Source organism: Xanthomonas hortorum (assembly GCF_011305375.1).
Classification (GTDB): domain Bacteria; phylum Pseudomonadota; class Gammaproteobacteria; order Xanthomonadales; family Xanthomonadaceae; genus Xanthomonas; species Xanthomonas hortorum_E.
In genome coordinates this window covers 193,717-251,387 of record NZ_VCME01000001.1, presented here as the reverse complement: position 1 = coordinate 251,387, position 57,671 = coordinate 193,717, and the positions used below count along the sequence as shown (strand labels likewise).

The window sequence follows — 57,671 nt, the reverse complement described above, 5'->3', positions numbered from 1 at the left end:
TCATGGCGCCCGCAGATACGCAGGACCGCCCAACTGGCGCGCCTGCCGCTGGATCCACGCAGTGCGCCGCTGCACGTAGGCCCCGGGGCGCCGTGCGTCATAGCGACGTGGCGAGGGCAGCACCGCCGCCAGACGCGCCGATTCGGTCGGCGACAACCCTGCCGCATCCTTGCCCCAGAACTGCCGGGCAGCGGCCTGCGCGCCATACACCCCATCGCCGAATTCGGCCACGTTGAGATACATCTCCAGAATGCGCTGCTTCGGCCAGAACAACTCGATCAGCACCGTGTACCAGGCCTCCAGGCCCTTGCGCACCCAACTGCGGCCCTGCCACAGGAACACGTTCTTGGCGACCTGCTGACTGATCGTGCTCGCCCCACGCACGCGCCCACCGCGCGCATTGTGATCGCGCGCCTTCTCGATGGCCTGCAGATCGAAACCGTGATGTATTGGAAACTGCTGATCCTCCGCAGCCACCACCGAAATCGGCAGGCTGGCAGCAATCTTGTCGTAGTCGCGCCATTGCTGATGTAGCGAAAAATTCCAGTCGCCCTCGCCCCAGGCTTCCAGATAGCGCCCCACCATCATGCTGCTGATCGGCGGATCGACCACCCGCAGCACCAGTACCTGCACCACGCTCGCGGCGGCGAACAACAACGGTGCCGCCAACACCCAGCGCAGCCAGCGCCGAGCGCGCCGCGGTGGCGCTACCTGCTTGCCATCCAATGCATCCGTCCCCATTGTTTGCTACGACCTATTCATCCCGATGCCTGCCGCATTATCCGGCAACCGGCGTCCCTTACGTCCGATGTTCCCATGACCGATCACGATCAGCTTTCCCGTTTCCTGCTGCCTGCCGCCGGCGTGCGCGGCGTCCACGTGCGCCTGACCCAGGCCTGGCACGACATCCAGGGCGCAGCCGAGTACCCGCCGGCCGCCCGCCAGCTGCTCGGCGAAGCGGCGGTGGCCGCGGCATTGTTCACCGGCCATACCAAGGTCGACGGACGTCTGTCGGTACAGCTGCGCGGCAATGAAACACTGCGCACCTTGTTCGCCGAATGCACCGCGGCCGGTACCTTGCGCGGCATCGTGCAACTGGCCGACGGCGCCGATGCACCCGCCGACCTGCGCGAACTGGGCGAAGCCGCACTACTGGCGATCACCATCGAAAATCCCGGCCTGGACCCGCGCGAACCGCAGCGCTACCAGAGCCTGGTCGGTATGCAGGCCCCGGATCTGGCCGAAGCCTTCGAGACCTACTTCCACCAGTCCGAACAGTTGCCGACCCGCCTGTTGCTGGCCGCAGGCCCGGACCAGGCGGCCGGCCTGTTGCTGCAGAAACTGCCCGGCGACGAGGGCGACAACGACGGCTGGACCCGCATCGGCGCGCTGTTCGACACCCTGGGTGCCCCGGAACTGCTGTCGGTAGCTGGCGAAGACCTGCTGCACCGCCTGTTCCACGAAGAGGAGCCGCAGTTGCTCGGCGACAAGCCGCTCAGCTTCGGCTGCTCCTGCTCGCGCGAGCGGGTCGCCTCGATGCTGCAGTCCCTGGGCGAAGAAGAAGCCCGCGCAGCGGCGGAGGCGACTGGCCAAGTCGAGGTGCGCTGCGAGTTCTGCGGGCGTGAGTATCACTTTCCGTTGACCGCCCTCGACGTACTTTTCAGCGCAGCGCGACCCTCGCTGGAAGCGCCGGAAAGGTTGCAGTAGAAAGGTTTGACGGGTGCGTTCTGGGGAAGGCACCCACTTGTTAAATAATCATAAACACCCTAGCATTCTCGTCGCCCGCTCTCGGGAACTTAACAACTCCTCCTGGGTCTGAACTCTGGTATGCGACACCTCCTGCGCCTTCCGCTTGCTTTGCTGGTTGCCCTTGCGGCAGCCACGGGTGTGCACGCGCAGTCGGCCGCCGCCCAGCAGCTGCGCGAGAGCACCATCCTGCCGGTGTGGAACAAGGGCAGCGGCAAGGTGGAAGCCTTCCTGTATCTGGAGCCGACCGGTGAGCAGAAGGCCGGCGCACGCTGGCACTTCGGACGCAATTCGCTGGATGCGGCCTTCGGCCTGACCTCGGGCGATTCGCTGGGCCTGATCTGCAACAGCAGCCGTGGCACCAACATCAACGGTCTGGCCAGCCATTGCCTGCTTGCCGGCATCGGCGACGAAGAAGACGACAGCGCTGCCGCATCGCGCCGGGTCTCGGCAACGCTGGGCTTTAATCGCGCTGGTGCACGTGCCGGCGTCACCGCCGGCACCGGCCGCGACACCTTGCCCGCCTGGTTGATCGGCGCCGGCAAGGCACCGCTGACCCGCGTCGAACAGAACGACCTGACCGTGTTCGGCCAGAAGAACATCGGCCGCGAAGGCTTCGTCTCGATCGGCGGCACCTATGCTCGCGCGCGGCTGGTGCCGCTGGCCGACGTCTCCCCGGCCATCGCTGACCAGTGGGACACCAAGACCCTCAGCGTCGGCGGCGGCTATGGTGCCTTCAGCGCCAATGTCATCGGCCGCGTGGTCGACGTTCCCGGCCAGCCGGAAAAATGGGAAGGCTTAGGGCTCGGTCTGACCTGGCGCACCCCCTGGAGCGGGCAGTTGACAGTCGGCGCGGAAAATGTCATCTCCCGCGGCAAAAATCCCTTCGCCCCGAACAACGAAAGCAACAACGACGGCACGATTCCGTACGTTCGGTACGAACAAGACTTGTAAGCCACTGATTCAAAAGTACTTTCCAAGAACGTCACCGGTTCGTCGCCGGTGGCGTTTTTCGTTCTGGATGTTGCCGCGCATCTCCGTTTCACGTCTTTCTTCTTTTTCGTTAACGGGACTTTAATTCTTCGCGCAACGCATATACCATCGGTTCACCCTGACGTTTTGGATCCGCTTCTTTCGGAACCCCCCGACAGGCAAACAACCCTTGGCAGTACCCAAGATCACTTGGAGAGAGAGCTAATGAATTGCAAGTCCAACAAGCTGCGCGATGCAGTTGTCCTCGCGCTTGTCGTGGGCGTGGCCGGTACCGGTACCGCCGTCGCGCAGGAAGCCGGCGGCGCCACCAACCTTGACAAGATTGAGGTCACAGGGTCGCGTATTCGCCAGGTCGATAGCGAGACCGCTCAGCCGGTGATGTTGATTAGCCGGGATCAAATTGAAAGGCAGGGCTTCAAGTCGGTTGCCGACATTCTGCAGAACATTCCTACCGCAGGTTCGCCGGCAATCAGCCGTACTTCGCCGTTGAGCTCAGGTGAAAACGTCGGTGGTTACTACATCGATTTGCGCAACTTGGGTGCCAATCGCACTTTGATCCTGGTTGACGGCCACCGCCTCGGCATCACCAATGGTGGCCTGCAGGACGTTGCATCCATTCCCGCCGTCATGGTTGAGCGCATCGAAGTCTTGAAGGATGGCGCATCCACGATTTATGGCTCCGACGCAATTGCAGGCGTGATCAACATCATCACCCGCAAGGATTTCGAAGGTGCCGAAGCCAACGTCTACATCGGCCAGTGGGGCCAGGGCGACGGTCAGCGCGAAGTGTACGATTTCACGATGGGTTTTCGTGGTGATCGTGGCTCGCTGACTGCCGGCGTCGAATACACAAATGAAGATCCGGTGTGGGCGCGTGATCGCTGGTTCAGCCGCGACCGCTTCCCTACCGGCGAGAAGACCGATCCGCGTCCGGGCGGCCTCTCCGGCACCACTGAATTCGGCCGATTGGCTTATCGCAATGCCGCCGGCGGAACATCTACGGCTACGCTGCGCCGCGACGTGGCAGGGCTCGACCCGGCAGATTTCTCCAGCTACCGTCCACTCAATGGCACCGATGCTTCTAACCCGGCATTAGCTTCCACCGTATACAGTGGCATCAAGCGTAAGTCGGCGTTCCTCAACGGCCATTTCGACTTCACCGACAACGTTGCATTCGACACCAGCGTTCTCTACACGGATCGCGAATCGTTTGCACAGAACGCTGGCTATCCAATGCAGAGCGCTGCATTTGATCTGAGCAGCGCCGGCCTGTCGGTGGACAGCGTATTCAATCCTTTGGGTAATCAGGCAAGCGGCACATTGCCTCCGGGCGTTGCGCCTCAGAGCGTTCAGTATGTCCGTCGCGGCTGGGAAGTTCCCCGCGAAGTCATGAACAACCTGACAACCTCGCGGTTCACGGGCAAGTTCAGCGGCAGCTTCAACTTCGGTGAGAAGTACTGGGATTGGGAAGCTGGCTACCTCTATAACCAAAACAAAGGCACCCAGATCAGCACGGGTAACCTCAACACCTTTGCAGTCGGTCAAGCCACTGGCCCGTCCTTCATCAATGCAGATGGTGTCGCCCAATGCGGCACTGCTGGTGCGTCGATTCCGCTTGGCTCTGGCCCTGGGGCATGCACACCGTGGAATCCGCTCGTTCCGTTCGGCTATAACGCGCCAAACGGTCTGAGTGATCCAAACGTTCAGGCTTATCTGTATCAGCCGGGCCAGGCATTGTCTGAAACCACGACGAAGAACTACTTCGCAAGCGTTGCTGGCGTTCTTGCAACGTTGCCGGCAGGTGACCTCGGTGTCGCGTTTGGCGTCGAGCGCCGTGAAGAAAGCGGTTCTTTCTCGCCAGATGCCTTGGCGCAGACCGGCATTTCTACCGATCTTGCTGCAGGCCCCACCAGCGGTGGCTACAACCTCAACGAAATCTATGCCGAGTTGCAGGTTCCGTTGCTGGCCGACCTTCCTGGCGCTCAGGAACTAAGTGTGACGCTAGCCTCCCGTTATTCGGATTACGACACTTTCGGTAATACGACCAATAGCAAGTTCGGATTCAAATGGAAGCCCATCGAGTCACTTCTGATTCGCGGCACATGGTCGGAAGGGTTCCGCGCACCGACGGTTGCAGACTTGTTTGGAGGTCTGTCGCAAAGCTTCGAGGACTACACGGATCCGTGTGATACTTCGTTTGGCCCGGCAGCTGGAAACGCGCGCTGCTTGGCGGATGTACCGGCAGGTTTTCGTCAGCTGAATGCTTCTGGCATTGCTCCTGCAGATGGTCCTGGTGAACAATCGAATGTTCCCTTTATCTCTGGTAGCACTCCAACGCTGACTCCTGAAACCTCGACATCCAAGACGCTCGGATTTGTGTGGAGCCCAGGCTTCATCAATGGCCTGAATGCTTCGCTGGACTGGTGGAACATCCGGATCGAGAATACGATCGTGGCTGACACACCTACCGATCTATTGGATGACTGCTACTTGCGTGGCCTTGAGTCGCGCTGTGTGGGCTTCACCCGTAATGCGGCAGGTAATGTCAGCGAGCTGTCGTTTGGCCTACGTAACGCCGGTTATGTTGAAACAGAAGGCTTCGACTTCGACCTAAACTATCGTTTCGAAACTCAATGGGGCAACTTCACGACCTCGCTACTGAATACCTATGTATCAAAGAACGAACTGAAGGCGGACAACACAGCAAATCCTCCAAGCCAGCAGAACGGTTTCGGTGGTAACTTCCGCGTTCGCTCCAATCTTTCGGTGAACTGGCAGTGGGACGATTGGTCGGTGACCTGGAGTACGCGTTATTTCTCACGTACCAAGGAGCGTTGCTTTGCTGATGATCGTTGCAGCTTGCCGAACTTTAGTGCCCCTGAATTCCAAGGGTCCATCGTTGGCATGAATGAGCTGGGTTCGAATACGTTCCACGACCTGCAAGTTGCTTACGTCCTTCCTTGGAATGCTACGGTTGCCGTTGGTGCGAACAATATTTTCGAGCATTATTCGGCGCCTGCTTACGGTCAGCCCAACTCCGGCTATTCCTATTACGGCGGGTACGACATTGGCCGCTTCATGTACATGAAGTATCAGCAGCGCTTCTGATGCAGATCAAAAGCGAAGCTTAAGAAAACGGCCCCTAACGGGGCCGTTTTTTATTTGAGATATCTCAAAGGTCAATCTAAAGCGTGATCAGTACGCCGATAAACCGGCCCTGCCAGTTTGCCAGTTACCCAGGAATCAACGTCTGAATCACATGCTCGACGTAGGCTTCGAAGTCTTCGCGGGCCTGCTTGGGTTGCTGTAGTTGCAGCGACAGCTGCAGGAAGCCGACATAGGCGGCATAGGCCAGGCGGGCGCGGTGTTGGGCGTCGGTGCGGGTGAGGCCGGCCTGGCGGAACGAGGCGATCAGGTAGTCGAGGCGGCGTTGCGAGACGCGGTCGATAACCGGGCGCACGGCCGGGTGGTCGAGTGCCTTGAGCAGTTCGCTGTAGATGACATGCGGTTTGACTTCGTGCGCGACCAGTTGGAACAGCGCGCGTAAGCGTGCACTGGGATCCGGGACGTCTTCCAGGCTGCCGAACACTTCTTTTTGTTCGAAGATCTCCCAGCGTTCGAGGGCTGCCTGCAGCAGCGCATCACGCGAGGGAAAGTGCCAGTAGAAGCTGCCCTTGGTGACGCCGAGTCGGCGCGCCAGTGGTTCTACGGCGACTGCACCGACACCTTGTTCGGCGATCAGGTCCAGCGCGGCCTGTGCCCAGTCGTCTGCGCTGAGGCGCTGACCGCGACCGGAACTGGCGCGGGGCGTGGTGGGGCTGGAATCGGTGGTGTCGTTCATTGTGACGATTTAACCATACGCTCGGGTCGATTGCAGTATGCGGCAGAAAATGCAGGCACAACTGCCAGGATTCAATGGCTTAACCATCCATACCACTGAGTATTGACAGTGAGCGCACTAGATCCATACCATTAGGTATGGTCACCTCTTCCTCTAGCCTCGCCTGCATTACGTCTGTCACCAACATCCGTATTGGTGAGACGTTGCTTGCGGTGTCGGCGCAGGGCGCAGAACGCGCACCGACCGTGCTGTTTGCGCATGGATTCGGCCAGACACGACACGCATGGGAAGGCACGGCCACTGCCTTGGCGGAAGCCGGCTACCGGGCGCTGTCTTACGACGCGCGCGGGCATGGCGATTCCAGCGTCAACGACGCTGAGGTGCCCTACTCGGCCACGCAATTCACCGACGATCTGATCGTGCTCGCCGGTGAGCAATCAGAGCCGCCGGTGCTGGTCGCCGCCTCGATGGGCGGGCTGTTTGGTCTGCTGGCAGAGGCGCGCTGGCCGGGTTTGTTCCGCGCGATCGTGCTGGTCGACATCACACCACGCTGGGACACGCGGGGCGTGGAGCGCATCCTGAGGTTCATGACTGCGCATCCCGGCGGATTCGCATCGCTGGATGCCGCGGCAGACGCGATTGCCGCATATTTGCCGCATCGTCCGCGCAAGACCGCAGACCAGTTGCAGGCCTTGTTGCGGCAGCGTGCCGACGGGCGTTGGCACTGGCATTGGGACCCGCGCCTGGTCGACGAACTGGCGGGACAGGATCCGCATACGCAGCAGCACGCATTGCTGGACGCCGCGTCACAGGTGCGTTGCCCGATGCTGCTGATCAGCGGCGGGCGCAGCGATCTGGTCACACCGAACACCATCACCGAATTCCTGTCGATCGCACCGCATGCGCAGCACGTGCAGTTGCCCGATGCCACGCACATGCTGGCCGGCGACGACAACACCACCTTTACCGCCACCGTGTTGCATTATCTGGATGCACTGCCCTCGGTTGGCACCATCGCAGCGTCCAACATTACCGAGCATGTCACTGGAGCAAGACCATGAGCATCGTTGCACCGTTCCTCCTCGTCATCCTGGCGGCGGGCATCGCTGCCTACCACCGCATGCGCCTTGCCACGTGGGTCGCGCTGAGCGCCTGCGTGCTGGTGGCGTGCTGGTTGCTGGGTGCCAATCTCACCGCAACCATCGTCGCTGCCGTGCTGGTGGTGCTGGTGTCGGCACCGGTGCTGTTGCCGTTCTTGCGCAAGCCGCTGCTGACCACGCCGCTGATGGGCTTCTTCCGCAAGGTGCTGCCGCCGCTGTCGCAGACCGAACGCATTGCGCTGGAAACCGGCTCGGTGGGCTTCGAAGGCGAGCTGTTCACCGGCGATCCGGATTGGCAGAAGCTGCTCAACTACCCCAAGCCGCAGCTGACCGCAGAAGAGCAGGCGTTTCTGGATGGCCCGGTCGAAGAGCTGTGCAAGATGGTCAACGACTGGGAAATCACCCACGTCCACGCCGATCTGCCACCGGAGCTGTGGGACTACATCAAGAAGCAGAAATTCTTCGGCATGATCATTCCGAAGCAGTACGGCGGCCTGGGCTTCAGCGCGCTGGCGCACCACAAGGTGATCCAGAAGCTGTCCTCGATCTCCAGCGTGGTCAGCTCCACCGTCGGTGTGCCCAATTCGCTCGGGCCGGGCGAGTTGCTGCTGCATTACGGCACGCCGGAACAGAAGGACTATTACCTGCCGCGTCTGGCCATCGGCGCCGAAGTGCCGTGTTTCGGTCTGACCGGCCCGTTCGCCGGCTCCGATGCGACCTCGATCCCGGACTACGGCATCGTCTGCAAGGGCGAGTGGAATGGCGCCAATGTGCTCGGCGTCAAGCTCACCTTCGACAAGCGTTACATCACCCTGGCACCGGTGGCTTCGCTGATCGGCCTGGCGTTCCGCATGTATGACCCGGAAGGCTTGATCGGCGACAACAAGGACATCGGCATCACCCTGGCGCTGTTGCCGCGCGAAACGTCGGGAGTGGAAATCGGCCGCCGGCATTTCCCGCTGAATTCGACCTTCCAGAATGGCCCGATCCGTGGCAACGAGGTGTTCATTCCGCTCAGCCAGTTGATCGGTGGCGTGGACATGGTCGGCAAGGGCTGGAATATGCTCAACGAGTGTCTGGCGGTGGGTCGTTCGATCACCCTGCCCTCCACGGCTAGCGGCGGCGGCAAATACGCAGCTGTGGTGACCGGTGCGTATGCGCGCATCCGCAAGCAGTTTGGTCTGTCGATCGGCCGCTTCGAGGGCGTGGAAGAAGCGCTCGCACGGATCGGCGGCAAGGCCTACGCGATCAGTGCGCTGTCGCAGGCCACTGCGGCGGCGGTGGACCGTGGCGATGTGCCATCGGTGCCGTCGGCGATCGCCAAGTACCACTGCACCACCATGGGCCGCGAAGTGGTCAGCGACATGATGGATGTGATCGGCGGCAAGGGCATCATCCTGGGGCCGCGCAACTTCGCCGGCCGTGCCTGGCAGTCGGCGCCGATCGGCGTGACCGTGGAAGGCGCCAACATCATGACCCGTAGCCTGCTGATCTTCGGCCAGGGCGCAATCCTGTGCCACCCGTGGGTGATGAAGGAAATGAAGGCGGCGCAGGATCCGGATACGCGCCGTGGTCTGGAAGACTTCGATCAGAGCCTGTTCGGTCACATCCGCTTCGGCATTTCCAACGCGGTGCGCTCGTTCTGGTTCGGCTTGACCGGCGCACGTATCGGCGCTGCACCGGGCGATGCCTATACGCGTCGGTTCTTCCGCAAGCTGGATCGCTATTCCGCCAACCTGGCGCTGATGGCCGACGTGTCGATGCTGATGCTGGGCGGCAAGCTCAAGTTCAAGGAATCGCTGTCCGGTCGCTTGGGCGATGTGCTGAGCCACATCTACCTGACCAGCGCAATGCTCAAGCGCTATCACGACGAAGGCGCACCGGCAGCCGATCAGCCGCTGCTGGCCTGGGCGTTCCACGATAGCGTGCACAAGATCGAGACCGCGCTGTCGGCCGCGCTGCGCAACTTCCCGATCCGCCCGGTGGGTTGGCTGATGTGGGTGCTGATTTTCCCGCTGGGCCGTCGTGCCGAAGCGCCGGGCGACCGCCTGGGCCATCGCGTGGCATCGATCCTGATGACGCCGAACGAAGCACGCGACCGTCTGGGCCAGGGTGTGTTTCTGACCCCATGTGCCAACAATCCCGGCGGCCGTATCGCCAGCTATCTGGCCAAGGCCGTGCTGGCCGAGCCGGTGGAGCGCAAGTTCCTCAAGGCGCTCAAGACCAAGGGGATCGAGGCACTGGATTTCCCCGCGCAGCTGGACGAGGCCGTTGCCGAGGGCGTGATCACCATCGACGAGCGCAAGCAGCTGGAAGAGTTGCGCGCGATCATGATGGATACCATCACCGTGGACGACTTCGATCCGCATGAGTTGCGTGCGGCCAGCTACTACGACAAGCCGCAGGCACAGCAGCCGCGCGAAGCGGCGTAAAGCACAGGCAAAGGCGACAGTAGACGACGGCGGGCTTCGGCCCGCCGTCGTTGTTTGTGGAGACCAGCTAGCTCGCGGATACGCTGCCAGCAGCCTTGGTCTGTCGACCAGTTCCCAGCGGCTACACCTTCGTAGGAGCGGGCTTGCCCGCGATGAAGCGTTACCGGTAATGCTTCATCGCGGGCAAGCCCGCTCCTACAGGAAGCGAACACGCTGCCGGAAGAACCTCAGAGCGGCAACCACACCAATGCCAACGCAATCAGCCCCGGCAACGCCTGCACAAAGAAGATGCGACGGTTGACGCTATAGGCGCCGTAGCAACCCGCCACGACCACGCAGCCGAGAAAGAAGCTCAGCACGTCGGTGCGGGCCTGCAACGCGCCCCACAACAGACCGGCGGCCAGGAAGCCGTTGTAGAGGCCCTGGTTGGCTGCCAGCACGCGGGTGGCCTGAGCCTTCTCGAGCGTATTGCGGAAGGTCTTCAAGCCCAGCGGGTGCGTCCACAGCACCATTTCCAATACCAGGATGTAAACGTGCAGCAGGGCGACGCACAGGCCGGCGACGATGGCGAACAGGGACATGGCAGATTGGCGTAATGAACGTGGCAGCCAGCATAGTCGCGATTGCAGTCGTCCGGTCCGAAGCAACCGATCAAACCTCATGCTGCCGCAAGATGGGCGGAAGAGATGCAAGATCTGCACGCGCCAGTAGAACGTTGTGATTGCGCGCACCGGCTACGTCTGTTTGACAGCCGCGCAATCGCTTGCTGCCGGCTCCTGGAGTGGCTGATAGAAGATCGCGAGCACTCCACCGGTGGCACGCAGGGCGCGCTCGGGATCAGAGTGCCCCGTACTACATGCCTCGCCGAACACCGGCCGCGACAGCCTGAAAGTGAGCGCAGCATTTTGTTGCCGCTCTTCGCGTCATCTGGATGGTCCCAAGCCGCGTTGGTCGAGGGCGCGATGCCCTCGCCGCTCGCGGGACACGCCGCAAGTACGTCCATGTAGGCTCGGTGGCGGCATCCATGCCGCCACACGGTCCTGCAATCGGTGAGACACCGCACCAGGGAGCTGATCGCTAGCTTTGTGAAAAGCGGGCTATCTCTCAGGTTACATCGGCCTGCTGATGCAGGCCGCATCTACATGAGAGTTAGCGAATTGGAAGCACGTCATGCACTGCTTGCACCCCACACACCGACACTCTTGATTGGTCCTTGCCCGCCCACCGTCGCGGGACCTTACGCGGCATGGATGCCGCGTAAGAGCCGGCGTGTCCCGCGATGGTGGGCGGGCAAGGGCCCTGCAGCCAGGCCGCAGATCAGCCGCTCCAGCCCTGAGATCATCCGCTCTGCAGGTGAGCTTCAGCACTGTCCAACTACTACAAGTCAACAGAGATTCGCTGCCTTGAAGTGGCTGTAAAAACGATGCAAGCAATGGGCAGGTGGCTGCGGACGGCATACTCAAAGCCGGCATAGTACGAGTGGTACACGCAGTACCCAGCAACAGTCGCGTCCGCCTGATGGCAGCAAAGTAGTTTTGCCAGCCCCTCTTAGTCGGACGCCTGCTTAGCGGCCTCCGCATCGCGTTCGGCAGGCAGCTTGCGCGCCTCGCGCAGCAGACCGAATGCGCCCAGTGTCATACCCGAGGCCACCAGCAGACCGACGCCGAACACGGCACTGGAGCCGAATGCCGACACCAGCTTGTGCACCCACACGAAGGTGAGATCGCCACCGCGGTAGATCACGGTGTCGATCGCCGCGCCGGCCTTGTAACGCCATTCCCGGTCGACGCGCGTGTACAAGGTCTCGCGCGCCGGCTTGGCGAGTGCGAACTCGCTGGAGCGGGTGATCACCTGCACGATCGCGATCATCATCGGCAACGGCGAGGCTGTCAGCACGGCATAGCCAAGCGTGATCGCCACACCCGGAATCAACAGCGCCGGCGCGATACCGAAACGCGACAACAGCGCGCGCGTCACCAGCAGCTGCAACACCAGGGTGAGCGCGTTGATCGCCAGATCGATACTCGCGTAATAGGCGGTGGCTGCCGCTGCGTCCGTGTATAGCCGCCGTACCAGCGCTGCCTGCTCGTTGTAGAGCAAGGTACCGACGCCCACACCGAACAACACCATGAAGGCTAACCAGCGCAGCAACGGCTCGCGCACGATCAACTTGAGCCCGCCGAGCACATCGCCGCCCATCGGCACTTCGCCGGAGCTCAGCTGTCGCTCCTGCTCGCGCGCAACCGCCCACAAGCGCAGACGCAGCACGCAGACCACGCACACCGTCAGAAACCCGGCCGACACCAGCATCAGATGCGCGATACCGACGCGCTCAACCAGGGTGCGGGTGAGGATCGGCCCGAGAAACGCACCCAGCGTGCCGGCCGCACCGATGTAACCGTAGTAACTGCGCGCTTCGGCATTGCTGAAGACGTCGGCCATGAAGCTCCAGAACACCGCCACCGCAAACAGGTTGAAGACGGTCACCCACAAAAAGAACGCCATGCCGCGCCCGGGCACGCCGCTGTCGAACAACACGTAGAACAGCAACAGGGTCGCGATGAAGAAGCCATACACCACCGGCAGGAACACCCGGCGCGGATAGCGGCTGACCAATGCGCCGTAGACCGGCTGCAGCAACACCATGATCAGGAAGGTGCAGGTAAACAGCACCTGCAGGGTGAAGTCCTTGAGCGGCATGCCATGCGCGGCGAAGAAGGCGATCATGCCGGTGGGAAAGATCGCTTCCACATCCGCCGAGGCGCTCATCGCCTCGCGCACCGGGCGCAGCACGTAATACCCGCTGAGCAGGCAGAAGAAATACAGAAAACTCCACGCCAGCGGCGGCGAACTGCGCAACGCGCCGCTCAACCGGCCAGCCGCAGACTGCGACGAAGAAAATCGGCTGGTCATGGTGAACAAATCGCCTGCACAAACGGGCCCGACAGCGTGGACATGGCAGCGGTGGCACCCGCGAAGGAAGCGCGCAAGTTAGCCGATGCGGCGCAGCACCACCAGCGGCGCGGTGCAGAACACAACGGACTGATCGTGCATCCAGACGGCACGCCGCTTGCAGCCACATCCGTATAGGTGCCGAGGCGCACTCGAAGCGTTCCGCGCCGCCCGATTTCTGAACCTAAAATCATCAATAGGATCAATATGATGCCCATTCATCTTCTGGCAGTTTGTGCTATTGCGAAGCGCGGCGCTAGAATCGCCGGAGGCAGTGGAACAGGCGGGACAACCATGACTGAAATGCGCAGGCCCCGACGGTTTCGTCCGTTGGCCATCGGGCTGCTCGGGGCGTTATTGCCCCTGGCCCTCTCTTCCACCGCGCAGACGCCCGCGCCAGCTGCCTTTGCGCTGCAGCCGGCCACCGCCGCACAGTCGCCCACCGCTCCGCTGCAGTATCGCGCCTCGCTTCCGGCCAGCAGTGTGCTGGCACCGGCGGCCGGCTTCGATGTGGCCGCGTTCGAATCGATGGCCAATCAGTTGACCTACGGCAACCGCGTGCCCGGCATTGCGATGGCGATCGTGCAGGGCGGCAAGGTGCTCAGCGCGCGCGGCTATGGCGTCACCGACGTCAATCATCCGCAGCCGGTCGATGGCCACACCGTGTTCCGCCTCGCCTCGCTGTCAAAGGCGTTCGCAAGCACCATGGCTGGCCTGTTGGTCAACGACGGCGTGCTGCGTTGGGACAGCAAGGTGGTCGATTATGTGCCCGGCTTCCAGCTCAGCGATAACGTCGCCACCCATCAGCTCACCGTCGCCGAGGTGCTCAGCCACCGCGTTGGCCTGACCCGCAATGCCTACGACCGCGATATCGAATCCAACGTCGACTACTACTCGCTCAGCCACAAGCTCGCCGCTGCACCCTTGCGCTGCGCGCCGGGCGATTGCTATGCGTATCAGAACGTGGCCTTTAGCCTGGTCGGCGATGTGGTGTTCGCCGCTTCCGGCAGCTTCTATGAGCAGTCGGTGGAACGCCGCATCTTCAAGCCGTTGGGCATGAATGACGCGAGCATGGGCCTGGCCGGCATCCAGGCCAGCCCGCATGCGGCACGCCCGCATGTGCGCAGCCGCGGCGGCTGGGTGGCACTGACGCCCAAGCCGACCTACTACCGCCTGGCGCCCGCTGCCGGCGTCAACGCCAGCGCCAGCGACATGGCGCAGTGGCTGCTCGCACACACCGGTCACCGCACCGACGTGCTGCCTGCGCCGCTGCTGGCGACGCTGCATGCGCCGTTGATCTCCACACCGGGCGAGATGCGCTCGGGTTGGCGCCACGAGCGTGTGGATGCTGCCAGCTACGCGCTGGGCTGGCGCGTGTTTGATTACGCCGGCCATCAAGTCATCTTCCATGCCGGCGCGGTGCAGGGCTATCGCGGCTTGGTCGCGCTGCTGCCCGAGCGCGACCTTGGCATCGCCATCATGTGGAACGGTGAGAGCGGTCTGCCATCGGGCATGCTGCCGACCATCCTGGATCGCGCACTCGGCCTGCCGGCCAAACGCTGGCTGGACATCGATGTGGATGGCGACTTCGGCAGCGAGAACATGCTGGCCGAGCGTCCCGATCCTGCCGGCAAGGGTGCCTCGTCCGGCAAGTCGGTGGCATCGCCGCGCTGAGTTAGCGTTTGCAGCGATTCAAGACAGAGGCGGCTTCGGTCGCCTTTGTTGTTTTTTGGCGTTCGCGATTGTTGAGAGCGACCCAATAAAAAAGCTCCCTCCCCGCTGGGCGTCGGGGAGAGAGCTCGATGTTTACGGCGATCGGGTGTTGCAGATCAGATCAGCGGCGCCGGAGTTGCGGGCAGCGCGACCGGAGCGGCCTTCTTCTTGCGAACGGCCGGCTTCTTCTTGGCGACCTTCTTTACGGCAGTCTTCTTGGTGGCGGACTTCTTGGTCGCCTTCTTCGGAGCTGCTGCTTTCTTGGCGGTCTTCTTGACTGCTTTCTTGGCGGCCGTCTTCTTGGTCGCCTTCTTGGCAGTCTTCTTCACTGCCTTCTTTGCGGTCTTCTTCACTGCCTTCTTGGCGGCAGTCTTCTTGGTTGCCTTCTTAGCAGTCTTCTTCACTGCTTTCTTGGCGGTTGCCTTCTTGGCAGTCTTCTTGACGGCCTTCTTGGCAGCAGCCTTCTTCACTGCCTTCTTAGCGGTTGCCTTCTTGGCAACCTTCTTGACTGCCTTCTTGGCGGCAGTCTTCTTCACTGCCTTCTTGGCGGTGGGTTTCTTTTTTGCAGCTTTTTTAGTGGCCATGTAATTGGCTCCTCGTCAGTGAACTATGGAGGTGAAACGCCCAGTTGAACCAAACCCCGCGACGGCATGCCATCGTCGGGAACCATCCGCAGGTGATGCGCGACGGGACGGATACAGAAACACCCGCATCGAACGGCGACACGGGTGCGTGATCGGAACGACTGCTGCTTTCTTGGAGAGAAGCGGACCCGACTCCACCGTGGATAGCGCTTCGGTGGACATCTGGAACAAGCGTGTCGGCTTGATGTCGATTCTGCTCACTCTCTTTCGCAGCAACGTCTGCTGGGCGAAACCTAATCACGCTTTTTTTTACTGTCAACACTCTTTTGCAATTTTTTTTCAGCCAGCCATCGCAATGCGCCGCGTCGAGGTGATCCAGACAGGCCTTGCACTGGCATGCGCATGCGAGCGACGCGCACATTCGTGCAATCGGGTTTTCAGAAAACCACTTCTTTTGTGCTGTTTTTTTGAAGTGGTCAAAAATGCAGCGACTGGATCGGCATGACGGACGCGTCGCAAGGTGCAAGGCAGTGATGTCTTTCGTCGCCTGTCCGCCAGCTGAAAATTTTTTATCCAACGACTGCGCTTGGGGCGTCGCATCAGCACAAATGCGCAAACTTATTGCGTTCTTCGATCGCCTTGCATGCGTCTGCATGGACGACTCGACGCATGCATGCATGCCTTGCATCGCGTCCAACGATCGACCATCGACGCATGCGAGCGCCAGTTTTTTTTCACCACGCACACGCCGCGTCCTCACGATTGGCTCACGCCAGAAATCCGACGCACCTGCATGCGGACATCCTTCGACGCGGTGGCGGTGGTGCGTGCCTGGCGCGTGCGATGTTTTTCGATCGGCCGCCGAGCGCGGCGATGGAGACCGGGACCTGGCATGCAGGCATCGTTCGAGAACTCGGCAACGCGGCAGTTCGCTGGCCACTGCAATCGATACCGGCGCGCCGGCGCCAGCGTGGCGTGCAAAAAAAATGGCCGCTCCAGGAGCGGCCATCCGAGGTTGCGATGTGCCAGGCGCGATCAGTGCGCGTCTTCTTCCAGCAGCTCGGCATAGTCGTCCGGCGACAGCAGATCGTTGAGCTCTTCCTTGTCGTCGAGTTCGACCACGAAGATCCAGCCATCGCCGTAGGCGTCTTCGTTGATGGTTTCCGGCTTGTCGCTGAGTGCGCTATTGACCTCGACGACGGTGCCGCTGACCGGGCTATAGACGTCGGAGGCGGCCTTGACCGACTCCACCACTGCCGCGCCGTTGCCGGCCTGCACGGTGTCGCCGACGCCCGGCAGTTCGACGTAGACCAGGTCACCCAGCAAGCCCTGCGCGTGGTCGGAGATACCGACGGTCACACGGCCGCTGTTTTCGACGCGGGCCCACTCGTGGGATTTGAGGAACTTGAGGTCGCCAGGGATCTCGCTCATGTGTGCTCCGGGGAAACTGGGGTTAGGGACAGGTGGCTAGTTTAGACCGCGCGACAAGACAGGTGCACGCGCGTGCAGGACTGCTTGGTTGCTACCAATGTTGCGCGCTGCCGAACGTCTGCGCGCCCGGCGGCGTTTGAGTCATTGCCCGAGCACGCCGGGCTGTGCCTGGCCATCGCGCACGAACGGAAACTTCACCGCGCGCAACGGCACCTGCTTGCCGCGGATGTCCACGCGCAGGTCGTCGATGCTACCGGCCGGCACGCGCGCGAATGCGATCGCCTTGCCGAGCGTGGGCGAGAAGGTACCGGACAGGATCTCGCCTTCGCCGCTGGCGGTGAGCACGCTCTGGCCGTGCCGCAGCACGCCCTTCTCATCCATCACCACACCGATGAGTTGACGCGGCGCGCCCTGCGCCTTTTGCGCTTCGAGCACGGCGCGACCGATGAAGTCGCGACCTTCGTCCAGGGTGATCGTCCATGCCAATGCGGCCTCATAAGGAGTGACCGCGTCGTCCATGTCTTGCCCGTAGAGATTCATGCCTGCCTCCAGACGCAAGGTATCGCGCGCGCCCAGACCGGCCGGCTTGACGCCTTGCGCGAGCAGCGCGTTCCAGAACGCAACTGCCGCGTCCTGCGGCAACACGATTTCGAAACCGTCTTCGCCGGTGTAGCCGGTGCGTGCGAGGAACAGTGCGATGCCATCGCGCGAATGTGTCTGCAGTGCAGCGAAACGGCCGAGCTTGCTGGCTGCAGTGCTGTCGGCAGGATCCACCAGCTCGATGACCTTGGCGCGTGCGTTGGGGCCTTGCACCGCGATCATCGCGAAATCGCTGCGCTCTTCCACGCGCACATCGAAGCGCGCGGCCTGCTCACCAATCCACTGCAGATCCTTTTCGCGGGTGGCGGCGTTGACCACCAGGCGAAAGAACTCTTCGCCCATGAAGTAGACGATCAGGTCGTCGATCACCCCGCCCTGCGGATTGAGCATGCAGGTGTACAGCGCCTTGCCGGAGACCTGGAGCTTGTCCACCGAGTTGGCCAGCAGGTAGCGCAGAAATTCGCGCACGCGCGCGCCGTGCAGATCGACCACGGTCATGTGGCTGACGTCGAACATGCCGGCGTCGCGACGCACCTGATGGTGCTCGTCCAGCTGCGAGCCGTAATGGATCGGCATGTCCCAACCGCCGAAGTCGACCATCTTGGCGCCAAGCGCACGATGGGTGTCGTTGAGGATGGTCTTCTGGGTCATGCGCGCCGGTCCAAGGAAAAGAGCACCATTATCGCCGCCTGGCCGCGCTTGCGGGAACGGCGTGTTCGCCGCGCCGCAGCAATTTGCGTAGCCGCTCCTGTGAGCTGCCATCGAGTCGCTGCATCCGCACGTTGCGATGCTAGGCACCGTCGCCAGCGTGGCGCTGCGTCAGCCGCACGAACTCGCCATGCGCGCGATCAGACGCTGCGCGGCGAAAACATGATGATGGCCATGCCAAGCAAGCAGCAGGCAGCGCCCAACAGATCCCAACGCGTCGGCGTCACCCGGTCCACCCACCACAACCACAACAAGGCGCTGGCGATGTAGACGCCGCCATAGGCCGCATACACGCGCCCGCTGGCCTCGGGATGCAGGCTCAACAACCATACGAAGATGGCGAGGCTCAACGCCGTCGGCAGCAACAACCAGATGCTGCCGTCTTTGCGCAGCCATAGATAAGGAAGGTAGCAACCGACCAGTTCGGCGACCGCGGTAGCTGCGAACAGCAGCAGCGTGGTCGGTGCGGAATTCATGCGCGGTCTGGCTTGTCGAAATCTTGCTTGTTCAAATCTTGCCGGTCGCGGTTTGCCTGATGCGGGTCGGAGGCATCGAGACCTTGCTCGCCGACGACTGACTGATAGGTGGCAGGTTTGCCAGCGGCCAGCGGGTCGAAAGCAGCCGGATCCCCGCCTCGCTCGCCGCGCTTGACCTGTTGCCACAGCGCCTCCTGTTGATCCAGGGACAGTGCTGCCAGGTTGGTGTCTGCGGTCTGCGCGAGCGCTTCCATGGCGCGAAAGCGGCGCTCGAATTTGAGATTGGCATGGCGCAGTGCGGCGCCCACATCGACCTTGGCGTGTCGCGCCAGGTTGGCGCAGACAAACAACACATCGCCAAGCTCGTCTTCCAGCCGTGCCTGGTTGTCGGCGACCGGGCCGCATGCGAACTCCACGCGCAACTCTTCGATTTCTTCCTGCAGTTTTTCCAGCACCGGTGCCGGGCCGGGCCAATCGAAGCCGACCCGCGCCGCGCGCGACTGCAGCTTGGTGGAGCGCTGCCACTCCGGCAGGCCGCGTGCGATACCGGCAAGTGCGGAGTCGTCCTGATGGCCGGCTGCGCGGCGTTCTTCGCGCTTGATCTGCTCCCAGTTGGCGCTCACGGCCTGCGCGCCGTCGACCTGTTGATCGGCGAAGACATGCGGGTGACGGCGCACCAGCTTGTCGCTGAGTGTGGCGACCACGTCGGCAAAGTCGAATGCGCCCTGCTCTGCTGCCATCTGTGCATGGAAAACCACCTGCAGCAGCAGGTCGCCCAATTCGTCGCGCAGACCCGGCAGGTCGTTGCGATCGATGGCGTCGGCGACTTCGTAGGCTTCCTCGATCGTGTAGGGCGCAATGCTGGCGAAGGTCTGCTCCACATCCCAGGGACAGCCGTGCTCGCGATCGCGCAGACGCGCCATCAACTGCAGCAGGCGCTGGATGTCGCCGGTCGGCGGGGTCTGAGGCATAGCGACGCTCATACCAGCCAACTGCGCCACGGCAGATTCGGATCGCCCAGCGCGATGAAATCACCGTTGAGCAAGGTGTCGCGGCGGTTGTAGCGGAACGGTTTGCCGGAGCCCCCCGCCAGCAACACGCCGCCGGCGGCATGCAGCACACACTGGCCGGCAGCGGTGTCCCACTCGGACGTGGGGCCGAAGCGTGGATAGACGTCGAGATCGCCTTCGGCGATGCGGCAGAACTTCAATGACGAGCCCTGCGCCACCACATCGATCTCGCCCATGCGCTCGAGTGCGGCCGCGGTGCGCGCGTCGCGATGCGAGCGGCTGGCGGCCACCCGCAATGGCGTGGCGGCGGGCGTGCGCGTCTGCAGCATTTCGTCGCGATGGCCATCGCGACGGTAGGCGTTCTCCCCGCGCGCCGCGTACCAGACCCGGCCATCGACCGGTGCCTGCACCACGCCGAGCACCGGCGCGCCCATGTGGATCAACGCGATGTTGACGCTGAACTCGCCGTTGCGCTTGACGAACTCGCGGGTGCCGTCGAGCGGGTCGACCAGCCAGTAGCTGGTCCAGAACTGGCGTTCTTCCCAGGCGATGTGCGCGGATTCTTCCGACAGCACCGGCACGTCCGGCGTGACCCGGCGCAGCGCATCGACGATGACGCGATTGGCGGCCAGGTCGGCCTGGGTCAGCGGGCTGGCGTCGTCCTTGATCTGCACCGCGAAGTCCTGCGCGTACACCTGCATGATCGCATCACCCGCCTCGCGGGCGATGGCGATCACGGTTTCGCGCAGTTCCATCGGAATGCGGATCATGGATTGCGCTCCAGCCACTCGCGCGCAATGAACAGGGCAGCCAGCGAACGGCCTTCGGAGAAATCGTCGCGCAGCATCAAGTCGTCCAGACGGGCAATCGGCCAGGGAATCACTTCCATCTCTTCGGGCTCGTCGCCAACCAGCCGTTCGGGGTAGAGATCGCGTGCCAGCACCAACCAGGATTGGTGACTCATATAAGTAGGAGCGAGCGTCATCGCGCGCAGCACCTGCACCTGGCGCGCGCCGTAACCGGCTTCTTCCTTGAGTTCGCGGTCGGCCGCCTGCTCCGGCGTCTCGCCGGCATCGATGCGGCCCTTGACCAGACCCAGCTCGTAGCGATGCACACCGGCGGCGTACTCGCGCACCAGCAGCACGGTCTGCGCATCCAGCATCGGCACCACCACCACCGCGCCGTGGCCCTGGCTGAGTTGGCGCTCGTACAAGCGGCGCTCGCCGTTGGAAAATTCCAGATCCAGTTGCTGGCGACGGAACGGCCCGTCACCGAGATCGGTGATCTTGTGGATGGTCGGCAGACGCGGGCTCATGCGTGACACGCAGGGGCTGGGGCGACCGATAGAATAGGCGTATGCATCGACATGTTCATGAGCCCGAAATCCTAGCAGACCCGGCAGCCTCTCAAACTGCCGAACATTGGCGGCAACGCGATCTTGAGGTGCTGTGGCACCCCTGCACGCAGATGCGCGAGCACCCGCACACACTTCCACTCGTACCGATCGCGCGTGGCGACGGGGCGTGGCTGGTCGGCTACGACGGCCGCCACTATCTGGATGCGGTCAGCAGTTGGTGGACCAACCTGTTCGGCCACACCGAACCGCGCATCGGCGCGGCCATCGCGCGCCAGGCCGGCGAGCTGGAGCAGGTGATGCTGGCCGGCTTCACGCATGCGCCGGCAGTGCAACTGGCCGAGCGCCTGTTGGCGATTGCGCCACGTCAGGCCGGCCGCGCGCCGCTATCTAAAGTGTTCTATGCCGACAATGGGTCGGCCGGCGTGGAAGTGGCGTTGAAGATGGCCTTCCATTATTTCCACAACCGCGGCGAGCATCGCCGCACCCGCTTCGTGGCCCTGGAAAACGGCTACCACGGCGAGACCATCGGCGCGCTGTCGGTCGGCGACATTCCGCTGTATCGCCGCGTCTATGCGCCGCTGCTGCTGGAATCGATCTTTGCGCCTTCGCCGGATGCGTATCTGACCGAGCCCGGACAGAGCGCCGAAGACTACGCGCTGCAGGCCGCAGATGCGTTGCAGGCATTGTTTGAACAATCGCCAGGCGAAATCTGCGCACTGATCCTGGAGCCGCGCGTGCAATGCGCAGGCGGCATGCGCATGTATCACCCGGCTTACTTACGGCGTGCGCGCGAACTGTGCGATGCGCATGGCGCGTTCTTGATCGCCGACGAGATCGCCACCGGCTTCGGCCGCACCGGCACCTTGTTCGCCTGCGAGCAGGCCGGTGTCATGCCCGACCTGCTGTGTCTGTCCAAGGGATTGACCGGTGGCTTTCTGCCGCTCTCGGCGGTGCTGGCCACGCAGCAGTTGTACGACGCGTTTCTCGATGATTCGCGCGAACGTGCGTTTCTGCATTCGCATAGTTACACCGGCAATCCGCTGGCGTGTGCGGCGGCACTGGCCACCTTGCAGATTTTTGCAGACGACGATGTGATTGCGCGCAATCAACACACGGCCGCGCGCATGCGCGCATTGGCCGCGCAGATCGGCGAACACCCCGCCGTGGCGGACGTGCGCCAGGCCGGCATGATCGTGGCGTTCGAGCTCACCCAGGGCGGCGACAAACGCACGCCGTTCCCGGCAGCGGCGCGGGTGGGCCTGAAGGCCTATCGCGCCGCCCTCGACAAGGGCGTGGTGCTGCGCCCGCTCGGCGATGTGCTGTACTGGATGCCGCCGTATTGCGTAGACGAAGCACAGCTTGCACTGCTGGCTGCCACCACCCGCCATGCCATCGAGGAGGCCGTTGCATGCGCCTGACCCGCTCGCATGTCGCACTGCCGCTGCACTGCGACCAAGAGGTGACGCTGCCCGAAGAGTCGGCCAATCACCTGCTGCGTGTGCTGCGACTGCGCGAGGGCGATGCCTGCATCCTGTTCAACGGCGACGGCAGCGACTACCACGCGCGTATTACGCTGGCCGGCAAGCGCGATGCGCGCGCACTGGTGGAACGTGCGCAGCCGCTGTGCAACGAATCGCCGCTGTCGATCACGCTGATCCAGGGGATTGCGCGCGGCGAGAAGATGGACCTGATCCTGCAGAAGGCGACCGAGCTGGGGGTTGCGGCGATCGTACCGGTCAACGCCGAACGCACCGAGGTCAAGCTGGATCCGGCGCGGATGGAAAAACGCGTGGCGCACTGGCGCAGCGTAGTGATCTCGGCCTGCGAGCAATCCGGGCGTGCACGCGTGCCCACGGTCGCGGCGCCACTGGGCCTGCAGGACGCGGCGCAGGCCAGCGACCCGCATGCGCTTGCGCTACGGCTGACGCTGGACCCGCACGGCGAGCATCGCCTGACCACGCTGCCGGTTGCCGCGCAACAAAGTGTGATCGTAGCGATCGGGCCGGAAGGCGGCTGGTCGCCGCGCGACCGCGCAATCCTTGGAGAGGCTGGTTTCAACGGATTGCAATTGGGGCCGCGCATTTTGCGCACCGAAACGGCGGGGCTGGCGGCGATTGCGGCGCTGCAGTCGCGGTTCGGGGATCTATAGGGCGAAGCTGCGGGTCATCTGACGCTCGCCCTACATCGTAGGAGCGCCCTTGGGTGCGATGGGCTTTATCGATAACGCCTCATCGCGCCCAAGGGCGCTCCTACGGGACTGCGGAATTGGTCGGCTCGGTGCAGACAGATTGCTGTACCGAGCGATGCGCGAGGCTCAGCGTCCGTGCTGCAAAAACCAGCTGGCGGCGCCGATCACACCGAGCTGGCCATGTTCGACGATGCTGACCGGCACCTGCTCCAGCGCCGGACGCAAGGCGCCCTTGTCGAGCAGGCGTGCGACGAAGTCGCTTTCGGCAATGAAGGCAGCGATCTGCGGCAGGAAACCGCCAGCCAGATACACACCGCTGCGCACGCCGTACAACAGGATCATGTCGCCGACCACGCTCCCCATGAAACCGCAGAACGCCTGCAAGGCATCGCGTGCCAACGTGTCGTTACCGGCCAATGCGGCGGCGGTGACATCGGACGGGCTGGCGTGCACGGCCGGCTCGCCGCGCAGCGCGGCCAGCGCGGTATAGAGATTCAACAAGCCCGGGCCGGAAAGCAGATGTTCGGTGGCCACGTGCGTGCGCGTGCGGCGCAGTTGCTGCAGTAACCCCACTTCCAGATCGCTGGCTGCCGCGAGTGCGGCGTGGCCGGCTTCAGTCGGCAACACCACCGCGTTGGCGCCGTTGGGAATCCACAACGCTGCGCCCAACCCGGTGCCGGGGCCCAGGATCAGCGCCGGACCTGTTGCACCCTGCGGCGGGCCAGACAACTGCAGGACCTGATTGCCGACCATGTAATTGGCCGCATAGGCGACCGCTTCGAAATCGTTGACCAGATGCAAGGCCTGCATGCCGAGCTGGCTGCGGATCTGTCCCGGTGCCAGCACCCACGGCAGATTGGCGGTGATCACGCTGCCGTCTTCCAATGCGTACCCGGCGCTGGCGATGACACCACGCTTCACCGGTGCACAGCCAAGCTCCGCGAAGAATGCCGCCATGATCTCGGCCAGTCCCGGGTAATCGGCGCAGCGGTACTTGCGGTAGTCCAGCACAGTGACCGGCTTGCGTGGATCGATGCTTTCGCACACCAGCGCCAGGCGCACATGCGTCCCGCCCACATCTGCGGCAACGAAGGTTTCGGTGCGCGGAAAAGACACCGCGTCCATTGGGCTGCTTGCGCTCACGCGTTCTCCTGATAAATGGCAGCGGGCCGGTGTCATGTCCCGTTAGCCGACGAACGGTAACGGGTAGACAACGTTGTCAGCAATCGCTCTGTAACGCAACCGTCGCGATCACGATTTATGCAGGGCGCTGTCGATTTCATCATCCACCAAAAATCCGCATCTGTGGCAGCGATTTCCGCACAAATCAGCGTCGGGACGCATTACATTGCGAATTCACCATAGAAACAGCGAATCGCGATGCGCACGTTCTCACGCCGTGCCGCGCAACTGCATCGACGCAAACGCAACCCTGTCGCAAATTTGCTGCATTGCAGCGCAATCGCAGGCGCTTCAGAGATCTGTGACGATGTGTTGACAACGCTGTCAACGCTACGCGAGACTCGATCCAAATCAGGGTTCTGGCAGGAGGGGCCATGGACTGTTCGGGACTGAACATCGGGCCATTCCCTCGCCTGCCGATTCCGGATTCGTGAGTGGTGCGTCACCCGACGTTCGACTCGCTGAAGTCGCATTCGCCACACCGCTTCACCACACGGGGGACACCTCCTCTACCACGCGAATCGCCTGGACCCGCTTCTCACGACGCGTGCCAGCGCAATCACCGCGATCGGTCAGGGCGTGTTGTTTTGCCGGCCACGCCGAGCGCGTTGCGCCCCACTACGGGCCAGGCGCGCTCAAAGCACTAACCAATGAGGTTTAGCCATGCACAGCCGCACCACGACGTTAGCACTCTGTATCACCGCCGCTCTGTACTGCTCCGGCTCTGCCATGGCTGCCGGACAAGAACAGCAGGCCGCTCCCAGTGCGCCCTCGGCCACCACCGAGCTGGACACCATCACCGTCACCGGCTACCGCGCCTCGCTTGAGAAGAGCCAGGCGGTCAAGCGCTCGGCCAACTCGATCGTCGATGCGATCAGCGCCGAAGACATCGGTAAATTCCCGGACATCAATGCGGCCGAATCGTTGTCGCACCTGCCGGGCATCAGCGTCGACCGCCAGTTCGGCGAAGGCGAAAAGGTCAGCATCAACGGCACCGATCCGGCGTTGAACCGCGTGCTGCTCAACGGCCAGACCATCGCCTCGGGCGACTGGGGCGGCAACCCGACCGACACCAGCGGCCGTACCTTCAACTACACCCTGCTGTCGCCGGAAATCATCGGCCTGATGGAGGTCTACAAGACCCCCGAGGCACGCATCGACGAAGGCTCGATCGGCGGCACCGTGATCGTGCACACCCGCAAGCCGCTGGACCTGCCCAAGAACACCATCCGCGGCTCGATCGGCTACAACTACAACGACCGTTCGGAAGAAGGCAATCCGCGCGGCTCGGCGCTGTGGAGCTGGAAGAACGACGACGAAACCTTCGGCGCGTTGATCTCCGCCACGCATGACAAGCAGGACCTGGCACGCGCCGGTATCGAATACTTCGGCTACACCACCGGCGAAGGCATTCCGGCTAGCGCCACCATCACCGGCGACGGCAGCGATGTCGCCACCGCCCGCGTGCCGGCCGGCATCAGCAGCGCGTTCTTCCAGCAGACCCGCGAACGCAGCGGCCTGCAGGGCGCATTGCAGTGGAAGCCCAACGAGCAGAACGAATTCAACCTGACCGGCCTGTACATCAAGGGCAAGTACAACAACTTCAGCCAGGCGCGTTATGTGTGCCCGAACTGTTCATCGCCGGCAGCAGATGGCTCACTCAACCCTGATGGAAGCCCGGTTCAAATCAGCAACATGCGTTTGATCGACAGGGCGACTGTGCAAAATGGGGTGGTTACTTCTGCAAATGTCGCAGATGGTGGGCTTGCCCAACCTTATTCCCAGCTGGATACGATTTATCGCGAAAGCACCGTCACCACCAAGAGCCTGAACCTGCGTCACGACTGGTCCGGCGAGAAGTGGGTGTTCACCAGCCAGGTCGGCAGCACCCAGGCCACCGGCGGCAAGAACCCCGAATACCTGATGAAGTTCCTGATGCAGGACGGCGGCTACAACTACGCCTTCGACGGTCAGAACACCGCAGTGAACTACGACAACGGCGGCGCCTCGAACTGGGTGTTGCCGGGCAATGTCGCCGGACTGCCTGCTGGATCGACCGCGAATGGCGTCAATCAGGCCGGCGGTATCGCCTACCAGAAGAGCAAGGACGAAGAAAAGTACTTTCAATGGGATGCGTCGCGCGATCTTGAGTGGGGCCCGTTCACCAAGCTGCAGTTCGGCTACAAGTACATCAACCACAACAACGGCGTGGACGCACGCGGCAACCGCATCAACTCCACCGACGCGGTCTCGCTGACCCAGTTCAATCCGGGTAGCACACCGAGCAGCCTGTACGACGGCCTCGGCGCCAGCGGCGACCTGACCACCTGGCCGACCGCCAGCCTGAACTCGGTGCGCAACTACCTGTTGTCGCAGCCGCAGGGCCCGTACCGCACCGATTTCGGCGCCTCGTTCCAGGTCAAGGAAATCACCCAGAACGTCTACACGCAGTTGAACTTCGAATCCGGCCAGTGGCGCGGTAACGTGGGTGTGCGCCTGGTCGACACCACCGACAAGTCCGAGTTCTGGCAGAGCAACGATGGCGGCACCAACTTCGACCGTGTTGCCGAGACCAACGACTATCGCAAGGCGCTGCCGAGCTTCAACATCGCCTACGACATCACCGACGACACCGTGCTGCGCTTCTCGGCAGCCAAGGTCATCGCGCGTCCGCGCTACGCCGATCTGGCCGGCACGTTCACCATCAACAGCGGTACCGGCGATCTGACTGCCAATGGCGGCAACCCGGATCTGAAGCCGTACGAATCCACCAACTACGATCTGGCGGCCGAGTGGTATTTCGCCCCGTCCAGCATGTTATCCGGTGAAGTGTTCTATCGCGACATCAGCTCCTACATCGTCAGCACCACCACCAGCCAGCAGCTGAATCCGGCACCGCCGGCCATTGCCGGCCTGTATCAGGTCACCACGCCGGTCAACGTGTCGGACGCCAAGGTCACCGGCGTGTCGGTCAACTACCAGCAGACCTTCGGTCTGGGTTTTGGCTTGCAGGCCAACTACACCTTTGCCGAATCCGATTCTAGCTCCGGCTTGAACCTGCCGTACCTGTCGCGCGATACCTACAACGTGATTCCGTACTGGGAACACGGCGACTGGACGGTGCGCGTGAACTACAGCTACCGCTCGAAGTACTTCACCCAGATCGGTCGCCTGCAGTCGCGTGACTTTGCAGATGCCTACAAGCAGCTGGATCTGAATGCCTCGTATCAGATCACCGATTACATGGGCATCACCTTCGGCGCAACCAATCTGCTGGATTCCACCTACCGGGTCTTCAGCAACACCCGCGATACCCCCACGGCGTTCTACAAGAACGGCCGCGGCTACCAGGCCCAGTTGAACTTCAAGTTCTGATGTAGTCCCGGCGCGCCACCGTCCCTCCACGGTGGCGCGCTTTTTTTTGCCTGTCGTTGCGCCTGCAGCGCCAGGCCATCGGTTGCATGCAGAAGTGCCACTGGCCATATCCCTTCGCGCTTGAAGGACTATCGCCAGGCCCGCTTCCGCCATCCACGTGCCGGTTGCCGTCTTGCCAACACGTTTCGCTTACAGGAGTGCAGTTCCCATGACGACCGATAGCCGCCACTACGCGGCTCCATCCCGCCGCCACGCCGGAGCTGTACCCAGGAGTCGCGCGCTCGCGCTCGCTCTGCTGGTGGCCTGCCCGGTGCTGTCGTTGCACGCGCAATCGCCCACTGCGCCCACCGCCACCACGCTCAGCCCCGAACAGATCGACCAGCAGTGGCTCAGCGCCACCGCCAAGTACGCACCCGAGCGCGAGCGTCTGGTGCATGAGGCAGAACAAGGCGCACGCAAGGGCCCGTTCCGCCCCGACTGGGCCGCACTCAAGGCCTATCAATCGCCTGCGTGGTACGACAACGCCAAGTTCGGCATCTTCATCCATTGGGGCGTGTTCTCGGTGCCGGCGTTCGGCAGCGAGTGGTACTCGCGCAATATGTATCTGCAAGGTTCCAAGGAGTTCGCGCACCACGTGGCGACCTATGGCCCGCAGGCGAGTTCCGGCTACAAGGATCTGATTCCCAAGTTCACTGCGCCCAAGTTCGACCCCAATGGCTGGGCAAAATTGTTCCGCGAGTCTGGTGCGCGTTATGTGGTGCCGGTGGCCGAACACCATGACGGCTTCGCGCTGTACGACTCCAAGCTCTCCGACTGGACCGCGGTGAAGATGGGGCCCAAGCGCGATCTGCTGGGCGAGTTGTCAAAGTCGATCCGCGCGCAGGGATTGCACTTCGGTTTGTCCTCGCATCGCGCCGAGCACAACTGGTTCTTCGACGGTGGACGTAAATTCGATTCGGACGTCAACGACCCGCGCTATGCGGCGCTGTACGGCCCGGCGCAGGTGCGCCTGCCGGGCAAGGACGATGCCGATGTGGCCAACGACTGGACGCCGGTGTCGCAGGCGTGGCTGGACGATTGGTTGGCACGCACCACCGAATTGATCGATACCTATCAGCCGGACCTGATCTATTTCGATTGGTGGATCGCCCACCCCACCTTCCGCAGCAGCCTGCCGACCATGCTGGCGTATTACTACAACCAGGGCGCAGCGCGTACCGAGGCCGATCGCGGCGTGGTGGTGAACTACAAGCTGGGCGCGTTTCCGGAAGGCGCCGGCACGCTGGATATCGAGCGCGGCCAGCTCACCGGCATCCATCCCACCCATTGGCAGACCGATACCTCGGTGAGCAATGCGTCGTGGGGCTATATCGAAAACGACACCTACAAATCGCCGACCTTCATCATCCACATGCTGGCCGACGTGGTGGCCAAGAACGGCAACCTGATGCTCAACATCGGCCCGCGTGCGGATGGTTCGATCCCCGAGACCGAGCGCGGCATCCTGCTTGCGATCGGCAAGTGGCTCAAGACCAACGGCGGCGCAATCTACGACAGCAAGCCGTGGCGCGTGTATGGCGAAGGCCCCACCGAAGTGGTGGGCGGCACCTTCCAGGACGTCAAGACCAAGCCGTATACCGCCGAAGATTTCCGTTTCACCACGCGCGATGGCGCGCTGTATGCGATCGAACTCGGCTGGCCGGCCGGCGGCAAGGCGGTGATCCGCTCGCTCACCCCCGCCGATGGCGTGCGCGGTGTGACGCTGCTGGCCAACGGCAAGAAGGTGCCGTTCGAGCAGCAAGCCGACGGCCTGCATCTGAGCTTGCCTGCCAAGCCGGTGGGCGAACACGCCTACGTTTTCCGCATCGACCTTTCTTCTTCCACTCCCTGACGGATGCTGTTTTCATGAGCAAGCGATTGACCTGGATACTGCTCGCGCTGGCGTTTGCCTGTGCGCCTGCCTTGGCCAAAAACCCCACGGCGTTGTTCTATCTGATGAACACGCAGAAATCGACCAACTCGTTCATCGCCAACGTCGACAAGATCGATGTGGTGGTGCCGACCTGGTACGGCGTGGACCAGAACGGCCTGGTCAACGGCACCCCCAACACCTACCTGTACGACATCGCCAAGCAGAACAAGCTGCGGGTGATGCCGATCCTGTCGATGACCACCGGCCGCGACGGCTTCCACAAGCTGATGCACGACGAAGCGGCCAAGAAGCGCATGATCGAGTCGCTGCTGATCCACGGCAAGCAGCACAAGTACTACGGCTTTCAGTTCGATTTCGAAAACATCGCCTGGACCGACCGCGACGCCTACACGCTGATGGTCAAGCAGACCGCCGATGCGCTGCACAAGGCCGGTTTCAAGATGTCGGTGGCGGTGGTGCCGAATGCGCCGGGCCATGCCGAAGGCGGCCAGTTCTCCAAGTGGATGTGGGAATACTGGCGCGGTGCGTATGACCTGAAGGCGCTGGGCCAGGCCGCGGATCTGGTCAGCATCATGACCTACGACCAGCACACCCGCTGGACCACGCCCGGCCCGGTGGATGGCATGGTGTGGATGAAGAAGCATCTGGATTACGCCATCACCCAGGTGCCGAAAGAGAAGCTTTCGCTCGGCATCGCCACCTACGGCTACCGCTGGTACACCGGCAACCCGGTGAAGGAAGACGGCACCGAAGCGTCGAACATCGCGGCAACCTATATCGATGCCGACGAATCGTTTCCGCTGGCGATCGAACAGAACGCCACCGTGCAGTGGGATCCGGTCGAGCAGGAATCGTGGTTCTACTTCTATCGCGACGATATGCGCGAGTGGGTGTTCCGCCCGGACGCACGCAGCTTCAAGGCGCGCTACGACATGGTGAAGCAGTACGGTCTGGAAGGTTTCAGCTGCTGGGTGCTGGGCGCCGAAGACCCGAAGGTGTGGGACGAGTTGCCGAGCGCGCAGCGCTAAGAGCAGCCAACAAACCTACTGCGCTCACCGCCAGGCGGGCGCGGTTCGGTGCTTGAATCGGGACAGACACACGATTCCTGCATCGCCCGCGCTCGCGTTGCAGCTGCTGACGAGAGTGCATGCGCCTCTCCCAAACGCAGCACGCACCCTGCGCGCACCCGAACGAAGCGTGCGCCAGTCCCTGCGTCATCCGGCATGGCTTTGCTACTGTGCGTGGCTGCCGTGTTCTCGCCGCCACATCGGGATGTGATTGCATGAAGTCGAACTCCGCACCTGGCTTGCGCTTGTCGTTATCGCGCCTGCTGTCGCTGCGCAAGCCATCATCGAGCATGCGGTCGTTGCGCATGCAGTCGTCGCGCCTGCTTGCGCTGGCGTTTGCTGCGATGGTGGTGGCTGGTTGCGGCCAACGCGATGCAGCGAGCACGCCAGCTGCGGCCAGTCCCGGCAACGCCTCGACACTGCCTGCCACCAATGCACCGCTGCCCCTGATTCCCGCCCCGGCCGAAGCCAGGCGCGGCAGTGGCAGCTTTCGCGTCGGCACCGGCACGGTGATCTCGATTCCCACCGGCAACGCCGAAGTACGCCGCAGCGCCGAGACGCTGGCCAGCCTGCTGCAACGCACCCGCGGCCTGACCCTGGAAGTGCGCACCGAAACCAGCGCCTCGCCGCACAGCATCCGCCTGGAGCGCACACCGCAGGCACCGGTGGCGCACAAGGAAGGCTATAGCCTGGACGTGGATGCCAAGGGCATCCGCATTGCCGCACGCGATGGTGCCGGCCTGTTCTATGGCGCGATCAGCGCCTGGCAACTGATGACACCGGACGCGCGCAAGGGCGAGGTCGAGGTGCCGTCGGTGGCGATCCGCGATTGGCCGCGTTTCAGCTGGCGTGGTCAGCATCTGGATGTGGCCCGCCATTTCCATGACGTGGCCACGGTCAAGCATGTGCTGGATGCGATGGCCGCGCACAAGCTCAATGTGCTGCACTGGCATCTCACCGACGACCAGGGCTGGCGCATCGAAATCAAGCGCTATCCCAGGCTCACCGAGGTCGGTGCATGGCGCACCCCGCCCGGTGCCGGCCAGCACGGCACACCCGAGCGTTATGGCGGTTTCTATACCCAGGAACAGATCAGCGAGATCGTTGCCTATGCGGCGCGTCTGCACATCACCGTGCTGCCCGAACTGGACATGCCCGGGCATGCGCAGGCCGCAGTGGCGGCGTATCCGGAAGAGGTGGGCGTGCCCGGCCAGCGCACCCAGGTCGGTGTGAACTGGGGCGTCAACCCGTATCTGTTCAGCACCAGCGAACGCAGCCTGACCTTCATCACCAACGTGCTGGATGAAGTGCTGACGTTATTCCCGTCAGCGTACATCCACATCGGTGGCGATGAGGCGGTCAAGGATCAATGGGAGGCCTCGCCTGCGGTGCGCGCGCAGATGCGCAAGCTCGGGGTCAAGGATGCGCATGCGATGCAGGGCTGGTTCAACGCGCAGCTGGCGCAGTACCTCACCCAGCACGGCCGGCGCATGATCGGCTGGGATGAAATTCTGGAAGGCGGCGTGCCGGCCAGTGCATCGGTGATGTCGTGGCGCGGCGTCGAAGGCGCGGTGGTGGCGGCAAAGCAAGGCCACGATGTGGTGCTTGCGCCAGGCGACTGGCTGTATCTGGACAATCTGCAGACCACGCGCAGCGACGAGCCCAACGGCCGCCTGACGATCCTGCCGCTGTCGAAGGTCTACGCGTTCGACCCGGTACCAAAAGAACTCAGCGCCGAGCAGGCCACGCATGTACTCGGTGCGCAGGGCGCGTTGTGGTCCGAGTACATTCCATCGAAGTGGCATATCGATCACGCGCTGTTCCCGCGTCTGTCTGCCGTTGCGGAAGTAACGTGGTCGCCGGTAGCTGCGCGCAACTGGAAGGGTTTTCTGGCACGCATGCCGGCGCAGTTGCAGCGCTACAAGGCATTGGGCATCGACTACAGCGATGGCGCGTTCGCCGCCGATATCGCGCTTGAAAGCGGCCCTAACACGGTGCTCGCCGGTGGCCCGGCCAAGGTGGCGCTCGGCAGCCAGACTGGCGCGGGTACGCTGCACTACACCACCGACGGCAGCAATCCCACGCCAGCATCGCCGCGCTATGAGGCGCCGTTTACGATCCAGCTGCCGAGCACGGTCAAGGCCACTGCATTCGAACCCGATGGCACAGCGCTGGCCGCCACGCGCAGCCGCACGTTCGATCGCGCTGGGTTGTTGCGCGTGGACACGCAAGGCCTGCGCGATTGCGTCGAAACAGGGGCGCTCGGACTGCGTTTGCCGTTGTTGCCGGAGATGACCGGCGCCGATACGCCGGTCTACAACGTCGATCTGTTTCATGCCTGCCGCCTCTATCCGCAAGCGCGCCTGGACGGCATCGGTGCGATCAGGATCGAGGCCGCCCGCCTGCCAAACAACTTCGGCCTGGCGCACGAGCAATCCAAGGTCGTGCAGTACCCGGCCAAATCGCGCGGCGGCGAGCTGGAAGTGCGTCAAGGCTGCGAGGGCGAACTGCTGGCGAGCGTGCGTCTGCCCCAGAGCGACAGCGTGGGCGAGCAGCTCACCCTGGAAACTCCATTGCCTGCACGCACCGGCATCCACGATCTATGTCTGCGCTTCACCGCACCGATCAGCGGCCCGTTGTATGCCATCGGCGCCGTCCAGTTGATTGAAACCACTGCGCAGGCGCCCCCCGCCGCCACGCGCTGATCCATCCAAGGAGAGTCACCCATGCCCCTGTCCCGTCATCGTTTTGTTCCCGCACCCGCCCGCCTCGGGCTTGCCCTGGCCTTCGCCATCTCGCAGGCCTGGGCCGCGCCGCCCACGGCAACGACCCTGGATAAAGGCTGGCAGGTGCGGCTGGTGCCGGGACAGGAACAGGCCAAGACCTATCCGAAAGCCGCAGCGTGGTTGCCGGCGCAGGTGCCGGGCGCGGTGCAGACCGATCTGATCGCCGCCAAGGTGGTGCCGGACCCGTTCTATCGCGATAACGAAGGCAAGATTCAGTGGGCGGGCCTGAGCGATTGGCAGTATCAAACACGCTTCAACGTGGATGCGGCCACGCTCAAGCGCGCGCATGTCGAGCTGGTGTTCGACGGCCTGGATACGTTTGCCGAGGTCACCCTCAACGGCAAGAAACTGCTCAGCGCCGATAACATGTTCCGGCAGTGGCGCGTGGATGCGAAATCCCTGCTCAAGCGCGGCGACAACGTGCTCGAGGTCAAGCTGTTCTCGCCGATCAAGAAGATCCAGCCGTGGCTGGCCAAACAGCCGTACGCGCTGCCGGGTGCCTACGATTCGGCATTTGGCGACGAGCCCGAGTCGCGGCACAGCTCCACCTACGTGCGCAAGGCGCCGTACAACTTCGGTTGGGATTGGGGCCCGCGCATGGTCAATGCCGGCATCTGGAAAGACGTACGCGTGGAAGCGTGGGATGCGGTGCGCGTGGACGGGCTGCATATCGCCCAGCAACGTGTGGACGCCGAGAGCGCACAGTTGCAAGCGCAGCTGGAACTACAGGCCGGCCGCAGCGGGCCGGTGCAGGTGACGCTGGATGTACTCGGCCCGGATGGGCAGAAAGTGGGCCAGTTCACCCAGCAGGCGGTGGTCGATCCCGGGGAGAACCGTATCGATCTGGCCGTGCGCATCGCCAAGCCCAAGCGCTGGTTTCCGGCAGGTTATGGCGCGCAGGACCGCTACACCTTCGTGGCGAGCGTGCGCGATGCCGATGGCGACAGCCAGCAGATCAAGCGGGTGACCGGCCTGCGTTCGGTGGAGCTGCGTCGCGAAAAGGACCAGTTCGGCAAGAGCATGGAGATCGTGATCAACGGCATCCCGATCTTCGCCAAGGGCGCCAACCTGATTCCGCTGGATGCATTCCCCGCACGCGTGAGCCCCGAGCGCATGCGCAGCACTCTGCAGGATGCACGCGACGCCAACATGAACATGCTGCGCATGTGGGGCGGCGGGCATTACCAGGACGACCATTTCTACGAAGTGGCCGACGAGCTGGGCATCATGATCTGGCAGGACTTCATGTTCGGTGGCGCGGTGCCGCCGTACGACGTGGAGTTCCGCGAGAACACGCGGCAGGAGGCGATCGAACAGGTCAAGCGGCTGCGCGACCATCCCAGCATCGTGCTGTGGTGCGGCAACAACGAAGTGCAGACCGGTTGGGAAAACTGGGGCGACCGGGTCAAGTTCAAGCAGTCGGTGGACCCGGAAGAACGCACCCGCATCGAGCGCGGCATGACCACCTTGTTCGGCACCGTGTTCCGCGAAGTGGTGGCCACCTACGATAGCGACGTGCCGTACTGGTCCACCTCGCCGGGCACCAACTTCGACGGCGCTGCCGATCAGGCCAACGATGGCGACATGCATTACTGGAAGGTCTGGGGCGGCCCTGCGCTGCCGGTCACCGAGTATCTCAACGTCACCCCACGCTTCATGGCCGAATACGGCCTGCAGTCGTTCCCGGACATGCGCACCGTGCGCGCGTTCGCCGAACCCGGCGACATGGATCCGGAATCGCCGGTGATGCGCGTGCATCAGAAGTTCGACAAGGGCAACGGCAACAAGCGGCTGATGCTGTATATCCGCCGCGAATTCGGCGAGCCCAAGGACTTTGAGAGCTTCGTCTACCTGAGCCAGCTGATGCAGGCCGAGGGCATCAACCTGGCCGCCTCGCATCTGCGTGCCTCGCGTCCGCAATCGATGGGCTCGTTGTACTGGCAGCTCAACGATGTATGGCCGGGTGCGTCGTGGTCCAGCGTGGATTACTACGGCCGCTGGAAGGCGCTGCACTACCACGCACGCCGGTTCTATGCGCCGGAGCTGATCGCTGCGCTGCGTAACGACAAGGGCCAGACCGAAGTGTCACTGGTGTCCGACCGCACCACCCCGCTGGCGGCCCGCTGGCGCATGCGCGTCATGAGCATGGATGGCAAGGTGCTGAGCAAGCGCGAAGAAAAGACCACGGTCAAGCCGCTCAGCAGCCTGAAGGTGGGTAACTTCAGCGACAAGCAATTGCTGGGCAGCGCCGATCCGAAGCGCAGCTATGCGGTGTTCGAATTGTTCGATGGCGACAAGCTGTTGTCGCGCGAAGTGGTGTTCTTCGCACCGGCCAAGCAGTTGACCTTGCCGAGCGCAAAGATCGACAGCCAGTGGCGCGCCGATGGCGATGGCTATGCACTGACGCTGTCCAGCCCTACGCTGGCGCGCGAGGTCTGGCTGTCGTTCGGCGATGTGGATGCCACGCTGTCGGACAACGCCTTCGATCTGTTGCCGGGCGAGCCGTTGACGGTGCACGTGAGCAGCAAGGCTGCACTGGCGCAGTTGCAGTCCACGCTGCAGGTGCGCGATCTGGCGAGCACGCTGGCTGGTGCACCGCCGGAGCCGGCCGAGACGAAGTAAGGCGCCGGAAAAGGCGTCGGCTGATTGCGCAGCGCTCGCACAAGGGCGCTGCGCGATCAGCGAAGACGGCGGTTTGCGCAGTGTCTGCGTGGTGCAACGCATTCGCACACGATCCAGCGCCCAATCAGCAACAACCACCGCTCGTAGAGCGGCTAACAACACGCAGCGAGCGGTCGTCAGGTGGATGCGGGCGGCGCGCTCAGAACCGGAGTCTACGGGTGGTACATGCCGGTTCCGAGCACCGACCGCGTCCGCCTGGCGGTGAGCGCAGCGGTTTTGTTATCCGCTCTTAGTGTCACTAACCGCTGCCCGCAGTATCACTGCGGGCAATCCAAGAACAACGCGTGGCGGCCAGTGCCGTTGCGCAGGAGTGAATCGATGTCGTTGTCCGTATTTCCATGCCGCCTGGCCGTTGCGCTGAGTCTGGGTCTGGGCCTGCCGCTGATTGGCGCGCCGGCATCGGCCGCAACAAAACCCAATGAAGCGCCAGAACAACGCGCTGCCGCGTTGGTCGCGCAGATGAGCCGCGAGGAAAAAGTCGCGCAGGCGATGAACGATGCACCGGCGATTCCGCGCCTGGGCATCCCCGCCTACGAATGGTGGAGCGAGGGCCTGCACGGCATCGCGCGTAATGGCTATGCCACGGTATTTCCGCAGGCGATCGGCCTGGCCGCCAGCTGGAACACCGCGCTGATGCAGCAGGTGGGCACGGTGGTGTCGACCGAGGCGCGCGCCAAGTTCAATCAGGCCGGCGGCCCCGGCAAGGACCACAAGCGTTATGCGGGCCTGACCATCTGGTCACCCAACATCAACATCTTTCGCGACCCGCGTTGGGGCCGTGGCATGGAGACCTATGGCGAGGATCCCTTCCTCACCGGGCAGTTGGCAGTGGGCTTCATTCGCGGGCTGCAGGGCGACGATCTGGATCACCCGCGCACCATCGCCACGCCCAAGCACATCGCCGTGCACAGCGGCCCGGAGCCGGGCCGGCACAGCTTCGATGTGGATGTCTCGCCACGCGATGTGGAGGCGACCTACACACCGGCCTTCCGCGCTGCATTGATCGACGGTCAGGCCGGCTCGGTGATGTGCGCGTACAACTCGCTGCATGGCACGCCGGCCTGCGCGGCGGACTGGCTGCTCAACGGCCGCGTGCGTGGCGATTGGGGCTTCAAGGGCTTTGTGGTGTCCGACTGCGATGCGGTGGACGACATGACCCAGTTCCATTACTTCCGCCCCGACAACGCCGGCTCGTCGGCTGCATCGCTCAAGGCTGGGCACGATCTCAACTGCGGATATGCGTATCGCGCCTTGGGTACCGCAATCGAACGCGGCGAAGTGGACGAAGCCTTGCTCGACCAATCGCTGGTGCGCCTGTTCGCCGCGCGCTATCGCCTGGGCGAACTGGAAGCGCCGCGCAAGGATCCGTATGCAAAGCTCGGCGCCAAGGACATCGACAACACGGCCAACCGTGCGCTGGCGCTGAAGGCAGCCACCGAATCGATCGTGTTGCTCAAGAACGACGCCAACACCCTGCCGTTGAAAGCCGGCGCGCGGCTGGCAGTGATCGGCCCGAATGCCGATGCCCTGGCGGCGCTGGAAGCCAATTATCAAGGCACTTCGTCCACGCCGGTGACGCCGCTGCTGGGCCTACGCCAGCGCTTCGGCGCGCAGCAGGTGAGTTATGCGCAAGGTGCACCGCTGGCGGCGGGCGTGCCCGGCATGATTCCGGAGACCGCGCTGCGCAGCGGGGGCAAGCCGGGATTGCGTGGCGAATATTTCGACAATGTGGACATGGAAGATGCGGCGCGCGTAGTGCGACAGGACCGCGCCATCAGCTTCAACTGGGAGCAGGTCAGCCCGGCCAAGGGCGTGCCGGCCGATCGTTACGCAGTGCGCTGGAGCGGCGAGTTGCTGCCGCCGAGCGCGGGCGATTACACGCTGGCGGTGCGGGTGGCGCGCTGTTTCGACTGCGCCGGCCACGATCCGGTGCGCCTGTACATCGACGACAAGCTGGTGGTCGCCGGCAATGCCGAAGACAAGCACGTGCCGGCCGGCATGCATAACGCCGATGGCCGCAGCGTGGAAACCGTGCTGCATTTCGAAGACACCCGCCCGCGCAAGATCCGTCTGGAAATGGAACACCGCGGCCAGGACCAGGGCGTGCGCCTGGAATGGCTGGCACCGGCGGCAGCGCAACTGGCCGAAGCCGAGCAAGCCGTGGCGCAGGCAGATGCGGTGGTGGCCTTCGTCGGTCTGTCGCCGGATGTGGAAGGCGAAGAACTGCGCATCGACGTGCCTGGCTTCGACGGCGGCGACCGTAATGACATCGCCCTGCCCGCCCCGCAGCAAGCGCTGCTGGAACGTGCAAAGGCCTCCGGCAAGCCACTGGTGGTGGTGTTGATGAGCGGTAGCGCGGTGGCCTTGAACTGGGCCAAGACGCATGCCGACGCAATCGTGGCGGCGTGGTACCCGGGCCAGTCAGGCGGCACCGCCATTGCGCGCATGCTAGCCGGCGACGACAACCCCGGTGGGCGCCTGCCGGTGACCTTCTATCGCTCCACCAAGGACCTGCCGCCGTACGTCAGCTACGACATGAAGGGCCGCACCTATCGCTACTTCAAGGGCGAGCCGCTGTTCCCGTTCGGCTACGGCTTGAGTTACACCAGTTTTGCCTACGGGGCGCCGCAGCTCTCCACCACAGCGCTGCAAGCCGGCAGCACCTTGCAGGTGACCACCACCGTGCGCAACACCGGCACGCGGGCTGGCGATGAAGTGGCGCAGGTGTATCTGCAGTATCCGGATCGGCCGCAATCTCCATTGCGCAGCCTGGTCGGCTTTCAACGTGTGCATCTGAAACCGGGCGAACAGCGCACGCTCACCTTCACCCTGGATGCGCGCGCCCTGAGCGATGTGGATCGCACGGGACAGCGTGCGGTGGAAGCCGGCGATTACACGCTGTTTGTCGGTGGTGGCCAGCCGGGGACCGGCGCGGTTGGCGAAGCGGCGGCGTTTTCGATTTCGGGGCGATCGCCGTTGCCGAAGTAAGGAGTTCGACTGCAGGACATCAACAGGCGTCGGCTGTCATGGCCGGCGCCTGTTGCGTTATGCACGCATGTTGCGGTGCATCGCAATACGCAGGCATCGCAACTGCGCGAGGTGGAATTGGTGATCTATCCGCAGGCAATACGATGATCTCCGCACACACTTCACACCTGCTTGACAGACGCGAAAACGAGGTCTATCACTGACCGCAGTCGGCAACACGCGCCATCGGCGATGCGCTCGACGTACCTTGATGGCAACAGCGTTTCCACGCAGCACCTGCACTGGGAGATGGTTGGATGCAGCATCGTCGTATCGACCAGCGCTTGCGTGTTGCAGCTCTTGCAGTGCATCGCACTCACGCATGCCACGCTGCCGTCACGCTGGTGCAGCCGTCATGACCAAGCATTACAAATTGAGCGCGATGCGCTCGCGCTCCAAGTGCATTGCCGGGTACTCCCCGCCTCGCCACTGACGCCTGCATAGCTGTCCAAGCTGGCAGACGCTCCGGCGCCAATCCCGTTCGGCAACTCGCACACGCGTTGATCGCGTGATGTGCCATGCCGTACGCGCGCATCGCCGTGCAGACCGTCTGCCCAAGAGCAAGGCATCGAGAGGGCGTTGCCGTCGGCAACGTTGCCCAGCATCTGGCGAGGTGGCACGTGGAAAAACGTGAGCGTACGAACGGCAAGCAATGGATCGTGGCAATCCTGACCGTGACCGGCATGGCCTCGGCCGCGGCCGCAATGGCCGGCACCGTGGAGGGAAACCTCACAGAAAGCAGCAGCGGCAAACCCGCCGCCAATGCCAAGGTGCGCATCGCCGGCACGCCGTACAGCGCGGTCGCCGATGCACGCGGGCACTTCGTCATCCACGATGTGCCGGCCGGGCAATACGCATTGAATCTGGACTACCCCGGCTTCAGCGCCGCCGAAACCAGTATCCAGGTCGGCGACAGCGGCACCGCATCGGTGGCCATCGCGCTGGAGGAGGTCAAGCAACTAAAGGCAGTCAGCGTGGTGAGCAACCGCTACGACGCCAGCGACCTGAAGATCAACGCCGCCAACACGGTGGACGTGCTGTCGGCCAACGATCTGCAACGCACCGCCGTGCACAACGTGGCCGAAGCGCTCGGCCTGATCGCCGGCATCAACATCACCAGCACCGGCTCGGGCTACTTCGGCGGTATCGATGGTGCAGCGCGCGGCGAAGGCATGTTCGCCTCGGTGCGCGGGCTGCCCTCCGAATACAACGTCAACATGATCGACGGCGTCACCGTGGCGCAAGGCATGCCGTACAGCCGCAGCGTGCAGCTCAGCCTGTTGCCGCCAAGCGGCCTGCAGACCATCGTCGCCAACAAGACCTCCACCGCCGACATGAACGGCGATGCGATCGGCGGCACGCTGGATTTCCGCACGCCCACCGCCTACGACTACAAGGACACCACCAGCGGCAGCATCACCGGCAGCGGCCGGGTGGAAAGCCGTGCGCGCGATTACGGCGGCGACGGCCTGGGCGGCGGCTTCGGCGGCGAGTTCCAGCACAAGTTTGGTGAGGCGCAACAGTTCGGCGTGTACGCCAGCGCGTACTACGACTACCGCACCACCACCAACAGCGAGGTGGCCGCCGCCACTAGCGCGCTCAACGATGGCTCGTGGGAATATTTGAACACCGATGCCGAAGGGCGCAACGCCGCCGGTTTCGATCCGCAGCACAACCTCACCAGTACCGGCATGAATGTGGGCATCGCCGCCGGTTGGGAGCGCCGCTATGGCGGCAATGCCTCGTTCGATTGGCATGTGGACGATAGCCTGTTGCTGTACGCGCGCATGACCTATGCCTATGCCAAGACCGAGCAAGGCACCACCTTCGTGCAGTTGCTGCCGCAGGATGTGAGCTACGTGCCGACCGGTACGCCTGGCGTGTTTACGCCAAACATCGGCCGCATCGCCTCGCGCTTCTGGTACGAGACCAACCCGGAAATCGCCGACCTGGCCACCTTCCAGATCGGTGCAAAAAAGACCGCAGGCGGTTGGACCTTCATGCCAAACCTGTTCTACAGCTTCGGCAACAACGACCGACCCGACCATGTGGAAATCGACGGGCGCGAAGATAAATTCACCCAGGATAACTACGCCTATTCCGGCAACAGCTTCGTGCGCTATGGCGGCGGTGCATTCCCGTATCCACAGCTCACGCCTGCACTGCTGGCACAGGTCAACAACATCCCCTCGTTGTTTGCCAGCAGCTATGGCGAGCAGACCAAGATCTACTCCGGCCAGAAAAAAGGCGGCGCGCGTTTCGACACCCGCTACGACTTCGAAGATGGCGCGCTGCGGTCAGTGCAGTTTGGGGTGAAGTACAGCAAGAGCAGCCGCCGCTACACCAATCGCGACTGGTATACCGGCGGCGTGGACGGCACCACCACGCTGGGCGATCTGGGTATCTTCACCGGTACCTATGCCTCGATTTTCCCCGGTAAATACGACTGGAATACGCCGCGCGTGAGCGAAGCGGCGGTGGCCGGTGTGATCGCCCAGCACCTCACCGACGATGACCTGGACACCTGCGGCAGCGCGTTCTACGTCAACAACTACAACTGCAACACCATGCGCGGCACCGAGGCGGTCAGCGCCGCCTATGCCACTGCCACCTTCAGCATGGGCAACCTGGATATCGTGCCGGGTGTGCGTTTCGAACACACTGGCATCGACAACACCTTCTGGGTGAGCCCGGTGGATGCGGACGGCAACGAGATCGTGGGCTACTTCGATCACAACAGCACTTCCTACAACGAACCGCTTCCCAGCGTGTTCCTGACCTGGCGGCCGGACCTGCGCACCGCATATCGCGCATCGTTGTGGACCAGCTACACGCGCCCGGCCTTCGTGCAACTGGGCGGCGGCAGCCAGATCGACATTTCCAACGGCGTCACCACCATCACGCAAGGCAATCCCGATCTCAAGCCGATCGAATCCACCAACCTGGATCTGTCCGGCGAATGGTCCACCGAACGAGGCGGGTTCTTCTCCCTGGCCGGTTTCTACAAGCAACTACGCAACTACATCTACGATGCGGGATCGGCCCAGGCCAATGGCAACACCAGCGGCAGCGGCACGGTGCTGTACCACATGCCCACCAATGGCGGCGACGGCAAGATCTACGGAGTGGAACTCAGTGCGCGGCAGAAGTTCCAGGATTTGCCCGCACCCTTCGACGGCCTGGGCGTCAGCGCCAACGCCAACGCCACCCGCCAGCATGCGCGTGCAGACCTGGGGCTGGACGGCTTCGACAATGAGCACATGCAGTCGGCGCCGTCGGCGATGGCCAACCTGGAGCTGTTCTACGAACACAACGGGTTCTCGTTGAACCTGAGCTACCACTTCAGCAGTTCGTACCTGCTGGGCTACGACTTTCTGCACGAAGGCGCGCCGTGGAACGACCTGTGGGCGCGCCCGACCCGGCGCGTGGATCTGCACACCGGCTACCGCTTCGACAACGGCGTGAGCATGGATCTGTCGATCTCCAACCTGACCAAGGAATACAGCTACTGGGCGCATGTGGGTCGCAACAATCTGGCGATCTCCGACATCGTCGATGCCGGCAGCACTGCGTTGTTCACGGTCAAGTACGCGTTCTAGCAGCAGGCCGCACTGCGCACTGCAGTGCAGTTCGACAGTTGCTCACCCTGGTTGGAGAGACGATGAAACGCAGAAGCCTGTGTACGTTCGGCCTGCTCGCACCGTTCGGCCTGGCGGCCGCGCCGGCGGTGCTGTCGTCGCTGCATGCACCACTGCCGGATGGCCGGCCGCATACGTTTGGATTCGAGCGTGGCCAGTTCGTGCTGGATCAGCAACCGTGGCAGTTGCGCAGCGGCGAGATGCATCCGCTGCGCATTGCCCGTGCGGATTGGCTGCAGCGCATCCGCATGGCCAAGGCAATGGGCTTGAACACCATCGCGCTGTATCTGATGTGGAATGCTTACGAACGTGAGCCCGGGCAGTTCGATTTCGACACCGGCGAACGCAACTTTGTCGCGTTCATCCGGCTCTGCCAACAGGAAGGGCTGTGGGTGTATCTGCGACCCGGCCCGTACGTGTGTGCCGAGTGGACGCTGGGCGGGCTGCCGCCGTATCTGCTGCGCGAGCCGGGCATGCGCCTGCGCGACGGCAACGATGCGCGCTACATGGCGGCAGTGCAGCGCTATATCGCCGCCATCGCGCCGCGCATTGCGCCATTGATGGCCAGTGCCGGCGGACCGGTGCTGATGCTGCAGATCGAGAACGAATACAGCATGCAGGGCAGCGATGTGGGCTATCTGCAGGCGTTGGAGGCACTGTGGCGCCAGCACGGTATCGATGGTCCATTCTCATTGGCCGAAGGCATGAAGGATCTGCGGCGGCGCAAGGCCTATCTGCCCGGCGCCGCGCTGGGACTGGATGGCGCCGATCTGGCTGAACTGCAGGAAGCAAAACAGATCACAGGCGATGCGCCGGTGTGGGTGGCTGAAGGTTATCCCGGTTGGCTGACACACTGGGGCGAAGACGCGTTTGCGCAGCGCGATTACGCGCCGATGCTGCAACAGCTGATGGCCGCCGGATACTCGTTCAATCTCTATGTGGTGCACGGCGGCAGCAATTTCGGTTTGAGCGCCGGTGCCAATGCCGACGACGACGGCTCTCACTTCCAGCCCGCACTGACCAGCTACGACTACAGCGCACCGATCGACGAAGGCGGCCGCGCCACGCCTGCGTACATGGCGCTGCGCAAGATCATCGCCCAGCACAGCAGCACTGCGCTGCCAGCGATCCCGGACGCACCAGCGCGCACGCGCTTTGCATCGGTCTTTGCACGCCCGGTCGCCACGCTTTGGGACAACCTGAGCACAGGCCCTGTACACACCGAGCGACCCACCGACAACCAGACCCTGCTCAAGCAGAACCTGGGGCTGGTGGTGTACCGGCGCCACATCGCGGCCGGTATGCAGCTGGATCTTGGCAAGGTGCACGACTACGCGACGGTGCACCTCGACGGTGAGGAGATCGGGTATGTCTCGCGCATGCAGCACGCGCGCCTCAACAGCGCGCCGCAGGTATCACTCCCCAAGGCCACGTCCGATGAACGCACATTGGACGTTTTGGTCGATAGCTTCGGGCATATCAATTTCGGCCCGACCCTGGGCGATGCCAAGGGATTGCTCGGCCCTGTACGGCTCGACGGTAACGAGCTGCGTGACTGGCAGGTACATGGCTTGCCACTGGATGGCGACAACGCGCCCACGCTACGCCCGCTGCAAGCACCACCCACACGACCCGGCCTGTTCTTCGCGGCCGACATCGCGCTGGAAACAGTCGGCGACATCTACCTCGACATGAGCCAATGGCGCAAAGGCTATCTGTGGATCAACGGACGGCTGCTGGGGCGTTACTGGGAGATCGGCCCGCAGCAATGTCTGTTCTGCCCGGGCGCGTGGTTGAAGCAGGGCAACAACACAGTGCTGGTGCTGGATCTGCATCAACTGCAACCCACCGCGATTCACTGCGCAGATGGGCTGACATCGACACGCATTGCGACCAACTCAGCGGCAGTCGCGCACGCAGAGCACCACGCATGTTGACCGCACCCACCGTGTTGCCATCGACCACGCAGGCATCGGCACCACCGCGCACGCTCGGTTTCTGGAGCGCGCTGTCGGCCAACCTGCTCAACATGATCGGCATCGGACCTTTCATCACCATTCCGCTGGCGTTGTCGGCACTGGCCGGGCCGGCGGTGTTGGTCGGTTGGGTCGCAGGCGCGCTGTTGTGTCTGTGCGACGGGTTGGTGTGGGCCGAACTGGGCGCGGCGATTCCGCGCTCGGGCGGGCCGTACCACTATCTGCGCGAGGCCTACGGCCGCGAACGCTGGGGGCGCTTGTTCGGCTTTTTGTATCTGTGGCAGACGCTGCTGACCGCACCGCTGTCAGTGGGTTCTGCGGCGGTGGGCTGCGTGCAATACCTGGCGTTCCTGATGCCGGGGCTGGGCCATGCCCAGCTCACCGCGATCGCGATGGCGCTGTGCGCCTTCAACACGCTGCTGCTGTATCGCAAGGTGCGCTCGGTGCAAGTGCTGTCGCTGCTGGTCAGTGCGGTGGTGATCGGCGCCTGCGTGTGGATCATTCTCAGCGGCGTGCTGCATTTCGACTTCGGCATTGCATCGGCGTTCTTGCACGCACGCCCCGCTTCGCCGCATGGATTCTGGTTGGGCTTCGGTGCGGTGGCGTTGATCGCGGTCTACGACTACGGCGGCTACAACAACGTGTGCATGCTGGGCGGGGAAATCCGCAAGCCGCGGCGCACGATTCCGCGCGCGGTGCTGATCTCGATCCCGATCGTGGCGCTGCTGTACCTGGGCCTCAACATCACCTTGCTCGGTGTGCTGCCCTGGCAGCAGGCAGCACAATCCAAAGCGGTGATGGCCGACTTCATGCAGGCCATCTACGGGCCCATCGGCAGCACCGTGGCGGTGGCGCTGATCGTGCTGGCCAGTTGGGGCTCGGCGCTGGTGGTGCAGTTGGGCTACTCGCGGGTGCCGTACGCGGCCGCGGCGGCCGGGCAGTTCTTCGGCGTGTTTGCACGGCTGCATCCGCGCGGCGGGTTTCCCACCGTGTCGCTGCTGTTCGTCGGTGCGACCTCGGCGCTGGCCTGCCTGCTGTCGCTGGACGATCTGATCGCCACCTTGATGATCATCCAGATCCTGTTCCAGTTTCTGGCGCAATGCCTGGCGGTGGTGCTGCTGCGACGCAAGCGACGTCGGCGGGCCTTTGCGATGCCGCTGTATCCGTGGCCGCTGTTGATCAGCGTGTTCGGCTGGCTGTATCTGCTGGCGACCAGCCCGGGACGGCGCCTGCTCGCCGCCGTGGTGGCGCTGTGCGTGGGCAGCGCCTTGTATCTGATCCAGGCACGGAGGCAGCGCGCATGGCCGTTCCAGCTGCAATGAGCGCCGCGCAACTCGTGGTGGTCGGCGAGGTCTATCTGGACCATATCTTCAGCGGCTTCGAACGCTGGCCGGCACCGGGCGAAGAAGCGCTTGCGCGCCATTACACGCGGGAGCTAGGCGGCGGCACCATCATCACCGCCTGCGCGTTGGCGCAGCTGAGTTGCAACGTGCGCGTGATCGGCGCGATCGGTGCGCAGGACCGCGGGTTGTTCGAACAGCGTTTGGGCGAGTTCGGTGTCTCGGCCGATGGTTTGATCGACTCGACTGCCGGCACTGGCGTGACCACCAGCGTGTCGCTGCATGATGATCGTTCGTTCTTCACCTATATCGGCGCCAACGCCGAGTTGAGCGCGCTGCTACTGCGCGAAGACATCATCGACACACTGTCCGCAGCCACGCATGTGCACTTCGCGATGCCGTTGCCGGCCACATTGGCAGCCACGTTATTGCCGCTGTTGGCACGCGCCGGCTGCACCACCTCACTCGACGTCGGCTTCAGCCCGGCATGGCTCACCGATCCGGCCAACCACGCTACCTGCCGCGCGGTGAGCTGGTTCCTGCCCAACCAGAAAGAAACCGCACTGATGGGCTGCGGCGACGGCGCCGATGCCTGCCTGGCCTGGGCGCGCACGCTCGGCCTGCGCCAGGCGGTGATCAAGCTCGGCGGCGCCGGCGCGATGGTCGTCGATGACGCAGGCGCGCGCCTGATCGCCGCCCCCGCCGTGCAGGTGCGCGACACCACCGGCGCCGGCGACGCCTTCGATGCCGGCTTCATCGCTGCGTACATGCACGGCCAGCCGCTGGATGCCTGCGCACAGCAAGGCTGTCGTAGCGGCGCGGCGTGCTGCAGCGCGCTCGGCGCGCTGGACGGTCTGTTTCAACTCTCTCCCCCCACACACGAGGACGTTCCATGAGTAGTTCTGTCGACAATCGCAAACTGACCCTGATCGGCGGCGGCGGCGTGCGCACACCGTTGGTGGTGTACGGCGTCAACGAAGCCGCCGAAGCGCTGGGCGCGCGCGAGATCGTGCTGTACGACCCCGACCAGGAGCGCCTGGCGCTGATGGTGGCGATGGGCCGCGCCATCGTCGCCGAGTCCGGCGGCGCGTTGCAGGTGCACGCCGCGCCATCGCTGGAAGCGGCGATCGAAGGCGCGCATTTCGTGCTCAACAGCATTCGTGTCGGTGGCATCGCGCAGCGCGCCTCCGACGAACAGACCATCATCCGCCACGGTTATTCAGGCCAGGAAACCACCGGCCCCGGCGGCGTGGCTAAGGCCTTGCGCACGGTGCCGGTGGCGATCGAACAGGCGCGCATGATCGAGCGCCTGAGCCCGGATGCCTGGCTGGTCAGCTTCACCAACCCGGCCGGGCTGATCACCCAGGCCATCAGCGCCCACACCCGCGCCCGCGTGGTCGGCATCTGCGACACGCCGGTGGAGCTGTTCCACAACATCGCGCGCGCACTCGGCGAGCCGGCGGCCGATGTGGAATGCGAATACGTCGGCCTCAACCACCTGGGCTGGATCCGCGCGGTGCGCCTGCGCGGGGTAGACATCATCGACCGCGTGCTCGCCGACGACGCCATCCTGCGGCAGCTGTACCTGGCGCCGTTGTTCGACTTCGACATGCTGCGTGCGCTGCGCTTGATCCCCACCGAGTACCTGTATTTCTTCTACGAACGCCGCCGCGCCCTGGACAACCAGCGCGCCAGCGGAGCCAGCCGCGGTGGCGAGATCGAGCGGCTCAACCGCAGCCTGATCGCCGACCTGCGCAGCCGCCTGGAGGCCGGCGACACCACCGGTGCGGTGCAGACCTATGCGGCCTATCTGGCACAGCGCTCCGGCTCGTACATGAAGCTGGAGGCCGAGGCCGGCTCGGCCTTCGCGCCCGACCTGGCGCCGCAGCCGGACCCGTTCCGCGCCAGCACCGGCTATCACCGCATCGCCGTGGACGTGATGAGCGCGCTGACCGGCGCCCGACCCAGCCGGCACGTGGTCAACGTGCGCAACCAGGGCGCGATGGCCGAGCTGGCCGACGACGACATCGTGGAGATCGCCTCCGACATCGACCACGACCGCATCGTGCCGATCCCGGCCGCACCGCTGCCCAGCGCGGTGCAGGGCCTGGTACGTTCGTTCAAGGCCTACGAACACGCCGCGATCGAGGCCGCGCTCAGCGGCAGCCATCTGGACGCCTGCAAGGCGATGCTGATCCACCCGGCGATCGGCGAGTGGAGCCCGTCGCGGCGCATGCTGGAGGAGCTGTTCGGGCATGAGCACGACGATGGCCACTGCGCGGGGCCGGCACATTGGCGTGCGCAGGCGGCTGGTTGATGAGGGAGCCGTGTCGGCTGTTGGCCGCAACCCACGCGTACGGCGCCGAATTGTGCGAACGCACTATGCACATTCGGCGCACACGTTGTATGGTCATCGGGAATTGGTCCTGCATAGGTCTCATCGTCGGTCCGGCGTGCCACGCCGCTGATGCGGAGGTGCCGCTGTGCAGACCGCTTGCAGAATCCAAGGAGCCTCCAGGTCATGCACACCCGCCGCGACATCCTTCAGTTGCTGGGCGCCAGCGCGGGCGCCGGCCTGCTGGCCACCGCGCTGCCCGCCTTCGCGGCCGCGCCCGCTACCGGCGCATCCAGTGCCGCCAGCGCGTTCGTCAGCAAGCGCCCGCCCAAGGCGCAGCGGCGCTTTGTCAGCAAGGCGGTCGAGCAACAGATCGTGCAGATCAAGTCGCGCATCGCCGATCCCGAACTGGCCTGGCTGTTCGAGAACTGCTACCCCAACACGCTAGACACTACGGTGGAAACCGGCACCCGCAACGGCAAGCCGGATACCTTCGTCATCACCGGCGACATCCACGCGATGTGGCTGCGCGATTCCTCCGCGCAGGTGCACCCGTATGTGCCGCTGGCCAGGCGCGACCCCGCGTTGCGGCGCATGTTCCATGGCCTGATCCAGCGCCAGGCCGCCTGCATCCGGCTCGACCCGTATGCCAATGCCTTCCTGCCCGATGGCCAGACCCAGCGCCTGAAGTGGTCGCTCAACGACATCACCGAGATGAAGCCCGGTGTGGGCGAGCGCAAGTGGGAAATCGATTCGCTGTGCTACCCGATCCGCATCGCTCACGAATACTGGCGCGCCACCGGCGATAGCGCACCGTTCGACGACGACTGGCGCGCGGCCATGCACGTGGTGGTCAAGACCTTCCGCGAGCAGCAGCGCAAAGAGAATCGCGGCCCGTACGTGTTCCAGCGGCCCTCGCCGCTGGCGACCGAAACCCTGGTGCTGGAAGGCTACGGCCAGCCGACCAAACCCAACGGCATGATCCACTCTATGTTCCGCCCCTCCGACGATGCCTGCGTGTATCCGCTGTTCGTGCCGGCCAACCTGTTCGCGGTAGCCTCGCTGCGTCAGCTGGCGACGATGAGCACGGCCTTGCACCGCGATACCGAGTTTGCCGCCGACTGCACCGGACTGGCCGATGAAGTGGAAGCGGCGACACGCACCTTCGGTCAGCAACGCGACGCCGATGGGCAGGCGTACTGGGCATTCGAAGTGGACGGTTACGGCAACCAGTTGTTCATCGACGACGCCAACGCCCCCGGCCTGCTCAGCCTGGCCTACCTGGGCTGCTGCGACCGCGCCGACCCGGTGTTCCTGCGCACCCGCCAGCTGGCCTGGAGCGAACGCAACCCGTATTTCTCGCGCGGCACGGCGGCCGAAGGCGTCGGCAGCCCGCACAGCGGCATGGGCACGATCTGGCCGATGTCGATCATCCAGTACGCGCTGGTCAGCGACGACGACGCACAACTGCGCCAGTGCCTGCAGTGGCTCAAAACCACCCATGCCGGCACCGGCTTCATGCACGAAGCCTTCGACAAGGACAACCCGAGCACCTTCACCCGCGACTGGTTCGCCTGGGCCAACACCTTGTTCGGCGAACTAATCATCGATCTGCACCAACGCAAACCACAGCTGCTGCGCAGCGCCTGATTCCCCACCGGAAGGGCACAGCGTTCGACGCTTCCCTTCTCCCGCCGGGAGAAGGTGCCCGAAGGGCGGATGAGGGTACGGCGCACCCACCTCGTGACATCAGAGACCACACCACATGGCAACACGACGCAGTTTTCTCCAAGGCGCCATCGCAGCGGCACTGTTCGGTAGCGGTGCTATGGCAACAGGCCTCGCCCGCGCACGCGCCGGCAACTACGCACTCCCAGCCGATGCGCGCACCCGCGCCGACCTCATCCGCCATGTCGATGTCTTCATCGGCACCGGCGGCCACGGCCACACCTTCCCCGGCGCGACGCTGCCGTTCGGCATGGTGCAACTGAGTCCGGACACCTACAACGCCGTGTGGGATTCGTGCTCCGGCTATCACGAGTCCGACGGCTCGATCATGGGCTTTTCGCACACGCATCTGTCCGGCACCGGCATCGGCGACATGCTGGACTTTCTGCTGGTGCCCGCCACCGGCGAGGTGAAGCTGGTGCCCGGCGCGCTCGACGCACCAGACAGCGGCTACCGCTCGCGCTACGACCACAGCGACGAAGCCGCCTCGCCCGGTTACTACCGCGTTCGGCTCAAGGACAGCGGCGTGCATGCCGAACTCACCGCCACCGCGCGCACCGGCCTGCATCGCTATCACTTCCCCAAGGGCAAGCCGGCGCACGTGCTGCTGGACCTGTGCCATGGCATGCAGGACAAACCCGGCATCCCCACCCGCATCACCGACGCACAGCTGCGCGTGGTCGACGAACGCACCCTCACCGGTGGCCGGCGCGTCTACCAGTGGGCGCAGGGGCGCTACATCTATTTCGCCATGCGCCTGTCGCGGCCGTTCAAACAGGTGCAGCTGTACAACGAAGACCAGCCGCTGGCCGCAGGCACGCGCAGCGCCGATGGCGTGCATCTCAAGGCCGCACTGCATTACCCGGATGCAGGCGACGCACCGCTGCTGATCAAGGTCGGCATCTCGGCGGTGAGCGCCGACAACGCGCTGGCCAATCTGGATGCCGAACTGCCGGACTTCGACTTCGCCCGCGTGCACGCGCAAGCCGTGGCCGCCTGGGAAAAAGAACTCGCACGCGTCCGTATCGACAGCGACGACGAGTCGCAGCGGCGCATCTTCTACACCGGCCTGTATCACAGCCTGCTCGCACCCACCCTCTTCAGCGACGTGGATGGCCGTTACCGCGGCATGGATCTGCAGATCCACACTGCGCCCAAGGGCTATCACAACTACAGCACCTACTCGCTGTGGGACACCTATCGCGCCGCGCACCCGCTGCTCACGCTGGTGCAGCCCGAGCGCGTGCCGGACCTGGTGCAATGCCTGGTGCGCGGCGCCAACGAATGCCCGGACGGCGTGGGCATCTGGCCGCTGCAAGGCGTGGAAACCGGCTGCATGATCGGCTACCACTCGGCGGTGGTGCTGGCCGAAGCGCATGCCAAGGGCTTTACCGGCATCGACTACACCGCCGCCTGGCCGGCGTACCGCAAGCGCGCGATGGACGACACCACCCACGGCCTGGCCTATTACCGCAAGCTCGGTTACATCCCCGCCGACAAGGTAGACGAAGCGGTCAGCCGCACGCTGGAATACGCCTACGACGATTGGGCCTGTGCGCATCTGGCGCAGGCCGCCGGTGCCACCGACGATGCACGCGTCCTGCGCGAGCGCTCGCGCAATTACCGCAACGTGTTCAATCGCGACAGTGGCTTCGTGCAGGCGCGGCTGGAAGACGGCAGCTGGGCCACACCGTTCGACCCGCGCGGCATGGGCCACCTCACCCAATGGCGCGACTTCACCGAATCCAATGCCTGGCAGGCCACCTTCCTCAACCAGCACGATCTGTACGGCTATATGGACCTGTACGGCGGCCGCGACGGCTTCGTCGCCAAACTCGACGAGTTGTTTTCCACCAGCTCCGAACTGCCTGCCGATGCACCGCCGGATATCGATGGTCTGGTCGGCCAGTACGCGCACGGCAACGAGCCAAGCCATCACGTCGCGTATCTCTTTGCCTACGCCGGCCAGCCGTACAAGACCCAGGCGATGGTGCGCCGGCTGCTGCGCGAGCAATACCACGACGCGCGCAATGGCCTGTCCGGCAATGAGGATTGCGGGCAGATGAGCGCATGGTTCGTGCTCAGTGCGCTGGGGTTGTATGCGGTGGATCCGGTCAGCGGCAACTACATCCTCGGCAGCCCGCTGTTCAAGCGTGCAGAACTGCATGTCGGCAACGGCCGCACCTTGCGCATCGTGGCCAACAACAGTAGCGCGCAAAACGTGTACGTGCAATCGCTGACCTGGAACGGCAAACCGATCAACCGCAGCTGGATGCGCCATGCCGATCTGGCGGCTGGCGGCACGCTGGAATTCAGCATGGGCGCCAAGCCGAACAAGGCCTTCGGCGCGAACAAGCAGGATCTGCCGCCTTCGTTTGGTTGATGCTCGTTCTTACTCGTTACAAGTCACTCGTTTCCGCAGAGAATCGCCCATGTTGCGCACCACCCTTGCACCGCTCGTTCTGGCCCTCGCGTTCGCACTTCCCGTCACCGCGATTGCCGCTACTACCGACACCTGGCCCAGCTTCGGCACCCAAGGCACGCAGTTCGTGCGCGACGGCAAGCCGTATCAGATTCTCTCCGGCGCCATCCATTTCCAGCGCATTCCGCGCGAATACTGGAAGGACCGCCTGCAGAAGGCACGCGCACTCGGCCTGAACACGGTGGAGACCTACGTGTTCTGGAATCTGGTCGAACCGCAACAAGGCCAGTTCGATTTTGCCGGCAACAACGATGTGGCCGCGTTCGTGCGCGAAGCCGCCGCGCAGGGCCTCAACGTGATCCTGCGCCCCGGCCCCTACACCTGCGCCGAGTGGGAAGCCGGCGGCTACCCCGCGTGGTTGTTCGGCAAGGACAACATCCGTGTGCGTAGCCGCGACCCGCGCTTTCTCGCTGCCAGCCAGGCCTATCTGGATGCCGTGTCCAAACAGGTGCATCCGCTGCTTAACCATAACGGCGGGCCGATCATCGCCGTGCAGGTCGAGAACGAATACGGCTCCTACGACGACGACCATGCCTACATGGCCGACAACCGCGCCATGTACGTCAAGGCCGGCTTCGACGACGCCTTGCTGTTCACCTCAGACGGCGCCGACATGCTCGCCAACGGCACCTTGCCGGATACCTTGGCGGTGGTGAACTTCGCGCCGGGCGAAGCCAAGAGCGCCTTCGACAAACTGATCAAGTTCCGCCCCGACCAACCGCGCATGGTCGGCGAATACTGGGCCGGCTGGTTCGATCACTGGGGCAAGCCGCACGCCAGCACCGATGCCAAGCAACAGACCGAAGAATTCGAGTGGATCCTGCGCCAGGGCCATTCGGCCAATCTCTACATGTTCATCGGCGGCACCAGTTTCGGTTTCATGAATGGTGCCAATTTCCAGGGCAATCCCAGCGACCATTACGCGCCGCAAACCACCAGCTACGACTACGACGCCATCCTCGACGAGGCCGGCCGTCCCACGCCCAAGTTCGCATTGATGCGCGATGCCATCACTCGCGTTACCGGCGTGCAACCGCCCGCGCTGCCGGCGCCGATCGCCATCGCCGCCCTGCCGGAAACCCAACTGCGCGAATCCGCCTCGCTATGGGACAACCTGCCCACGCCGATCGCCATCGACACCCCGCAGCCGATGGAACACTTCGGCCAGGATTACGGCTACATCCTCTATCGCACCACCGTCACCGGCCCGCGCAAGGGCGCGCTGTACCTGGGCGAGGTGCGCGACGTAGCACGCGTGTATCTGGACAAGAAGCCGGTCGGCAGCGTCGAACGTCGCCTGCAGCAGGTCTCCACCAACGTGGATATTCCGGCCGGCGAACACACGCTCGATGTGCTGGTGGAAAACAGCGGCCGCATCAACTACGGCCCACGCATGGCCGACGGCCGCGCCGGCCTGGTCGACCCGGTGCTACTGGACAACCGGCAACTCACCGGCTGGCAGGCCTTCCCGCTGCCGATGCGCTCGCCCGACAGCCTGCGCGGCTGGACCCGCAATCACGTCGACGGCCCTGCCTTCCATCGCGGCACCCTGCGCATCGGCACACCCACCGATACCTATCTGGACATGCGCGCCTTCGGCAAGGGCGTGACCTGGGCCAACGGCGTCAACCTCGGCCGCCACTGGGCCATCGGCCCGCAACGTGCGCTGTATTTCCCGGCGCCGTTCCAGCGCCAGGGCGACAACGCCGTGGTGGTGTTCGATCTGGACAGCATCGCCAAGCCCAGCGTGCGCGGGCTGCAGCAGCAGGTGTGGATTACGCCGAAGGAATAAGAGCAGCTCTCCACACTACTTTTCGGCCGTGAGGCGGGCGCGGCTGTTGTCAACGACATCTAGGTAGATCCTCGGTGCGGCATGTACTGCTTGTACATGTCGCTCCAAGTGCGCCGTCCATCCCCAGCTGCCGACGGTTCGCTACGTTGTGTCGGCTACTTTCAAGACTGTGAGATCTCGGTTGTCTTGGGAGGGTTGGATGGTGTGGATGCGTCGGTTGCAGAGCGGCTGATCTGCGGCCTGGCTGCGGGGTCCTTGCCCGCCCACCATCGCAGGACACGCCGCAAGTACGTCCGTGTAGGCTCTTCTGCGGCATCCATGCCGCATAAGGTCCCGCGACGGTAGGCGGGCAAGGACCAGTCAAGATGGTCGGTGTGCATGGTTGAGAGCAGTACGCGTTGTGCGGGTGTCTGATGAGGTGCGTGCCAGCTGGCAGGCGGTAAAACCAACTGCCAGGCAACCCGAATAGCGCTTCTGGGACTGACGGGCCTTCAGACTGCCGCGCGCCCGCCGCTATCTGGACGTCCACTGCCTGCGCAGCGTCTGCTACCTGTGCGGTATCGGATCGATCGCATTCCAGGCAAGATCACCGGCTCACGCCGTTGTGGAAGGCAGTGGCGCATTCCCGTCGTTCCATCGAGCGACGGTCGGTTGGTGAGTTCCAGGAGCGTTTCATGTCGTCGTCCACCGTTACGCAAGACCCTGTCTCCGCGGTTCCGGAGCAGACCCAGCACGCCTTTGCCGAACACGTCCACAGCAAGCCCGCGCCCAGCCAGCCGATCGGCAGCACCGAAGCGGCGCACCTGATGACGTTCCTGTGCCAGACCCACTCGGCCAAACAACCGCAGATCCTGCTGCCGCCGCAAGCGCGCGACGACGACGCGGCCTGAGCGAGACGACGCGCTCGCGTCAGCAACAGCAACAGTGGCGACAGCACTGCAGCTGTCGCCAATCGCCATTACTTGCCGCCGTTGAATGCCTTGAGCACGGTGAGCAGACTGGTCAGATTGTCGGCGACACCCGCTTGCGCGACCTTCTCGACGTCCGCCGCCGTAGCGGTGGCATCGAGACTGTAGATCTGCATCACGCCCTGGTTGGTGGCGGCCTGCGCTAGCGTGTTTTGTTGCTGCTGCGCGGCCACCGCGTTAGCGAAGAGAATCCCGCTCGACTGGGCCATGCTCTGGTAGATCTGCCCATCGCCATGGCGGGCGCTTCGCCGATCACCTTGACGTTGCTCTGCGTGACGGCATCGGTGATCTGATCGTTGACTGCGGTTGGAAAAGCCATGCGCGCTCCTGAGTGGACAGATACACGGCGCTGCGCGTTGTTGCAGGCCCATCGGCACTGAAAGCCGATCGCACCTGCCTACTACGCGCGGTACGCCGACCATGCAGCAGCCAACCGCACACCGTGTCATCTCGATAACGGCCTGCGCGCGTGCGAATGAATCCCCGCGATACCACTACGCAATGCACATCGCAGGCGCAGGCGCAGCTAAGTTCTGCGCGATGGCGGTCAGGCCAAATGCGGCCAGCCAGCGCAACGGGAAGAGCGGGTGTGATGACATCGCAGGTCCTCGCAGTGGTCGGCGACCGCGGCCGCCCGCGACGACCAAAGCACATGGTATTTAATAGATGATAAATAGGTATCTTTAAAATCCGCACAGGACTGGACCACGATGCCTCTGTCACGCCTGCTGACCTGCCTTGTTGCGAGCCTCGCGGGCTTCGCCGCCAACGCCGAATCACCGGCATCGCTGCCCTCACCGATCGTGCTCAGCGAGTTCATCGCCGACCCGGCACCGACGCCGCAGGCGCACGCGTCAACACTATTGGAAACCCGCGACGGCACCCTGCTGGCGGCCTGGTTCGGCGGCGCACACGAGGGTGCGGCCGATGTCGGTATCTGGCTCGCCCAACGCGGCCCGCAGCACTGGCAAACACCGCGCCGCATCGCAGACGGCACGCACGCAGGCGTAGATGGCGCCGCACTGCCGGCCTGGAATCCGGTGCTGTTTCAGTCCTCCACCGGGCCGGTGCAGCTGTACTACAAGCTCGGCCCGAATCCGCGCGACTGGTGGGGCCTGCGCATTACATCGACCGATGACGGTGCGCACTGGTCGCCACCGCTGCGCCTGCCTAACGGCATTCTCGGCCCGATCAAGAACAAGCCGGTGCAATTGCCGAACGGCCGCATCCTCGCACCCAGCAGCAGCGAAGACCGTGGCTGGCGCGCGCATCTGGAATGGAGCGACGACGACGGCGCACATTGGCAACGCGGCATGCCGCTCAATGATCCGACAGTGATCGGCGCGATCCAACCCAGCGTGTTGCTGCATGCAGACGGCCGCGTGCAGATATTGGGCCGAAGCCAGCAGAACAAGCTTTTCAGTACGTTCTCCAATGATGGCGGCCTGCACTGGCAACCGATGCAATTGCTGGACGTAGAAAACCCCAACTCCGGCACCGACGCCGTGATGCTGCGCGACGGCCGCGCCCTGCTGGTCTACAACCCCGGCATCGCCGGCAAGGACTGGTGGGACGGCCGCGGCACGCTTGCGGTCGCGTTATCGACTGATGGCGTGCACTGGCAGCGCGTACTGACTCTGGAAAACAGCGAAAAAGACGAGTTTTCCTATCCTGCCGTGATCCAGACCCGCGATGGTCTGGTGCACATCAGCTACACCTGGAGACGTCAACGCATCAAGCATGTAGTGATCGATCCGGCGCGACTTGGCGGCAACGCGGATAGCACGACGCCATAGCCACTGCTGCATAGTCAGGAATAGGTCGAGGGCGCGGTGTCCTCACTGCTCGCAGGACACGCAGGAAGGACACAATACAACCGAAATTTCGAATCGAAGCGTTGTTTAGATGCGGTCAAAAGCTCAATTAGTCGAGGGCGCGGTGCCCTCACCGCTCGCGGGACACGCCGCAAGTACGTCCATGTAGGCTCGGTGGCGGCATCCATGCCGCCACACGGTCCCGCAATCGGCGAGGGCACCGCACCAGGGAGTTGGTCGGTGGTCGCGTGAAAAGCTGCTTTCGTGCCAGGCGCATCGGCATTTGGATTGGCACACCATTATCCAAAATGCACGTCACGCACTGCTCTTGACCGTGCACACCGACCATCTCGAATGGTCCTTGCCCGCCCACCGTCGCGGGACCTTACGCGGCATGGATGCCGCGTAAGAGCCT

At 63.7% G+C, this 57,671-nt stretch carries 37 protein-coding genes, 2 other RNA genes and 1 pseudogene; 25 read left to right on the top strand and 15 right to left on the bottom strand.

The window, feature by feature from the left end; all coding sequences use genetic code 11:
* On the bottom strand, window positions 1-741 hold the full coding sequence (gene mtgA, locus FFY45_RS00925; RefSeq protein WP_176338983.1) for a monofunctional biosynthetic peptidoglycan transglycosylase: 741 nt from the start codon (window positions 739-741) through the stop codon (window positions 1-3).
* A gap of 75 nt (window positions 742-816) precedes the next feature.
* On the opposite strand from mtgA, the gene hslO reads away from it, so the two are divergent.
* From hslO to FFY45_RS00910, 3 genes are all read left to right on the top strand, one after another.
* Entirely contained in the window at window positions 817-1,707 is an 891-nt protein-coding gene (gene hslO / locus FFY45_RS00920; protein WP_176338982.1) for an Hsp33 family molecular chaperone HslO, read from the top strand.
* A 153-nt stretch (window positions 1,708-1,860) separates the two neighbouring features.
* Window positions 1,861-2,700 (top strand): XOO1806 family protein, encoded by an 840-nt coding sequence (locus FFY45_RS00915; RefSeq protein WP_176339094.1) that lies wholly within the window; start codon window positions 1,861-1,863, stop codon window positions 2,698-2,700.
* Between the two features lie 243 nt (window positions 2,701-2,943).
* A complete protein-coding gene (locus FFY45_RS00910) occupies window positions 2,944-5,847 on the top strand; it encodes a TonB-dependent receptor domain-containing protein (RefSeq protein ID WP_176338981.1) in 2,904 nt (967 codons plus the stop codon).
* A 124-nt stretch (window positions 5,848-5,971) separates the two neighbouring features.
* On the opposite strand, the gene FFY45_RS00905 is transcribed toward FFY45_RS00910, so the two are convergent.
* Complete coding sequence (locus FFY45_RS00905) at window positions 5,972-6,580, bottom strand: TetR/AcrR family transcriptional regulator (protein ID WP_006452679.1); 609 nt, start codon at window positions 6,578-6,580, stop codon at window positions 5,972-5,974.
* 137 nt (window positions 6,581-6,717) lie between these two features.
* Here FFY45_RS00905 and FFY45_RS00900 point away from each other — a divergent pair, with 137 nt between their 5' ends.
* A complete protein-coding gene (locus FFY45_RS00900; RefSeq protein WP_176338980.1) occupies window positions 6,718-7,641 on the top strand; it encodes an alpha/beta fold hydrolase in 924 nt (307 codons plus the stop codon).
* Window positions 7,638-10,112 carry an acyl-CoA dehydrogenase gene (locus FFY45_RS00895; RefSeq protein WP_176338979.1) on the top strand — a complete coding sequence of 825 codons (2,475 nt, stop codon included), beginning with the start codon at window positions 7,638-7,640 and terminating at the stop codon, window positions 10,110-10,112. Before FFY45_RS00900 ends, FFY45_RS00895 begins: the two co-directional genes overlap by 4 nt.
* A 227-nt stretch (window positions 10,113-10,339) precedes the next feature.
* Here the strand turns inward: FFY45_RS00895 and FFY45_RS00890 are convergent, their stop codons facing one another.
* Both FFY45_RS00890 and FFY45_RS00885 read right to left on the bottom strand, forming a co-directional pair.
* Window positions 10,340-10,693 carry a DUF1304 domain-containing protein gene (locus tag FFY45_RS00890; protein ID WP_176338978.1) on the bottom strand — a complete coding sequence of 118 codons (354 nt, stop codon included), beginning with the start codon at window positions 10,691-10,693 and terminating at the stop codon, window positions 10,340-10,342.
* A 967-nt stretch (window positions 10,694-11,660) separates the two neighbouring features.
* Window positions 11,661-13,025 (bottom strand): NTP/NDP exchange transporter, encoded by a 1,365-nt coding sequence (locus FFY45_RS00885; protein WP_176338977.1) that lies wholly within the window; start codon window positions 13,023-13,025, stop codon window positions 11,661-11,663.
* 333 nt (window positions 13,026-13,358) lie between these two features.
* Between FFY45_RS00885 and FFY45_RS00880 the strand changes: the two genes are divergently transcribed.
* On the top strand, window positions 13,359-14,738 hold the full coding sequence (locus FFY45_RS00880) for a serine hydrolase domain-containing protein (RefSeq protein WP_006451457.1): 1,380 nt from the start codon (window positions 13,359-13,361) through the stop codon (window positions 14,736-14,738).
* 155 nt (window positions 14,739-14,893) lie between these two features.
* Here FFY45_RS00880 and FFY45_RS00875 read toward each other — a convergent pair whose 3' ends face one another.
* From FFY45_RS00875 to nudE, 8 genes are all read right to left on the bottom strand, one after another.
* Window positions 14,894-15,361: a hypothetical protein gene (locus FFY45_RS00875; RefSeq protein WP_023904733.1), complete on the bottom strand. Its 468-nt coding sequence runs from the start codon at window positions 15,359-15,361 to the stop codon at window positions 14,894-14,896.
* Entirely contained in the window at window positions 15,351-16,106 is a 756-nt protein-coding gene (locus FFY45_RS00870; protein ID WP_176338976.1) for a hypothetical protein, read from the bottom strand. The genes FFY45_RS00875 and FFY45_RS00870 overlap by 11 nt, the downstream gene beginning before the upstream one ends.
* 290 nt (window positions 16,107-16,396) lie before the next feature.
* The gene (gene gcvH, locus FFY45_RS00865; RefSeq protein WP_023904736.1) at window positions 16,397-16,792 is read right to left on the bottom strand and encodes a glycine cleavage system protein GcvH; all 396 of its coding nucleotides are present in this window, start codon (window positions 16,790-16,792) and stop codon (window positions 16,397-16,399) included.
* Window positions 16,793-16,933: 141 nt separating this feature from the next.
* Window positions 16,934-18,043, bottom strand: a complete 1,110-nt coding sequence (gene gcvT / locus FFY45_RS00860) for a glycine cleavage system aminomethyltransferase GcvT (protein ID WP_176338975.1) — start codon at window positions 18,041-18,043, stop codon at window positions 16,934-16,936.
* Between the two features lie 197 nt (window positions 18,044-18,240).
* Window positions 18,241-18,576, bottom strand: a complete 336-nt coding sequence (locus FFY45_RS00855; protein WP_006451453.1) for a YnfA family protein — start codon at window positions 18,574-18,576, stop codon at window positions 18,241-18,243.
* A complete protein-coding gene (gene mazG / locus FFY45_RS00850) occupies window positions 18,573-19,547 on the bottom strand; it encodes a nucleoside triphosphate pyrophosphohydrolase (protein ID WP_176338974.1) in 975 nt (324 codons plus the stop codon). The genes FFY45_RS00855 and mazG overlap by 4 nt, the downstream gene beginning before the upstream one ends.
* A gap of 8 nt (window positions 19,548-19,555) precedes the next feature.
* Entirely contained in the window at window positions 19,556-20,356 is an 801-nt protein-coding gene (cysQ, locus tag FFY45_RS00845; RefSeq protein ID WP_023904741.1) for a 3'(2'),5'-bisphosphate nucleotidase CysQ, read from the bottom strand.
* Window positions 20,353-20,901: an ADP compounds hydrolase NudE gene (nudE, locus tag FFY45_RS00840; RefSeq protein WP_043889357.1), complete on the bottom strand. Its 549-nt coding sequence runs from the start codon at window positions 20,899-20,901 to the stop codon at window positions 20,353-20,355. Before nudE ends, cysQ begins: the two co-directional genes overlap by 4 nt.
* Window positions 20,902-20,942: 41 nt before the next feature.
* On the opposite strand from nudE, the gene bioA reads away from it, so the two are divergent.
* Window positions 20,943-22,361, top strand: coding sequence for an adenosylmethionine--8-amino-7-oxononanoate transaminase (gene bioA, locus FFY45_RS00835; RefSeq protein WP_176338973.1), 1,419 nt, complete (start codon window positions 20,943-20,945; stop codon window positions 22,359-22,361).
* Complete coding sequence (locus FFY45_RS00830) at window positions 22,352-23,092, top strand: 16S rRNA (uracil(1498)-N(3))-methyltransferase (protein ID WP_176338972.1); 741 nt, start codon at window positions 22,352-22,354, stop codon at window positions 23,090-23,092. Before bioA ends, FFY45_RS00830 begins: the two co-directional genes overlap by 10 nt.
* A gap of 165 nt (window positions 23,093-23,257) precedes the next feature.
* On the opposite strand, the gene FFY45_RS00825 is transcribed toward FFY45_RS00830, so the two are convergent.
* On the bottom strand, window positions 23,258-24,256 hold the full coding sequence (locus FFY45_RS00825; RefSeq protein ID WP_176339093.1) for a glucokinase family protein: 999 nt from the start codon (window positions 24,254-24,256) through the stop codon (window positions 23,258-23,260).
* Between the two features lie 720 nt (window positions 24,257-24,976).
* Between FFY45_RS00825 and FFY45_RS00820 the strand changes: the two genes are divergently transcribed.
* From FFY45_RS00820 to FFY45_RS00800, 5 genes are all read left to right on the top strand, one after another.
* Entirely contained in the window at window positions 24,977-27,688 is a 2,712-nt protein-coding gene (locus tag FFY45_RS00820; protein WP_176338971.1) for a TonB-dependent receptor, read from the top strand.
* A gap of 208 nt (window positions 27,689-27,896) precedes the next feature.
* The gene (locus FFY45_RS00815; RefSeq protein WP_176338970.1) at window positions 27,897-29,579 is read left to right on the top strand and encodes an alpha-L-fucosidase; all 1,683 of its coding nucleotides are present in this window, start codon (window positions 27,897-27,899) and stop codon (window positions 29,577-29,579) included.
* A 14-nt stretch (window positions 29,580-29,593) separates the two neighbouring features.
* Window positions 29,594-30,649: a glycosyl hydrolase family 18 protein gene (locus FFY45_RS00810; RefSeq protein ID WP_074057985.1), complete on the top strand. Its 1,056-nt coding sequence runs from the start codon at window positions 29,594-29,596 to the stop codon at window positions 30,647-30,649.
* A 254-nt stretch (window positions 30,650-30,903) separates the two neighbouring features.
* Entirely contained in the window at window positions 30,904-33,393 is a 2,490-nt protein-coding gene (locus FFY45_RS00805; RefSeq protein ID WP_176338969.1) for a family 20 glycosylhydrolase, read from the top strand.
* Between the two features lie 21 nt (window positions 33,394-33,414).
* Window positions 33,415-36,096, top strand: a complete 2,682-nt coding sequence (locus tag FFY45_RS00800) for a beta-mannosidase (protein ID WP_176338968.1) — start codon at window positions 33,415-33,417, stop codon at window positions 36,094-36,096.
* A gap of 150 nt (window positions 36,097-36,246) precedes the next feature.
* Here FFY45_RS00800 and FFY45_RS00795 read toward each other — a convergent pair.
* Window positions 36,247-36,323, bottom strand: a non-coding RNA gene (locus FFY45_RS00795) — sX9 sRNA.
* 151 nt (window positions 36,324-36,474) lie between these two features.
* Here FFY45_RS00795 and FFY45_RS00790 point away from each other — a divergent pair.
* From FFY45_RS00790 to FFY45_RS00740, 11 genes are all read left to right on the top strand, one after another.
* Window positions 36,475-39,144: a glycoside hydrolase family 3 C-terminal domain-containing protein gene (locus FFY45_RS00790; RefSeq protein ID WP_176338967.1), complete on the top strand. Its 2,670-nt coding sequence runs from the start codon at window positions 36,475-36,477 to the stop codon at window positions 39,142-39,144.
* 743 nt (window positions 39,145-39,887) lie between these two features.
* A complete protein-coding gene (locus tag FFY45_RS00785; protein WP_217902410.1) occupies window positions 39,888-42,782 on the top strand; it encodes a TonB-dependent receptor in 2,895 nt (964 codons plus the stop codon).
* 62 nt (window positions 42,783-42,844) lie between these two features.
* On the top strand, window positions 42,845-44,758 hold the full coding sequence (locus tag FFY45_RS00780; RefSeq protein ID WP_176338965.1) for a beta-galactosidase: 1,914 nt from the start codon (window positions 42,845-42,847) through the stop codon (window positions 44,756-44,758).
* The gene (locus FFY45_RS00775) at window positions 44,752-46,119 is read left to right on the top strand and encodes an APC family permease (RefSeq protein ID WP_176338964.1); all 1,368 of its coding nucleotides are present in this window, start codon (window positions 44,752-44,754) and stop codon (window positions 46,117-46,119) included. The genes FFY45_RS00780 and FFY45_RS00775 overlap by 7 nt, the downstream gene beginning before the upstream one ends.
* Window positions 46,116-47,033 (top strand): carbohydrate kinase family protein, encoded by a 918-nt coding sequence (locus FFY45_RS00770; RefSeq protein ID WP_176339091.1) that lies wholly within the window; start codon window positions 46,116-46,118, stop codon window positions 47,031-47,033. Before FFY45_RS00775 ends, FFY45_RS00770 begins: the two co-directional genes overlap by 4 nt.
* Window positions 47,030-48,454, top strand: a complete 1,425-nt coding sequence (locus tag FFY45_RS00765) for a 6-phospho-beta-glucosidase (protein WP_176338963.1) — start codon at window positions 47,030-47,032, stop codon at window positions 48,452-48,454. Before FFY45_RS00770 ends, FFY45_RS00765 begins: the two co-directional genes overlap by 4 nt.
* Before the next feature lie 204 nt (window positions 48,455-48,658).
* On the top strand, window positions 48,659-50,122 hold the full coding sequence (locus FFY45_RS00760; RefSeq protein WP_176338962.1) for a glycoside hydrolase family 125 protein: 1,464 nt from the start codon (window positions 48,659-48,661) through the stop codon (window positions 50,120-50,122).
* Window positions 50,123-50,237: 115 nt separating this feature from the next.
* Window positions 50,238-52,583: a GH92 family glycosyl hydrolase gene (locus FFY45_RS00755; RefSeq protein ID WP_176338961.1), complete on the top strand. Its 2,346-nt coding sequence runs from the start codon at window positions 50,238-50,240 to the stop codon at window positions 52,581-52,583.
* Between the two features lie 49 nt (window positions 52,584-52,632).
* A complete protein-coding gene (locus FFY45_RS00750) occupies window positions 52,633-54,474 on the top strand; it encodes a glycoside hydrolase family 35 protein (protein ID WP_176338960.1) in 1,842 nt (613 codons plus the stop codon).
* A gap of 81 nt (window positions 54,475-54,555) precedes the next feature.
* Window positions 54,556-54,631, top strand: a non-coding RNA gene (locus FFY45_RS00745) — sX9 sRNA.
* A 517-nt stretch (window positions 54,632-55,148) separates the two neighbouring features.
* A complete protein-coding gene (locus FFY45_RS00740) occupies window positions 55,149-55,364 on the top strand; it encodes a hypothetical protein (protein ID WP_016904393.1) in 216 nt (71 codons plus the stop codon).
* Between the two features lie 68 nt (window positions 55,365-55,432).
* On the opposite strand, the pseudogene FFY45_RS00735 reads toward FFY45_RS00740, so the two are convergent.
* A pseudogene (locus FFY45_RS00735) lies at window positions 55,433-55,761 on the bottom strand (RebB family R body protein).
* 391 nt (window positions 55,762-56,152) lie between these two features.
* On the opposite strand from FFY45_RS00735, the gene FFY45_RS00730 reads away from it, so the two are divergent.
* Window positions 56,153-57,238: a sialidase family protein gene (locus FFY45_RS00730; RefSeq protein WP_176338959.1), complete on the top strand. Its 1,086-nt coding sequence runs from the start codon at window positions 56,153-56,155 to the stop codon at window positions 57,236-57,238.
* Window positions 57,239-57,671: the final 433 nt, after the last annotated feature.

What these genes read in the sequence shown, in the direction of transcription:
- nudE (WP_043889357.1), bottom strand. Translation starts at nt 20,901, where the DNA reads ATGAGCCCGCGTCTGCCGACCATCCACAAGATCACCGATCTCGGTGAC.
- FFY45_RS00875 (WP_023904733.1), bottom strand. Translation starts at nt 15,361, where the DNA reads ATGGCCACTAAAAAAGCTGCAAAAAAGAAACCCACCGCCAAGAAGGCA.
- FFY45_RS00750 (WP_176338960.1), top strand. Translation starts at nt 52,633, where the DNA reads ATGTTGCGCACCACCCTTGCACCGCTCGTTCTGGCCCTCGCGTTCGCA.
- gcvH (WP_023904736.1), bottom strand. Translation starts at nt 16,792, where the DNA reads ATGAGCGAGATCCCTGGCGACCTCAAGTTCCTCAAATCCCACGAGTGG.
- FFY45_RS00830 (WP_176338972.1), top strand. Translation starts at nt 22,352, where the DNA reads ATGCGCCTGACCCGCTCGCATGTCGCACTGCCGCTGCACTGCGACCAA.
- FFY45_RS00855 (WP_006451453.1), bottom strand. Translation starts at nt 18,576, where the DNA reads ATGAATTCCGCACCGACCACGCTGCTGCTGTTCGCAGCTACCGCGGTC.
- FFY45_RS00815 (WP_176338970.1), top strand. Translation starts at nt 27,897, where the DNA reads ATGACGACCGATAGCCGCCACTACGCGGCTCCATCCCGCCGCCACGCC.
- gcvT (WP_176338975.1), bottom strand. Translation starts at nt 18,043, where the DNA reads ATGACCCAGAAGACCATCCTCAACGACACCCATCGTGCGCTTGGCGCC.
- hslO (WP_176338982.1), top strand. Translation starts at nt 817, where the DNA reads ATGACCGATCACGATCAGCTTTCCCGTTTCCTGCTGCCTGCCGCCGGC.
- FFY45_RS00910 (WP_176338981.1), top strand. Translation starts at nt 2,944, where the DNA reads ATGAATTGCAAGTCCAACAAGCTGCGCGATGCAGTTGTCCTCGCGCTT.
- FFY45_RS00895 (WP_176338979.1), top strand. Translation starts at nt 7,638, where the DNA reads ATGAGCATCGTTGCACCGTTCCTCCTCGTCATCCTGGCGGCGGGCATC.
- bioA (WP_176338973.1), top strand. Translation starts at nt 20,943, where the DNA reads ATGCATCGACATGTTCATGAGCCCGAAATCCTAGCAGACCCGGCAGCC.
- FFY45_RS00790 (WP_176338967.1), top strand. Translation starts at nt 36,475, where the DNA reads ATGTCGTTGTCCGTATTTCCATGCCGCCTGGCCGTTGCGCTGAGTCTG.
- FFY45_RS00825 (WP_176339093.1), bottom strand. Translation starts at nt 24,256, where the DNA reads ATGGACGCGGTGTCTTTTCCGCGCACCGAAACCTTCGTTGCCGCAGAT.
- FFY45_RS00785 (WP_217902410.1), top strand. Translation starts at nt 39,888, where the DNA reads ATGGCCGGCACCGTGGAGGGAAACCTCACAGAAAGCAGCAGCGGCAAA.
- FFY45_RS00900 (WP_176338980.1), top strand. Translation starts at nt 6,718, where the DNA reads ATGGTCACCTCTTCCTCTAGCCTCGCCTGCATTACGTCTGTCACCAAC.
- FFY45_RS00770 (WP_176339091.1), top strand. Translation starts at nt 46,116, where the DNA reads ATGAGCGCCGCGCAACTCGTGGTGGTCGGCGAGGTCTATCTGGACCAT.
- cysQ (WP_023904741.1), bottom strand. Translation starts at nt 20,356, where the DNA reads ATGATCCGCATTCCGATGGAACTGCGCGAAACCGTGATCGCCATCGCC.
- mtgA (WP_176338983.1), bottom strand. Translation starts at nt 741, where the DNA reads ATGGGGACGGATGCATTGGATGGCAAGCAGGTAGCGCCACCGCGGCGC.
- mazG (WP_176338974.1), bottom strand. Translation starts at nt 19,547, where the DNA reads ATGCCTCAGACCCCGCCGACCGGCGACATCCAGCGCCTGCTGCAGTTG.
- FFY45_RS00905 (WP_006452679.1), bottom strand. Translation starts at nt 6,580, where the DNA reads ATGAACGACACCACCGATTCCAGCCCCACCACGCCCCGCGCCAGTTCC.
- FFY45_RS00760 (WP_176338962.1), top strand. Translation starts at nt 48,659, where the DNA reads ATGCACACCCGCCGCGACATCCTTCAGTTGCTGGGCGCCAGCGCGGGC.
- FFY45_RS00810 (WP_074057985.1), top strand. Translation starts at nt 29,594, where the DNA reads ATGAGCAAGCGATTGACCTGGATACTGCTCGCGCTGGCGTTTGCCTGT.
- FFY45_RS00740 (WP_016904393.1), top strand. Translation starts at nt 55,149, where the DNA reads ATGTCGTCGTCCACCGTTACGCAAGACCCTGTCTCCGCGGTTCCGGAG.
- FFY45_RS00765 (WP_176338963.1), top strand. Translation starts at nt 47,030, where the DNA reads ATGAGTAGTTCTGTCGACAATCGCAAACTGACCCTGATCGGCGGCGGC.
- FFY45_RS00780 (WP_176338965.1), top strand. Translation starts at nt 42,845, where the DNA reads ATGAAACGCAGAAGCCTGTGTACGTTCGGCCTGCTCGCACCGTTCGGC.
- FFY45_RS00890 (WP_176338978.1), bottom strand. Translation starts at nt 10,693, where the DNA reads ATGTCCCTGTTCGCCATCGTCGCCGGCCTGTGCGTCGCCCTGCTGCAC.
- FFY45_RS00800 (WP_176338968.1), top strand. Translation starts at nt 33,415, where the DNA reads ATGCCCCTGTCCCGTCATCGTTTTGTTCCCGCACCCGCCCGCCTCGGG.
- FFY45_RS00730 (WP_176338959.1), top strand. Translation starts at nt 56,153, where the DNA reads ATGCCTCTGTCACGCCTGCTGACCTGCCTTGTTGCGAGCCTCGCGGGC.
- FFY45_RS00755 (WP_176338961.1), top strand. Translation starts at nt 50,238, where the DNA reads ATGGCAACACGACGCAGTTTTCTCCAAGGCGCCATCGCAGCGGCACTG.
- FFY45_RS00885 (WP_176338977.1), bottom strand. Translation starts at nt 13,025, where the DNA reads ATGACCAGCCGATTTTCTTCGTCGCAGTCTGCGGCTGGCCGGTTGAGC.
- FFY45_RS00805 (WP_176338969.1), top strand. Translation starts at nt 30,904, where the DNA reads ATGAAGTCGAACTCCGCACCTGGCTTGCGCTTGTCGTTATCGCGCCTG.
- FFY45_RS00880 (WP_006451457.1), top strand. Translation starts at nt 13,359, where the DNA reads ATGACTGAAATGCGCAGGCCCCGACGGTTTCGTCCGTTGGCCATCGGG.
- FFY45_RS00775 (WP_176338964.1), top strand. Translation starts at nt 44,752, where the DNA reads ATGTTGACCGCACCCACCGTGTTGCCATCGACCACGCAGGCATCGGCA.
- FFY45_RS00820 (WP_176338971.1), top strand. Translation starts at nt 24,977, where the DNA reads ATGCACAGCCGCACCACGACGTTAGCACTCTGTATCACCGCCGCTCTG.